At 63.7% G+C, this 57671-nt stretch carries 38 protein-coding genes and 2 pseudogenes (2 of these 40 cut by a window edge); 22 read left to right on the forward strand and 18 right to left on the reverse strand.

Annotation, left to right across the window (positions count from 1 at the left end; translation table 11 throughout):
• The 5 genes from NYR97_RS01695 to NYR97_RS01715 all read left to right on the forward strand — a co-directional run.
• On the forward strand, nt 1-829 hold the 3' portion of the coding sequence (locus NYR97_RS01695; RefSeq protein ID WP_425613025.1) for a carbohydrate kinase family protein. Its footprint begins 107 nt before the window's first position; only the last 829 of its 936 coding nucleotides appear in the window; its start codon lies off the left edge, out of view; the stop codon is at nt 827-829.
• Entirely contained in the window at nt 826-2253 is a 1428-nt protein-coding gene (locus tag NYR97_RS01700; protein WP_316696321.1) for a 6-phospho-beta-glucosidase, read from the forward strand. The genes NYR97_RS01695 and NYR97_RS01700 overlap by 4 nt, the downstream gene beginning before the upstream one ends.
• Nucleotides 2254-2525: 272 nt before the next feature.
• Nucleotides 2526-3989, forward strand: coding sequence for a glycoside hydrolase family 125 protein (locus NYR97_RS01705; protein ID WP_316696322.1), 1464 nt, complete (start codon nt 2526-2528; stop codon nt 3987-3989).
• 139 nt (nt 3990-4128) lie between these two features.
• A complete protein-coding gene (locus NYR97_RS01710; protein WP_316696324.1) occupies nt 4129-6477 on the forward strand; it encodes a GH92 family glycosyl hydrolase in 2349 nt (782 codons plus the stop codon).
• Between the two features lie 49 nt (nt 6478-6526).
• Nucleotides 6527-8368, forward strand: coding sequence for a glycoside hydrolase family 35 protein (locus NYR97_RS01715; RefSeq protein WP_316696326.1), 1842 nt, complete (start codon nt 6527-6529; stop codon nt 8366-8368).
• Nucleotides 8369-8599: 231 nt separating this feature from the next.
• Here NYR97_RS01715 and NYR97_RS01720 read toward each other — a convergent pair whose 3' ends face one another.
• From NYR97_RS01720 to xopK, 3 genes and pseudogenes are all read right to left on the reverse strand, one after another.
• Nucleotides 8600-10876: a Ulp1 family isopeptidase gene (locus NYR97_RS01720; protein ID WP_425613058.1), complete on the reverse strand. Its 2277-nt coding sequence runs from the start codon at nt 10874-10876 to the stop codon at nt 8600-8602.
• A gap of 322 nt (nt 10877-11198) precedes the next feature.
• Nucleotides 11199-12339, reverse strand: a pseudogene (locus NYR97_RS01725) (IS3 family transposase).
• Between the two features lie 113 nt (nt 12340-12452).
• Nucleotides 12453-15026 carry a type III secretion system effector XopK gene (gene xopK / locus NYR97_RS01730; protein WP_316696328.1) on the reverse strand — a complete coding sequence of 858 codons (2574 nt, stop codon included), beginning with the start codon at nt 15024-15026 and terminating at the stop codon, nt 12453-12455.
• 433 nt (nt 15027-15459) lie between these two features.
• On the opposite strand from xopK, the gene xopAU reads away from it, so the two are divergent.
• Nucleotides 15460-16956 (forward strand): XopAU family type III secretion system effector serine/threonine kinase, encoded by a 1497-nt coding sequence (gene xopAU, locus NYR97_RS01735; protein ID WP_316697958.1) that lies wholly within the window; start codon nt 15460-15462, stop codon nt 16954-16956.
• A 262-nt stretch (nt 16957-17218) separates the two neighbouring features.
• Nucleotides 17219-17974 (forward strand): annotated as a pseudogene (locus NYR97_RS01740) (IS5 family transposase); the annotation flags it as partial.
• 43 nt (nt 17975-18017) lie between these two features.
• On the opposite strand, the gene NYR97_RS01745 reads toward NYR97_RS01740, so the two are convergent.
• Complete coding sequence (locus NYR97_RS01745; protein ID WP_006452951.1) at nt 18018-18278, reverse strand: XAC0095 family protein; 261 nt, start codon at nt 18276-18278, stop codon at nt 18018-18020.
• A gap of 169 nt (nt 18279-18447) precedes the next feature.
• Between NYR97_RS01745 and NYR97_RS01750 the strand changes: the two genes are divergently transcribed.
• The 8 genes from NYR97_RS01750 (at nt 18448) to NYR97_RS01785 (ending at nt 27987) form a co-directional block, all read left to right on the forward strand.
• Nucleotides 18448-19035 (forward strand): restriction endonuclease subunit S, encoded by a 588-nt coding sequence (locus NYR97_RS01750; protein ID WP_316696331.1) that lies wholly within the window; start codon nt 18448-18450, stop codon nt 19033-19035.
• 16 nt (nt 19036-19051) lie between these two features.
• Entirely contained in the window at nt 19052-20560 is a 1509-nt protein-coding gene (locus NYR97_RS01755; protein ID WP_316696332.1) for a type I restriction-modification system subunit M, read from the forward strand.
• On the forward strand, nt 20553-21407 hold the full coding sequence (locus NYR97_RS01760; protein ID WP_316696333.1) for a BRO family protein: 855 nt from the start codon (nt 20553-20555) through the stop codon (nt 21405-21407). The genes NYR97_RS01755 and NYR97_RS01760 overlap by 8 nt, the downstream gene beginning before the upstream one ends.
• Nucleotides 21404-22036, forward strand: a complete 633-nt coding sequence (gene rhuM, locus NYR97_RS01765) for a RhuM family protein (RefSeq protein WP_316696334.1) — start codon at nt 21404-21406, stop codon at nt 22034-22036. Before NYR97_RS01760 ends, rhuM begins: the two co-directional genes overlap by 4 nt.
• Nucleotides 22037-22149: 113 nt before the next feature.
• The gene (locus NYR97_RS01770; RefSeq protein ID WP_316696335.1) at nt 22150-23346 is read left to right on the forward strand and encodes a restriction endonuclease subunit S; all 1197 of its coding nucleotides are present in this window, start codon (nt 22150-22152) and stop codon (nt 23344-23346) included.
• On the forward strand, nt 23343-26633 hold the full coding sequence (locus NYR97_RS01775; RefSeq protein ID WP_316696336.1) for a type I restriction endonuclease subunit R: 3291 nt from the start codon (nt 23343-23345) through the stop codon (nt 26631-26633). Before NYR97_RS01770 ends, NYR97_RS01775 begins: the two co-directional genes overlap by 4 nt.
• The gene (locus NYR97_RS01780; protein ID WP_316696338.1) at nt 26630-27376 is read left to right on the forward strand and encodes a YgjP family zinc-dependent metalloprotease; all 747 of its coding nucleotides are present in this window, start codon (nt 26630-26632) and stop codon (nt 27374-27376) included. Before NYR97_RS01775 ends, NYR97_RS01780 begins: the two co-directional genes overlap by 4 nt.
• Before the next feature lie 395 nt (nt 27377-27771).
• Nucleotides 27772-27987, forward strand: coding sequence for a hypothetical protein (locus NYR97_RS01785; protein WP_316696340.1), 216 nt, complete (start codon nt 27772-27774; stop codon nt 27985-27987).
• Between the two features lie 62 nt (nt 27988-28049).
• Here NYR97_RS01785 and NYR97_RS01790 read toward each other — a convergent pair whose 3' ends face one another.
• A complete protein-coding gene (locus NYR97_RS01790) occupies nt 28050-28379 on the reverse strand; it encodes a RebB family R body protein (protein ID WP_316696341.1) in 330 nt (109 codons plus the stop codon).
• A gap of 376 nt (nt 28380-28755) precedes the next feature.
• Between NYR97_RS01790 and NYR97_RS01795 the strand changes: the two genes are divergently transcribed.
• Nucleotides 28756-29919 carry a sialidase family protein gene (locus tag NYR97_RS01795; protein ID WP_425613026.1) on the forward strand — a complete coding sequence of 388 codons (1164 nt, stop codon included), beginning with the start codon at nt 28756-28758 and terminating at the stop codon, nt 29917-29919.
• A 562-nt stretch (nt 29920-30481) separates the two neighbouring features.
• On the forward strand, nt 30482-32440 hold the full coding sequence (gene xopL, locus NYR97_RS01800; RefSeq protein ID WP_316696342.1) for a type III secretion system leucine-rich repeat domain-containing effector XopL: 1959 nt from the start codon (nt 30482-30484) through the stop codon (nt 32438-32440).
• Between the two features lie 204 nt (nt 32441-32644).
• Here the strand turns inward: xopL and NYR97_RS01805 are convergent, their stop codons facing one another.
• The 3 genes from NYR97_RS01805 to NYR97_RS01815 all read right to left on the reverse strand — a co-directional run bounded on the left by NYR97_RS01805 (nt 32645) and on the right by NYR97_RS01815 (nt 35270).
• The gene (locus tag NYR97_RS01805) at nt 32645-33406 is read right to left on the reverse strand and encodes a copper homeostasis protein CutC (protein WP_316696344.1); all 762 of its coding nucleotides are present in this window, start codon (nt 33404-33406) and stop codon (nt 32645-32647) included.
• Entirely contained in the window at nt 33403-34467 is a 1065-nt protein-coding gene (locus NYR97_RS01810; RefSeq protein ID WP_316696346.1) for a glycosylasparaginase, read from the reverse strand. Before NYR97_RS01810 ends, NYR97_RS01805 begins: the two co-directional genes overlap by 4 nt.
• Nucleotides 34468-34985: 518 nt before the next feature.
• Nucleotides 34986-35270 carry a hypothetical protein gene (locus tag NYR97_RS01815; RefSeq protein WP_316696347.1) on the reverse strand — a complete coding sequence of 95 codons (285 nt, stop codon included), beginning with the start codon at nt 35268-35270 and terminating at the stop codon, nt 34986-34988.
• On the opposite strand from NYR97_RS01815, the gene NYR97_RS01820 reads away from it, so the two are divergent.
• Genes NYR97_RS01820 through NYR97_RS01830 form a run of 3 tightly spaced genes read left to right on the forward strand, consistent with a single transcriptional unit; the run spans nt 35254 to nt 39262 of the window.
• Nucleotides 35254-36816 (forward strand): vWA domain-containing protein, encoded by a 1563-nt coding sequence (locus NYR97_RS01820; RefSeq protein WP_425613027.1) that lies wholly within the window; start codon nt 35254-35256, stop codon nt 36814-36816. The two genes, NYR97_RS01815 and NYR97_RS01820, sit on opposite strands and share 17 nt — an antisense overlap.
• A 29-nt stretch (nt 36817-36845) precedes the next feature.
• Nucleotides 36846-37418, forward strand: coding sequence for a sigma-70 family RNA polymerase sigma factor (locus tag NYR97_RS01825; protein ID WP_316696350.1), 573 nt, complete (start codon nt 36846-36848; stop codon nt 37416-37418).
• Nucleotides 37415-39262 carry a hypothetical protein gene (locus NYR97_RS01830; protein WP_316696351.1) on the forward strand — a complete coding sequence of 616 codons (1848 nt, stop codon included), beginning with the start codon at nt 37415-37417 and terminating at the stop codon, nt 39260-39262. The genes NYR97_RS01825 and NYR97_RS01830 overlap by 4 nt, the downstream gene beginning before the upstream one ends.
• Nucleotides 39263-39468: 206 nt before the next feature.
• Here the strand turns inward: NYR97_RS01830 and NYR97_RS01835 are convergent, their stop codons facing one another.
• The 8 genes from NYR97_RS01835 to pilG form a co-directional block, all read right to left on the reverse strand.
• Complete coding sequence (locus NYR97_RS01835; RefSeq protein ID WP_316696352.1) at nt 39469-40041, reverse strand: GNAT family N-acetyltransferase; 573 nt, start codon at nt 40039-40041, stop codon at nt 39469-39471.
• 51 nt (nt 40042-40092) lie between these two features.
• Entirely contained in the window at nt 40093-40569 is a 477-nt protein-coding gene (locus tag NYR97_RS01840) for a chemotaxis protein CheW (protein WP_006450740.1), read from the reverse strand.
• Between the two features lie 34 nt (nt 40570-40603).
• The gene (locus tag NYR97_RS01845; RefSeq protein WP_316697960.1) at nt 40604-41791 is read right to left on the reverse strand and encodes a chemotaxis protein CheB; all 1188 of its coding nucleotides are present in this window, start codon (nt 41789-41791) and stop codon (nt 40604-40606) included.
• A 7-nt stretch (nt 41792-41798) separates the two neighbouring features.
• On the reverse strand, nt 41799-49241 hold the full coding sequence (locus NYR97_RS01850; RefSeq protein ID WP_316696355.1) for an Hpt domain-containing protein: 7443 nt from the start codon (nt 49239-49241) through the stop codon (nt 41799-41801).
• A gap of 115 nt (nt 49242-49356) precedes the next feature.
• Nucleotides 49357-51393 carry a methyl-accepting chemotaxis protein gene (locus NYR97_RS01855; RefSeq protein ID WP_316696357.1) on the reverse strand — a complete coding sequence of 679 codons (2037 nt, stop codon included), beginning with the start codon at nt 51391-51393 and terminating at the stop codon, nt 49357-49359.
• A 39-nt stretch (nt 51394-51432) separates the two neighbouring features.
• Entirely contained in the window at nt 51433-51963 is a 531-nt protein-coding gene (locus tag NYR97_RS01860; RefSeq protein ID WP_316696359.1) for a chemotaxis protein CheW, read from the reverse strand.
• Nucleotides 51963-52325: a response regulator gene (locus NYR97_RS01865; protein ID WP_006450735.1), complete on the reverse strand. Its 363-nt coding sequence runs from the start codon at nt 52323-52325 to the stop codon at nt 51963-51965. The genes NYR97_RS01860 and NYR97_RS01865 overlap by 1 nt, the downstream gene beginning before the upstream one ends.
• Nucleotides 52326-52342: 17 nt before the next feature.
• Entirely contained in the window at nt 52343-52744 is a 402-nt protein-coding gene (gene pilG / locus NYR97_RS01870) for a twitching motility response regulator PilG (RefSeq protein ID WP_023904776.1), read from the reverse strand.
• Between the two features lie 236 nt (nt 52745-52980).
• Here pilG and gshB point away from each other — a divergent pair, with 236 nt between their 5' ends.
• Both gshB and NYR97_RS01880 read left to right on the forward strand, forming a co-directional pair.
• A complete protein-coding gene (gene gshB / locus NYR97_RS01875; RefSeq protein ID WP_316696361.1) occupies nt 52981-53931 on the forward strand; it encodes a glutathione synthase in 951 nt (316 codons plus the stop codon).
• A complete protein-coding gene (locus NYR97_RS01880; protein ID WP_316696363.1) occupies nt 53928-54803 on the forward strand; it encodes a TonB family protein in 876 nt (291 codons plus the stop codon). Before gshB ends, NYR97_RS01880 begins: the two co-directional genes overlap by 4 nt.
• Nucleotides 54804-55364: 561 nt before the next feature.
• Here the strand turns inward: NYR97_RS01880 and tsaB are convergent.
• A complete protein-coding gene (tsaB, locus tag NYR97_RS01890) occupies nt 55365-56087 on the reverse strand; it encodes a tRNA (adenosine(37)-N6)-threonylcarbamoyltransferase complex dimerization subunit type 1 TsaB (RefSeq protein WP_316696365.1) in 723 nt (240 codons plus the stop codon).
• A gap of 28 nt (nt 56088-56115) precedes the next feature.
• Nucleotides 56116-57671, reverse strand: the 3' portion of a protein-coding gene (gene yoaA / locus NYR97_RS01895; RefSeq protein WP_316696366.1) for a DNA repair helicase YoaA. The gene runs 451 nt beyond the window's last position; 1556 of the gene's 2007 nt are visible here — the last part of the coding sequence; its start codon lies beyond the right edge, outside the window; its stop codon occupies nt 56116-56118.

Genomic DNA, 57671 nt, shown 5'->3' on the forward strand with positions numbered 1-57671 from the left:
AGCGCTTGCGCGCCATTACACGCGGGAACTCGGCGGCGGCACCCTCATCACCGCCTGCGCGCTGGCGCGGCTTGGCTGCAACGTGCGCGTACTCGGTGCGATCGGTGCGCAGGACCGCGCGGTGTTCGCGCAGCGTCTGGGCGAGTTCGGTGTCTCGGCCGATGGCTTGATCGACTCGGCTGCAGGCACCGGCGTCACCACCAGCGTGTCGCTGCAGGAAGACCGTTCGTTCTTCACCTACCTCGGCGCCAATGCCGAATTGGATGCGCTACTGCTGCGCGAAGACGCCATCACCGCGATGTCGGCGGCGACGCATGTGCACTTCGCGATGCCGTTGCCAGCCGCGTTGGCAACCACGTTATTGCCGCGACTCGCGCGTGCAGGCTGCACCACCTCGCTGGACGTGGGCTTCAGCCCTGCCTGGCTCACCGACCCGGCCAACCACGCCACCTGCCGCGCGGTGAGCTGGTTTCTGCCCAATCAAAAAGAAGCCGCACTGATGGGCTGCGGCGATGACGCCACTGCCTGCCTGGCGTGGGCGCATGCACTCGGCCTGCGCCAGGCGGTGATCAAGCGCGGCGCCGCCGGCGCGATGGTGATCGACGACAACGGCGCACGCCCGATCGCCGCGCCCATCGTGCCGGTGCGCGACACCACCGGCGCCGGCGATGCGTTCGATGCCGGCTTTCTGGCCGCCCAGCTGCGCGGCCTGCCGCTGGACGAGAGCGCACAGCACGGCTGCCATGCCGGCGCCGCCTGTTGCAGCGCGCTCGGCGCGCTCGACGGCCTTTTTCTTTTATCTCCCCCCACACACGAGGACGTTCCATGAGCAGTTCTGTCGACAATCGCAAACTGACCCTGATCGGCGGCGGCGGCGTACGCACGCCGCTGGTGGTGTACGGCGTCAACGAGGCCGCCGAAGCGCTGGGCGCGCGCGAGATCGTGCTGTACGACCCCGACCAGGAGCGTTTGGCGCTGATGGTGGCGATGGGCCGCGCCATCGTCGCCGAGTCCGGTGGCGCGCTGCAGGTGCATGCCGCGCCATCGCTGGAAGCGGCGATCGAAGGCGCGCATTTCGTACTCAACAGCATCCGCGTGGGCGGTATTGCGCAGCGCGCCTCCGACGAACAGACCATCATCCGCCACGGGTATTCCGGCCAGGAAACCACCGGCCCCGGCGGCGTGGCCAAGGCGCTGCGCACGGTGCCGGTGGCGATCGAACAGGCGCGCATGATCGAGCGCCTGAGCCCGGACGCCTGGCTGGTCAGCTTCACCAACCCGGCCGGGCTGATCACCCAGGCCATCAGCGCGCACACCCGCGCGCGCGTGGTCGGCATCTGCGACACGCCGGTGGAGCTGTTCCACAACATCGCGCGCGCGCTCGGCGAGCCGGCCGAAGACGTGGAATGCGACTACGTCGGCCTCAACCACCTGGGCTGGATCCGCGCAGTGCGGCTGCGCGGCGTGGACATCATCGACCGAGTGCTCGCCGACGACGCCATCCTGCGGCAGCTGTACCTGGCGCCGTTGTTCGACTTCGACATGCTGCGTGCGCTGCGGCTGATCCCCACCGAGTACCTGTACTTCTTCTACGAGCGCCGCCGCGCCCTGGACAACCAGCGCGCCAGCGGCGCCAGCCGCGGTGGCGAGATCGAACGGCTCAACCGCAGCCTGATCGGCGACCTGCGCAGCCGCCTGGAGGCCGGCGACACCACCGGCGCGGTGCAGACCTATGCCGCCTACCTGGCGCAACGCTCCGGCTCGTACATGAAGCTGGAGGCCGAGGCCGGCTCGGCCTTCGCCCCGGACCTGGCGCCGCAGCCGGACCCGTTCCGCGCCAGCACCGGCTATCACCGCATCGCGGTGGACGTGATGAGCGCGCTGACCGGCGCGCGCCCCAGCCGGCACGTGGTCAACGTGCGCAACCAGGGCGCGATGGCCGAGCTGGCCGACGACGACATCGTGGAAATCGCCGCCGACATCGACCGCGACCGCATCGTGCCGATCCCGGCCGCACCGCTACCCAGCGCGGTGCAGGGCCTGGTGCGCTCGTTCAAGGCCTACGAACACGCCGCGATCGAGGCCGCGCTCAGCGGTAGCCATCTGGACGCCTGCAAGGCGATGCTGATCCACCCGGCGATCGGCGAATGGAGCCCGTCGCGGCGCATGCTGGATGCGCTATTCGGGCACGACCACGACGACGGGCAGTGCGCGGGTCCAGCGCATTGGCGCAGGCACGCCGCTGGCGGATAAGCCTGCGCCTGGGTCCTGGCCTGGCGGGCGCGACACGCACGATGCAGCGGCTCAGCTGGACCGCGACACGTTTCCGTTGCCAGGCAACCGCCCTGCGGCCCACGCATACGGCGCCGAATTGTGCGAACGCACTATGCACATTCGGCGAACACGTTGTATGGTCATCGGGAATTGGTCCTGCATAGGTCTCATCGTCGGTCCGGCGCGCCACGCCGCTGATGGAAGGGTGTCTGCTGCGTCGACCGCTTGCCGAATCCAAGGAGTTCCAGGTCATGCACACCCGCCGCGACATCCTTCAGTTGCTGGGCGCCAGCGCAGGCGCCGGCTTGCTGGCCGGCGCGCTGCCTGCCTTCGCGGCCCCCCCCGCTGTCGGCACCTCCACGGCCACTGGCGCGTTGGTCAGCAAGCGCCCGCCCAAGGCGCAACGCCGGTTTGTCAGCAAGGCGGTCGAGCAGCAGATCGTGCAGATCAAGGCGCGTATCGCCGATCCCGAGCTGGCCTGGCTGTTCGAGAACTGCTACCCCAACACGCTCGACACCACGGTGGAAACCGGCACCCGCAACGGCAAGCCGGACACCTTCGTCATCACCGGCGACATCCACGCGATGTGGCTGCGCGACTCCTCCGCCCAGGTGCATCCCTACGTGCCGCTGGCCAGGCGCGACCCGGCGTTGCGACGCATGTTCCATGGCCTGATCCAGCGCCAGGCGGCGTGCATCCGGCTCGACCCGTATGCCAACGCCTTCCTGCCCGATGGCCAGACCCAGCGCCTGAAGTGGTCGCTCAACGACATCACCGAGATGAAGCCCGGCGTGGGCGAGCGTAAATGGGAAATCGATTCGCTGTGCTACCCGATCCGCATCGCGCACGAATACTGGCGCGCCACCGGCGATGCCACCCCGTTCGACGACGACTGGCGCGCGGCGATGCACGTGGTGGTGCGCACCTTCCGCGAACAACAACGCAAGGACAACCGCGGCCCCTACGTGTTCCAGCGCCCCTCCCCGCTGGCCACCGAGACCCTGGTGCTGGAAGGCTACGGCCAGCCGACCAAACCCAACGGCATGATCCACTCGATGTTCCGCCCCTCCGACGATGCCTGCGTGTATCCGCTGTTCGTGCCGGCCAACCTGTTCGCAGTGACCTCGTTGCGCCAGCTGGCGACGATGAGCACGGCATTGCACCGCGACGCCGAGTTCGCCGCCGACTGCACCGCGCTGGCCGACGAAGTGGAAGCGGCTACGCGTCAGTTCGGCCAGCAACGCGACGCCGATGGGCAGGCGTACTGGGCATTCGAAGTGGACGGTTACGGCAACCAGTTGTTCATCGACGACGCCAACGCCCCTGGCCTGCTCAGCCTGGCCTACCTGGGCTGCTGCGACCGCGCCGACCCGGTATTCCTGCGCACGCGCCAGCTGGCCTGGAGCGAACGCAACCCGTATTTCTCGCGCGGCACAGCGGCCGAAGGCGTGGGCAGCCCGCACAGCGGCATGGGCACGATCTGGCCGATGTCCATCATCCAGTACGCGCTGGTCAGCGACGACGACGCCCAACTGCGCCAATGCCTGCAGTGGCTCAAGACCACCCACGCCGGCACCGGCTTCATGCACGAGGCCTTCGACAAGGACAACCCGAGCACCTTCACCCGCGACTGGTTCGCCTGGGCCAACACCTTGTTCGGCGAACTGATCATCGACCTGCACCACCGCAAACCCCAGCTGCTGCGCAGCGCCTGATTTTGCGAACGGCCCGCCCACCCTTCCAACGCGGAACTGCAGAGCGCTTGATCTTCCCTTCTCCCGCCGGGAGAAGGTGCCCGAAGGGCGGATGAGGGTACGGCCCGCCCCACTTCGTGACATCCAAGAGCACATCACCATGGCAACACGACGCGGTTTTCTCCAAGGCGCCATCGCAGCGGCCCTGTTCGGCAGCACCGGCCTGGCGGGTCTCGCCCGCGCACGCGCCGGCAACTACGCACTGCCGGCCGATGCGCGCACCCGCGCCGAGCTCACCCGGCATGTGGATGTGTTCATCGGCACCGGCGGCCATGGCCACACCTTTCCCGGCGCGACGCTGCCGTTCGGCATGGTGCAACTGAGCCCGGACACCTACAACGCGGTCTGGGACTCGTGCTCCGGCTATCACGAGTCCGACGGCTCGATCATGGGCTTTTCGCACACGCATCTGTCCGGCACCGGCATCGGCGACATGCTCGATTTTCTGCTGGTGCCTGCCACCGGCGAGGTGAAACTGGTGCCCGGTGCACTCGACGCCCCCGACACCGGCTACCGCTCGCGCTACGACCATGCCGATGAAGCCGCCTCGCCCGGCTACTACCGCGTGCGGCTCAAGGACAGCGGCGTGCATGCCGAACTCACCGCCACCGCGCGCGCCGGCCTGCACCGCTACCACTTCCCCAAGGGCAAGCCGGCGCATGTGCTGCTGGACCTGTGCCACGGCATGCAGGACAAACCCGGCATCCCCACCCGCGTCAGCGATGCGCAGCTGCGCGTGGTCGACGAGCGCACCCTCACCGGCGGCCGGCGCGTCTACCAATGGGCGCAGGGGCGCTACATCTATTTCGCGATGCGCCTCTCGCGGCCGTTCAAGCAGGTGCAGTTGTACAACGAAGACCAACCGCTGGCCGCCGGCACGCGCAGCGTGGACGGCGTGCACCTCAAGGCCGCACTGCACTACCCCGATGCATCCGACGCACCGCTGCTGATCAAGGTCGGCATCTCCGCCGTCAGCGCCGACAATGCGCTGGCCAACCTGGATGCGGAACTGCCCGATTTCGACTTCGCCCGCGTGCACGCGCAAGCCGTGGCCGCGTGGGAAAAGGAACTCGCACGCGTGCGCATCGACAGCGACGACGACGACGACGCGCAGCGGCGCATCTTCTACACCGGCCTGTATCACAGCCTGCTCGCACCCACCCTGTTCAGCGACGTGGACGGCCGCTATCGCGGCATGGATCTGCAGATCCACACTGCGCCCAAGGGGTATCACAACTACAGCACCTACTCGCTGTGGGACACCTACCGCGCTGCGCATCCGCTGCTCACCCTGGTGCAACCCGAGCGCGTGCCGGACCTGGTGCAATGCCTGGTGCGTGGCGCCAACGAATGCCCGGACGGCGTGGGCATCTGGCCGCTGCAAGGCGTGGAAACCGGCTGCATGATCGGCTACCACTCGGCGGTGGTGCTGGCCGAAGCGCACGCCAAGGGCTTCACCGGCATCGACTACACGTCTGCATGGCCGGCGTACCGCAAGCGCGCGATGGACGACACCACCCACGGCCTTGCGTACTACCGCAAGCTTGGCTACATCCCCGCCGACAAGGTGGACGAAGCGGTCAGCCGCACGCTGGAATACGCCTACGACGACTGGGCCTGCGCGCATCTGGCGCAAGCCGCCGGTGCCACCGACGATGCCCGCGCACTGCGCGAGCGCTCGCGCAATTACCGCAACGTGTTCAACCGCGACAGCGGCTTCGTGCAGGCGCGCCTGGAGGACGGCAGCTGGGCCAAACCATTCGACCCGCGCGGCATGGGCCACATCGCCAAATGGCGCGACTTCACCGAATCCAATGCCTGGCAGGCCACCTTCCTCAACCAGCACGACCTGTACGGCTACATGGACCTGTACGGCGGCCGCGACGGTTTCGTCGCCAAGCTCGACGAACTGTTTTCCACCAGTTCCGAACTGCCCGCCGATGCACCGCCGGATATCGACGGCCTGGTCGGCCAGTACGCGCATGGCAACGAGCCCAGCCACCATGTGGCCTATCTGTTCGCCTACGCCGGCCAGCCGTACAAGACCCAGGCGATGGTGCGCCGGCTGCTGCGCGAGCAATACCACGATGCGCGCAATGGCCTGTCCGGCAACGAGGATTGCGGGCAGATGAGTGCGTGGTTCGTGCTCAGTGCGCTGGGGCTGTATGCAGTGGATCCGGTCAGCGGCAACTATGTGCTTGGCAGCCCGCTGTTCAAGCGCGCAGAACTGGATGTCGGCAACGGCCGCACGCTGCGCATCGTCGCCAACAACAGCAGCGCGCAGAACGTCTATGTGCAGTCGCTGCAGTGGAACGGCACACCGATCAATCGCAGCTGGATGCGGCATGCCGATCTGGCCGCTGGCGGCACGCTGGAATTCACCATGGGTGCCAAGCCGAATCCGGCCTTCGGCGCCAACAAGGAGGATCTGCCGCCTTCGTTTGGTTGATGCTCGTTCTTACTCGTTACAAGTCACTTGTCACCGCCGAGAATTTCCCATGCTGCGCACCACCCTTGCACCGCTCGTTCTGGCCCTCGCGTTCGCGCTTCCCGTCACCGCCAGCGCCGCCGACACCACCATCTGGCCCAGCTTCGGCACCCAAGGCACGCAGTTCGTGCGCGACGGCAAGCCGTATCAACTTCTCTCCGGCGCCATCCATTTCCAGCGCATTCCGCGCGACTACTGGAAAGACCGCCTGCAGAAGGCGCGCGCACTGGGCTTGAACACGGTGGAGACCTACGTGTTCTGGAACCTGGTCGAGCCGCAGCAGGGCCGGTTCGACTTCACCGGCAACAACGATGTGGCCGCATTCGTACGCGAAGCCGCCGCGCAAGGCCTCAACGTGATCCTGCGCCCGGGCCCCTACACCTGCGCAGAGTGGGAAGCCGGCGGCTACCCGGCCTGGTTGTTCGGCAAGGACAACATCCGCGTGCGCAGCCGCGACCCGCGCTTCCTCGCCGCCAGCCAGGCCTATCTGGATGCCGTGTCCCAACAGGTGCGTCCGCTGCTCAATCACAACGGCGGGCCGATCATCGCCGTGCAGGTCGAGAACGAATACGGCTCCTACGACGACGACCACGCCTACATGGCCGACAACCGCGCCATGTACGTCAAGGCCGGCTTCGACGACGCCTTGCTGTTCACCTCCGACGGCGCCGATATGCTCGCCAACGGCACCCTGCCGGACACCTTGGCGGTGGTGAATTTCGCGCCGGGCGAAGCCAAGAGCGCGTTCGAAAAACTGATCAAGTTCCGCCCCGACCAACCGCGCATGGTCGGCGAATACTGGGCAGGCTGGTTCGATCACTGGGGCAAGCCGCACGCCAGCACCGATGCCAAGCAACAGACCGAAGAACTGGAATGGATCCTGCGCCAGGGCCACTCGGCCAATCTCTACATGTTCATCGGCGGCACCAGTTTCGGCTTCATGAATGGTGCCAATTTCCAGGGCAATCCCAGCGACCATTACGCCCCGCAGACCACCAGCTACGACTACGACGCCATCCTGGACGAAGCCGGCCGTCCCACACCCAAGTTCGCGTTGATGCGCGATGCCATCGCCCGCGTCACCGGCGTGCAGCCGCCGGCGCTGCCGACACCGATCGCGATCGCGGCACTGCCGGAAACCCAGTTACGCGAATCCGCCTCGCTGTGGGACAACCTGCCCGCCCCGATCGCCATCGACACCCCGCAGCCGATGGAGCACTTTGGCCAGGACTACGGCTACATCCTCTACCGCACCACCGTCACCGGCCCGCGCAAGGGGCCGCTGTACCTGGGCGAAGTGCGGGATGTAGCGCGGGTGTACGTCGATCAGAAGCCGGTCGGCAGCGTCGAACGCCGGCTGCAGCAGGTCTCCACCGATGTGGATATTCCTGCAGGCCAGCACACACTGGATGTCCTGGTCGAAAACAGCGGCCGCATCAACTACGGCCCGCGCATGGCCGATGGCCGCGCCGGGCTGGTCGACCCGGTGTTGCTGGACACCCAACCGCTCACCGGCTGGCAGGCCTTCCCGCTGCCGATGCGCTCGCCCGACAGCCTGCGCGGCTGGACCCGCAACCCCGTCGAAGGCCCGGCCTTCCATCGCGGCACGCTGCGCATCGGCACACCCACCGACACCTATCTGGACATGCGCGCCTTCGGCAAGGGCGTGACCTGGGCCAACGGCGTCAACCTCGGCCGCCACTGGGCCATCGGCCCGCAACGTGCGCTGTATTTCCCGGCGCCGTTCCAGCGCAAGGGCGACAACACCGTGGTGGTGTTCGATCTGGACAGCACCGCCAAGCCCAGCGTGCGTGGTTTGCAGCAGCAGGTGTGGATCACGCCGAAGGAGTAAGCGCGGCCAAGAAACCACCGCGCTCATCATCAGACGGGCGCAGCGTTCGCTTCGATCGGTTAAGAGCCGCCAACAAAACTACTGCGTGGCCACCAGACGGTCGCAGTCGGTGCTCGGAATGAGGATTGGCAGGGATTCGTGTAAAAAATAGCCAAAAATAAGGCAACCCGCTGCCAGCAAAGAGCTTTTTAACGAATTGCTGCCGACCCTCTATCGCCGATGGTCGAATTGCTAGAACTTCCACCACTTGCTTTTCTTTTTCTTGTGTTCGATAGATCGTTCGGGAACTTGCCTGACGCTGCTTTCTGCTGGAGCTTGCTCCGCTTGGACAAGACGATCCCTCTCCGCTTGGGCAAGACGATCCCTGATCATCCCGCGGTCTGGTTCGATTTCGCTCAGGTCCCTGCCGTCCGCAGAGTCGAACGTGCCGTCGATCACCCTGTGAGCCAGCGTCTCTATCCCGGTGAGCACATGATCGCCGCAGGAATAACCGTTCGGCTGTATCGCGGTGGGCATTTCGTGAGTTTGTTTATAATCAAGGCCGAGGTGATAGGCCGCCATGTCGGCAAGGTAGCGTTGCTGTGGCTGCGTCTGTGCCATGGAATCGTAGTAGTAGGCTGCGGCAGCGTCCTTGTTGCGACGGTCGACGACGAGCAATGACCAATGAAAGTTGGGCTGATTGATCGGCAGGAACACGATAGGTGGGACGTCGTCTCCGACAAGAAGGCGCCGTGCGCGGACCTGTTGGCCTGGATCTGTGGAGCTCAGCATGGTCACTACCTGCGAGTCGGCAAAGTGAAGTAAATGGGCATTGGGCTGCCCTCGCAATCGGCGAGCGAGGTCGTCGGTGTAGGCGCGCAAATGTCCATCTAGCAGCCACGAAGTGGACGTCGCTTGAGGAAGCTCGGGGTCTGGGACGTCCTGGGGCGACGGCAGATTGTCCACATCGATCCTCTCGGGACTCATGGCCGAGTGCCCCACGGGAGTCTGCGTGCCGTAGTCCCAAGGCTCTTCTTCTTCCTGGGGGGTGTTGAGGTCGAATTCGCGGCCATAATGGCTCATGGAGGAGAGGCCACCGAAGGTCGAGTCCGTGCTTTGGGCGGGCATGGCGTACTGCCACCCTGGCTGCTCGATTTCCTGGGGGGTGTTGAGGTCGAATTCGCGGCCATAATGGCTCATGGAGGAGAGGCCACCGAAGGTCGAGTCCGTGCTTTGGGCGGGCGTGGCGTACTGCCAACCTGGCTGCTCGATTTCCTGGGGGGTGTTGAGGTCGAATTCGCGATAACCATAGTTCTGCCTGGAGTCCAAGGACTCGAGATCATCGAAGGTGGAACTCGATGCTTCGGGCTGGGCTGGCCATGCACGATAGGAAGAATCAGCCGGAGTATCGGGATTCCACTCACCTGATGCATTCTGCGGCCAACCGCCAGAGGGGGTGGGCGGGAACAGGGACGAATAGGAAGAATAGGAAGAATAGGAAGAACCCGCCGGAGTCTCGGGATTCCACGTTTCTTCTGGCCGATGGAAGGCCTGAGGAGGGCTGTTTGGAGGCAGGTCCGGTTCTTGATAACGCATTCTGAAGTTGGCGCGAATTGCCGTCTGGATGCCTTGGGATGCTCCTGAAATCACTGCTTCACCCAGACAAGTCAGTTCGCCGGTTTCCTCGTCGACCATTTGTTCGAGGTATGCTTGTGGTAAATATCCGCTGCTTGCATCGTCGATACTGCACGTTCTACTGCTGAATTTGCCTGAAATTTCAAGAAGCAAATTTGGTTGTTGATGGAGGGTTCGGAATACGCCTTTTAGAGGCTTGCTTTTTGGAGCGGCCAAGGCCAGCTTGCGTCTCTCGATTGCCAGATCAAATCTTTTCTTCTGATCCGGAGTGATGTATGGAAGGATGTTAAGTAGCGCCCGGCCAAATGAGCCATCACCACACAAGTAATTATGTAAGTTCACAGCGCCTGGCACTTCCTCTAATGCTTCATATCTTGGTAGATATCCCATAATTTCGCTGATCACCCTTTTGGCTTCTTTGGCTTCGGCTTTGGCTTCGGCTTTGGCTTCGGCTTCGGCTTTGGCTTTGGCTTTGGCTTTGGCTCCGGCAATGCGATCCAAAGCGGCTTGGCTCAGCACCATATTTTGACTGCAAGCCAACTCCAGGTTGCTCAGCGCGAATTCTCGATCTTTAGGATCCAAGACATTCTCAATTCGTCTTATTATTTGATATATGACCTGGTCGCGTTGACCTTCGTTCAATTCCCGAAGCATCTGCATGCCACTCTTACGTGACAGGCTGCTTTTTGCCAAAAAGCGAGAAAAACCTGGAAATCTTCTTCGTAGCTCGGCAATATCTTTGCCATCGCCATATGCGTCGATTAGTTCTAATACTTTTGAGTAATCTCTATGAATTTTGGAGGTCGGCGCGGCTGCGCGCATCTGATGGACCGAGCTATCGGCATGCACTTGCGTGGGATTTCTTCGCGGGAGGGATTTAAGCAGCGGATGCATGTCATAACCCGCGCTGTGGTTTTCCCTGTATTCTTCAGGGGGCGGAGAATTGCGGTGATCATTTGCCGTTTCCGTCATCTCCCGATATTTTTTATAGTCAAAATTAAATAATCCGTCCATCATTTGAAATACCTGTGAGAGGGGTTTATTTTTTTGTATTATCAGATTTTCATGATGCAAGTAACTCTCGGATGCGAATCCATTTTCTTGAAAGCGACCTTTTCGTGTCGCAGTTTGGCGAGAAGCGCTCCGTTTCGCGGTGGCTCACCGAAGTTCTGGTTGAGGCGACGAAGCAGTGATACGCCCAGGGCTCCGTAGACACTCAAGACCCTCGTTGCGCGTAGCGCCGTTCAAACTCTACAGGGGACAGATCGCCAGTTGAACCGTGGCGGCGGTTGGGGTTGTAGAACATCTCGATGTCGTCGAATACCTCGGCGCGAGCGGCGTCCTTGGTGGGATAGATCCGCCGCCTGATCCGCTCGCGTTTGAGCAGGCCGAAGAAACTCTCCACGGGTGCGTTGTCGTGGCAGTTGCCACGCCGACTCTTGCTGCACACCAAGCCATGGGACGCCAGGAAACTGCGCCAGTCATCGCTGGTGTAGACAGACCCTTGGTCCGAGTGAACCAAGCAACCAGCGTTGGGTTTGCGCCGCCACACCGCAGACAACAGGGCCTGCACGACCAACTCGGTATCGGCCCGATCGCCCATCGCCCAGCCGACGACCTGCCGGGAAAACAGATCGATCACGACAGCCAGGTACATCCAGCCTGCATGCGTGCGGATGAAGGTGAAATCGCTCGCCCAGGCCGTGTCCGGCTCAGTCACGTCGAACTGTCGGTCAAGCAGGTTGGCCGCCGCCTTGCACTGCATTCCTCAATGGAAGCGCGGTTTGCGACCATAGCCCACCTGGGCACGCAGTCCCTCGGTGCGCATCAGCCGATGCACCCGATGGCGACTGCAACGCTCACCCAGATCGCGCAGATCCGTGGTGATCTTGCGATGCCCATAGACACTGCCGCTGGCCAGCCAGTGGTGCTTGATCAATCCCAGCAAGCGCTCATCTTCCTTGGCGCGCTCACTGTCGGGCGAGCGTCACCAGCCGTAGTAACCCGCCCGGTTGACGCGCAACACCCGACACATCGCGCACAGCCTGAATTCGCTGCGACGGGCCTGCATGAACGCGTACTTTGCCTTTACCCCTTGGCAAAGTACGCGCCTTTTTTAGGATGTCGCGCTCCTCGGTCACTCGACGCAACTCTGCCTTCAGCCGCCGAACCTCGGCGCTCTGGTCCACCTCGGCGCGCTGCACCACGCCAGGCTTGCCGAACTTGCGCAGCCAGGCGTAGAGGCTGCGCGTGGTGACACCCAGGCGCTCGGCGACTTCTGCCACCTTGAACCCACGGTTAGTCACTTGCCGGACCGCCTCGATCTTGAACTCATCCGTATACCGCTTGCTGCTCATGGACACCTCCGAATCGACCATTTTCCATGGCCTTGAGATGTCTAGGAAACCCTGGGCGTATCAGACGCCAGGTGAGTCCCGCTGGTAAAAAAGATGCCGCGGTTGCTGATCGCTCAAGGGCTGAATGACGGTATTGCTGCGGCCGCAGCGCCTTCGCGGATGCGCGCGGCCTGCATTTCAGTGGCCAGCAACGTGCCGCGCACATCGGTAGTGTGCCGCCGGGCCTGTTTCATGCAGAAATGCGCAAAGCCCGCACTTCCCGGCTGCGGCGTGATCGCGTTTGCGGTCAACGCACCGATCAGGCGTTGTTGCAGCCCTTGCATCCTATTTTCTGCTCGCTGGATCTTTCGCGTGTCCGAACTTTCCAGTTCCTCGTTTGCCATGCCCAGTTCTTCCAACATCAGGCTGACGGATCGCAGCTGGAATTCCTCGCGCTCACGCGCTTCATGCAGTTGCGTGGTCAGGCGCGCCTGCGCCTGCGCAGCCGCCGTGGCGGTGGTCTCTGTCTCGGAGAATGCATCACTGGCGGCATCCACCGCCGGCAGCTCCACCTGCAAGCGCAGTTTCGCGTCTAGATACTTCTTTTGTAGCTCAAGACAACTTTGCATGTACGCGATCTGAGACTTGACCGAGCCTGGCGTTTGCAGCCACTGGTTCAACGCTGTTTCGGTCAATGTATCGGTATGTTTTGCATAGCTTCGCGCGGCTTTTTCGCCAGCGACGCGGGGTTTTCCTGTGAGCACTGCTCGCCCGTAGTTCGCCCCCGCAAAAAGCGCTGCCCTGGCTCGCTTCGCGAGCGAGGACGGTTGAGCCGCCTGACCAGTTGCTGGGCTCTGATCGGTAGAGCGAGGCACTGCCCGATAGCGTTTCTTCATGTCGTTGGCGCAGCTCTGCAAGAGCGCGTCCCGTGCTTTTTCCTGACCGTCGATGCAGGCGTACAGGGCGCTGCGCAGTTCGAATCCATGCTGCGGAACGGCAGCAGTTGCCTCCGTCGCGGCTGACGCGTCGTCGGCTGCAGGCGATGCCTGTTTTGCCGCTACCGACTGGGCAGCCGCCGTGTGTTCGGTTGAGCCGGGCATGACATGGCCAGACTCCAACTGGTCACCAGTGCCGGTCGTCACGACGGTGCCCGACGCTTTTCCCGAGGCACCGTCACTGACGCGTGGTGTGCCATGCGGATCCACTTCCCCCGGTGAGGCAGCGACGCCCGCCTCGGTGGTGGGCAGCAGGTCGGCCATGGCAAGCAATGCCCGGTCCACGCTGGGCATCTCCGCAGTCTCGTAGTTGCGATACCGTTTTTGCTTGCCATGCGCCAGCAGGAACTGGTGGCCCCCAACACCCATCGTCACCGCACCCAGCAGACCGGCACCGACCACCAAACCGGTGCCCACTGGCCCGGCTACGGTGGTTGCACCAAGCAAGACTGCAGTGCTGACTCCGGTTTTGGTCAAGGTGCTGGCCGTGTAGGTGACGCCGCCAACGACAAAGCCCTTGTTCCAGTTGTTGAAGCTGCCGGCGAATCCGCTGCGCTGGGCCAGCTTGGTGCTCAAGAAGTGCTGGTAGCGCTGCGCGCCAGGGCTGAGCTCGCCCGGTTCCAGGCATTGCAGGAAGTCTTCGACACGCGCCACATCGGCAACCACGCGTTTTTTCTCCTTGCGTGACTGGTGCAGAAACGCACCGCCCAGCGTGGTGGCAGCGACGCTTGCCAGCGGAGCCAGCACAAATGTGCCTGCGATACCGGCCGCCGAGGCTGCGCCTGCGGCGGCGGTGCTGTGGCCTATCAAGCCAGCAGCATTTGCGTTGTTGGCGCCGAGTGCCAACCCGCCCTGGATGCCGAGCTCTGTCGTGGCCTTGGTAAAGATCACGCCTGCGGACGCCATCGAGGTCACCGCGATGGCGCCATCACGTGCGTTGCGCTGTTGTTGGTAAGCGACGGTATCGATCGCTTCGCTCAAGGCATGGATCTGGGCGCCTGCAACTGCAGTCAATGGGCCGCTCCCAAGCGCAGGTTGCAGCAACGCCCTCTCCGACTGCAGTTGACGTTTGCGTTGGCGCAGGGCACCGCGTTGTTCGGTCACTTCGCGGGTTTCCTTGTAGGCGGCGTAGATCGCAAGGCCAGAGAGCGGCAGCATGGCGCCACTGATGCTCAAACTCATTGCCAGATCGGCAACGCCTCCCGGCCCCGCCTCCTCAGCCAGGGTGTGCAGGAGACTCTCGTGCGCTGCAGGCTCGATCGGATGCGGATCCAGGGAGTGCGCCGCGTCGATACCGGGCTGCGTCTGATGGTCTGCCGACACCTGCGTGTGATCGATCGGCGTGTGTTCGTGGGAATGCGCAGGTTGCTCGGCTTCCGGGGAATGTTCCGGTTCGCCCGAGTTGGGCACTTCCGCGATGAGTTCGGCCGTATTGTCCAAAGTGCCATGCAGTGGATCGGCAAGATACTTGGCGACTACGAATGCATCGTAGACTGCCTCTGCCTCCTGAATTTCGGCCATGGCGTCTTCGCCGGTGCGCCTCCCGGACGCTTGCCTGGAAGAGGAATTTCTCCGACGCGAACCTTTTTTTAATGATTCCAGGACAATAGGCCAGCCATTGGAAGCGGGAAGATCTTCAACTGAAACAGGCACATCTGGAGCGGGCGAATCAGACGACCCAACATGACTGCTTATGTGTTGCTGGATGCGCATAGCTCAGACTCCGCATACGTGACGCAGCGAGGCTACGCCTCCTGCCCACGGGGATCAGTCGACCTGCGAATACACTTGCCCGGGAGCGAATCGCGGAGCAAGGCGCATTCAGGGCTGACTTACATGAGGACTTCGCCTGAGAAAGCATCGTGTGTTTTCGCTCTATCCATCACGCGTGTTTAGTGAGCGTATTACCGCAATTGCAAGTCACCTCGCCTTGCCTTACATGACCTCGTACAAAGGTGCCGCGTGCGCTGCATGCCTGGGTAGAAAGTCGCGCGAGCGTCCGCGCGACGTTCGAGATTGCAGCTATCCCCGTCATGCCTACCCTGACAACTCCCTGCGATTTACCAGCCACTCACATCAACGATTACGGCACGTGTCTCTCACCATGAAAAAGATCTCATCCACTTCTCCGGTTGGCCAACATGGCATGCAAGCGGATGGCGATCCATCCGAGACCTCGACGCATCCAGCATCCGAACAACATGAGCCCGCCGCACCCGTCCAGGATCACCTGCTCAACCTGCTGAAAAAAAGGAGAAGCGGAAGCGTAGAGTTCGCTGTCCCAGAGTTGAGTGTGAACATAGATCGCCCACCTGCTCGACTCATAGTGTCACGCACCCTTTCACGCTCGCAGTCCAGCGGCAGCAGCACACCGACAACGCCAGGCTCCGATTCCAGCCCCATATTGACGCCATACCCCAATTTGCCGCTACTGGCATCGCTACTCGACCCGCATACACCTGGCTCTCTCGCCCTGACACCGTCTCCCTCGAGTGCCTCCGGCATCCTGCGAAACGAAAGAATACGGACACGGGACATGCGTTATCGTCAACAGGACGTCTCGCTCAGTCCGCGCATAATAAGGGAACTCACCACCAATTCTCGGCGTTCAGAACTGATCGAACGACTGTCATTGTTGAAACCTGGTGCGCTGGAAATCGAGAACGGCTTCCTCCCTGTGCGGCTTGAGCCAACGCACGCCGGCAGTTACCAAAGCCTCAAGAACATGCAGCTGATTGGCAAAGGCGTTTCTGGGAGAGCCTATGCTGTCCGTCTGGCTGAGGATTTCTGGCGAGCCGGAGAAAATTGCGGGCGGGACTTTGTCTTCAAGGCGATGTTGAACCCCGATCCCCAAGATCCGATCCCGACCAAACTGTATGACAAGCGCTTCCAGGAAGATGCGCCCGATCCAAAAAACCCTGTCTCGTTGCACAAAGCCAACATATACAGGGAATATCAAATGACCGTGTCGCTGGATGGGGGGTCTCGCATCATGCGTGCCTACGGTCTGGTGCAGATCGAGAACGTATTCGGCATGCTGCTGGAAAAAATCCACGGCACCACTGTCGGCAACCTCGTCGAGCTCGCGCGCCCGGCATTGCAGCAGGGGACGATCACTGCGCCGGAGTATCTTGACATGACAAAGCAGCTGATGGCCGATGTCTTGATCGCCTTGTCCTGTTGTGAAGAAATAGGAATCGTGCACCAGGATGTTTCGCACAACAACGTCATGTACGACCGGTCCAATAAAATGTTCCGGCTGATCGATATGGGCCTGGGTGGAGAAGAGGGCGAGTCCGCCAACATGGGCACACCCGGCTATATCGAGATGAATTTGAAAGCAAGTCATCGACGGGACGTCTACAGCGCTGCCCAACTCCTGGTGCATTTCACCAAACGCCCGAATTACCACATGGGCTATGTGGGCATTTCCGTGGCAAAGTCAAAGGAAGACTTTCCGCTCATGGATGCGCTGCAACAGCTGCCCTCGGAACGCAAGCAAGAGATCGCCTGTTTTTTCAACCGCATGATTGGCCAAGATCGTGCCACGGCAGAGGATTTGCTGGCGGACCCATTCATCAAAGATGCCGCGCAGCGGTTCCAGGAAGGTGTCCATGCAACCTTCGAAAAATTGACTCGATAAATTGCCCCTGAAAATCCGTTGAAACCCAATCACCAGCAGCGAACGATGCGCTGCACGCAAGAACACCACTTTATCGCGCCGACCCAGGTACGCATCGCGCGAGTTGCCGCATACGTCAGCGCGAATGTTTCAAACAGGCCCACGCGAGGTCGCTGTTCAACCGATTTCATCCAGGACAAGACGCACCTGGTCTGCTAAGGAAGATCTGAAAAACTCCCTCTGATCCTCCGACAATCGTGCAAAGCCCAGCGGAACAACGACGATGGAACTGTATTTCGGCGACGCGGAGTACAACGACAAGCGCAAGCGGACACGGCGCGATGTGTTCTTGTCGGAAATGGATCAGGTGGTGCAGTGGAAGGACCTATTGACGCTGATCAGGCCGCACTATCCGACGTCGGCGCAGCCGGAGCGACAGCCGTATCGGCTGGAGCCGATGCTGCGCATCCACTTTTTGCAGCAGTGGTACGCTTTGAACGATCCGTCGGCCGAAGAATCCCTTTACGATACGGTGTCGGTGCGTCGTTTCGCCAAGATCGGCGGCCTGGATGAGGTGCCGGACGAGACCACGATTCTCAATTTCCGCCACTTGCTGGAGCAACACGATTTGGCGCGCAAGCTGTTCAACCGGGTCAACGCGCACCTGTCGCGCAAGCAGCAGAGCCTGCACGGCGGGACGATCGTAGACGCCCGATCATTGCTGCGCCGAGTTCGACCAAGAACAAGGGCGGCGAGCGTGGTCCGGAAATGCACCAAACCAGGAAGGGCAACCAGTACTATTTTGGGATGAAAGCGCACATTGGCGTAGACGATGTGTCCGGCTTGGTGCACCACGTGGAATGCACGGCAGCCAACGTCGCCGATATCACGCAGGCGCACTAGCTGCTGCATGGCAAGGAAGACACGCTCAGCGGGGGTAGCGGGTTACACGGGGTTGGACAAGCGCGCGGAGATGGCGCGCAAGCGCAAGTTGCGCTACCTGATTGCAGAGAAGCTGTCCAAGCTCAAGCAGATCAAGATCGACACACATCCGCGTTGACAAAATCACCCGCCCGCATATTTCAAACAGGTGCGTGCAGCGTCGCCGGCCAGCGCGCTTCATCAAGAATCAGACGTACCTGCTCTGCCAGCAGCTCTAGACAGAGCGCCAGCTCGTCCATGCGAATCGCCAGTTGCGGGGCCTGCTCTTCTGCGCGCGTGCGCGGCTCCGCAATCCGCGCCAGAAAACGCATGTGCTCGCCAAGCTTCTGCAGGCGGTCCTGCGCCTGCTCGGGCAAGTAATAACCCAGCACGGAGCCATCACCGTCAAAAGATTGCTGCATTCTTTTCTCCCGTCACATACCGAATGGCGTGCTCTCTCGTCAGGAGGCACTGCTCCTTGACCATGAGATTACCAAGCAACCGGCTTTCGCGCACCCATTTTTATTGCATCAAATCAAATGAAGCACAAATTTGTTGACAGAAATAGGGTTTTTCTTCATTGTGCGCTTCATGATCAATCATGCACTCATCACCACCCTTGCCAAGCACGCGGATGTCCGCATGGGCTACCCGTTTCGCGGGTCGATTCCTGAGGTTGCCGGGGGCAGCGTGCGCGTCGTCCAAATCAGGGACATCCCACGCACCCGGCTCTGCACCTACGACGCGCTTGTCGCAACAGAGGTGGAAGGCCGCAAGCATCCCGACTGGCTCCTGGATCAGGACGTCGTGTTCATCGCCAGAGGGTCCAACACCTTCGCGGCGCTGGCACAGGCACCGCCGCCACGCACGCTCTGCTCACCACACATCTATGTCATCCGGGTGAAGGCACCGCAGCAGTTGTTGCCCGCCTTTCTCGCGTGGCAACTCAATCAGGCGCCGGCACAACGCTATCTGCGCCAATCGGCCGAGGGCAGCAACCAGCTGAGTATCCGCCGCACGGTGTTGGACATGACCCCCATCCGCCTACCCCCACTGCAACTGCAACACGCGGTCATTGCGCTGGAGCAGGCCGCACACGCAGAGCGCGCCGCCTTACACGCGCTGATCAACAACCGCACAACAGAGCTGGCGATCCTCGCCGAGCGCCTTCTCGCCTAAGCCTTTGGAAACCCCCATGAGCAAGACCGATATCGCCCAGGACACCATCAACGCCGCCGTCTGGACTGCCTGCGACACCTTCCGCGGCACCGTGGACCCCAGCGTCTACAAGGACTACGTGCTGACCATGCTGTTCCTGAAATACGTCTCCGACGTCTGGCAGGACCATTACGACGACTACACCGCCAAACACGGCAACAAGCCCGGCCTGATCGAAGAACTGCTCAAGAACGAGCGTTTCGTACTGCCGCATCGCGCCAACTTCTACACCCTGTACGACCAGCGCCACCGCCCCGGCAACGGCGAGCGCATTGACACTGCGCTGCACGCCATCGAAGACGCCAACCTGGGCAAGCTGCGCGATGTGTTCCAGGACATCAGCTTCAACGCCAACAAGCTCGGCGAAGAGCAGCAGAAGAACGACCTGCTGCGCCATCTGCTGGAAGACTTCGCCAAGCCCGCGCTCAACCTGCGCCCCTCACGCATTGGCCAGCTCGACATCATCGGCAATGCCTACGAGTACCTGATCAAGCATTTTGCCTCCAGCAGCGGCAAAAAGGCCGGCGAGTTCTACACCCCGCCAGAAGTCTCCACGCTGATGGCGCGCCTGATGGACCCGCAACCAGGCGACGAGATCTGCGACCCCACCTGCGGCTCTGGCTCGCTGTTGCTCAAATGCGGCCGCCTGATCCGCGAGCGCACCGGCAGCGGCAAGTACGCGCTCTACGGCCAGGAGGCCATCGGCAGTACCTGGGCGCTAGCCAAGATGAACATGTTCCTGCATGGCGAGGACAACCACCGTATCGAATGGGGCGACACCATTCGCAATCCCAAGCTGCTGGCCGGCAACCACCTCAAGGACTTCGACATCGTGGTGGCCAACCCGCCGTTCTCGCTGGAAAAGTGGGGCCACGACAGCGCCGATACCGACCCCCACGACCGCTTCCGTCGCGGCCTGCCGCCGCGTACCAAGGGCGACTACGCCTTCATCCTGCACATGATCGCCACCATGAAGCCGCGCACCGGCCGCATGGCCGTGGTGGTGCCGCACGGTGTGTTGTTCCGTGGCGCCGCGGAAGGCCGCATCCGCCAGAAATTGATCGAAGAAAACCTGCTCGACGTGGTGATCGGCCTGCCGGAGAAGCTGTTTTACGGCACCGGCATCCCGGCAGCCGTGTTGGTCTTCCGCTCCAAGAAGAAAGACAAAAAAGTACTGTTCATCGACGCCAGCCGCCAGTACCAGGACGGCAAGAACCAGAACCTGCTGCGCGAGAGCGATCTGCAACGCATTCTGGACACCGTGCAGGCGCGCCAGAATGTAGACAAATACGCCTACCTGGCCAGCCCGGACGAGATTGCCGGCCACGACTACAACCTCAACATCCCGCGTTACGTGGATACTTTCGAGGAAGAAGCAGAGATCGACCTGATGGCAGTGCGCCGCGAGCGCGAGCAGTTGAAGGACGAACTGGCAACACTCGAAACGCAGATGGCCCGCTATCTCAAGGAGCTTGGCTATGAGTGATGAAAAAAACGACATCGCCACGCAGGCTGACGCGGGCTTCCCGGCACAGGACAGTGCCGCCGTCCGGCGCACATGGCACCAAGGCCAATGGTGGTTTGCGGTCATCGACCTGGTTGTCGCACTCACAAACTCGGAGAGTCCGGAAAACTATCTACGCAACTTGCGTCGCCGCGACGAGGTGCTTTCCGGCAGTTGGGACTCGCTGGTGACGCCCTTGCGCGTCACCACGGCGGGCGGGCCGCAGTTGTTGAACTGCACCACGCTGGAAGGCGCCTTGCGCATCATTCAATCGATCCCCTCGCCCAAGGCCGAACCCTTCAAGCGCTGGCTGGCACGCATCGGCAACGAACGCCTCCAGGGCGAAGAAGCCGTCGATTTCGATGCCCTGAGCGAAAACCAGCGGCGCCTGTTCCTGCGCGACCAGATGAGCCGGCACAACAAGGATCTGGCCGCTGCAGCCAAACAGGCCGGTGTGGAGACACCGCTGGAGTACGCCGTCTTCCAGGACCACGGCTACAAGGGCTTGTACGGCGGCCTGGGCGCAAAGGACATCCATGCACGCAAGGCCCTGAAGAAAAGCCAGACGATCCTCGACCACATGGGCAGCACCGAACTGGCGGCCAACCTGTTCCGTGCCACGCAGGCCGAAGAGAAACTGCGCCGCGACAACGTGCAGGGCAAGACGGCGGCCAACCGGACGCATTTGGAGGTGGGTCAAACGGTGCGCAAGACCATCCAGGAACTGGGCGGCACCTTGCCGGAGAACCTGCCTGCACCGGAAACCAGCATCAAGCGGCTACAGAAGGATGCCAAGCCGGCGCCGGGTCAGGACAAGGACAAAAAATGAACAGCCGCCTTGCCACTTTGGAAATCAACCACTTGCCGAAAGGGGGGGGTCAATTTGACCCCCCCCTTCCCAGGGCGATCCGGACAAGCGCCTTGCCTGGCTTGCAGCGATGGGCATCGCCATCACAGGCCCGGACTGATGCGTCAGCCGTCGAGGAACCCGTGACAACTGCCGCCCACGGTCAGAAGACCGCTGCGCACCTGGTGGTCGAACCTGCCAAGCCCAGCAAGCCCCACATCGCACTGACCGGCGGGAAAGCCAGCCGCGTGCGCAAGAACGATCTCATCTTTGCCAGGAACGCTCTCGACCCAGAGAAGGTCGCGCAGTTGAACCGCGTCCCCTCAATGTTTTTGAATTACGCCGAGGACCGCGCCAGCCAGCGCCGGGACTTGCGCATGGACGACTGGCGCCAACACGTGGACCGCTTTGTCGAATTCAACGAACGGCCGTTGTTGAAAGATGCCGGTACGGTCAGCCACGAGCGCATGCAGCAGATCGTGCATGAGCGCTATGCCGCGTTCGATGCCAAGCGGCGCCTAGCAGAACCCTTGGCGGCGCATGTGGAAGACATCAAGGCGCTGGAGTCGTTGGATAAAGCAGCGCGTAAAGGAGGCAAACGTGCCTCTTGATGATTTGAATTTGATGCCGGCTAGAGAAGCGCCTGGGCCGCAAAGTGTTGGGGTTTTCAACCTGGCACGGCTAACCGAAATAACAAAGCGATTAAATAAGAAAGGATCCAGCAATGCTTCCTGATGGATGGGTAAAAACAACTGTCGGCAAGAGTTGCACAATCAGAAACACGTTGCGATTTCCACTAAATGCAACGGACCGGGCGAACATGCCTGGTGAGTATCCGTATTTCGGCCCGACCGGAAAGATCGACGCGATCGATCACTACCGAATCGATGAACCCTTTGCGCTCATAGGCGAAGACGGCGACCATTTTCTAAAGTTCCGGGATCGCCCGATGACCTTATATTTCGAGGGAAAAGCAAACGTCAACAATCATGCGCACATCATCGGCAATTCGAAGGAGTGCCTGGCAAAGTGGTTTTACTACTGCTTCATGCACAGGGATCTGACCGCGACTCTTTCCCGGCAGGGCGTAGGTCGTTACAAGCTGACAAAATCCGGGCTTGAACAGCTTGAGTTGGCGCTGCCACCAAAGCAAGAGCAAGCTGCGATTGTCGAAGTGCTTTCGACCTGGGATCAAGCCATCGCCACCACAGAGGGGCTACTTGCAAACGCCTGCACGCAGAGGAAAACCCTCACGAACGCGCTTTTCGTACATGGAAGACACAGCAGCATGACCACCCACGGATGGAAGTTCGCCGACCTTGATGAAGTCTTTGAACGGGTGACACGCCGAAACACAACTGCAAACTCGAACGTACTGACCATCTCCGGCACCCGCGGACTGGTCAGCCAGCGTGACTACTTCAACAAATCCATCGCAAGCGAAAACCTCTCCGGCTATACGCTACTTCAACGCGGCGAATTCGCCTACAACAAGAGCTATTCGGCAGGCTATCCGATGGGCGCGATCAAGCCGTTGACACGCTACGACCAAGGCGTTGTGTCGAGCCTTTACATCTGCTTCCGGCTGCGCAATGAAGTCGAAGCAGATGCGGACTTCTTCCGGCATTACTTCGAAGTGGGGATGCTCAACGAAGGGCTTTCGGGGATCGCGCAGGAAGGTGCGCGCAATCACGGATTGCTCAATGTGGGTGTCGGCGACTTCTTCAAGCTGCGGCTGCACATTCCAGGCGTGACCGAGCAACGGCGTGTTGCGGCCATCCTCAACATGGCTGAGCAAAAAGAACAGCTGATCGCAGCGCAACTGGACAAGCTCCGTGATGAGAAGAAAGCCCTGATGTCCCAACTCCTCACCGGCAAACGCCGCGTGCGCCTGCCCGCCGACGAGGCAGAACCGGCATGACCCACAGCGCCCCGGACACCCGCGAACAGGCCAGCGCGCAGCTGCCCGCGTTGCACCTGCTGTGCAACCTGGGCTGGCGCTACCTCAGTGCCGCGCAGTGCCTGGCGCTGCGCGGCAGCACCCGCGAGGTGCTGTTGCTGCCACGCCTGATCGAGGTGCTGCAGAGCCGTCGCTTCGACTATAAGGGGCAGACCTATCCGCTCTCGCCGAGCGGCATCGACCAGATCGTGCGCGAGCTGTCGGCGCTGCCGCTGGGCGATGGGCTGCTGGCCGCCAATGAGCGGCTGTATCACCTGCTGACGCTGGGCATTACCGTCACCGAGTTCATGCCCGACGGCAAGAAGCACCAGCCCACCATTGCGGTGATCGACTGGGGCGATGCAGCCCACAACCTGTGGGATATCACCGAAGAGTGCGAGGTGCTCTCCACCCACGGTACGCATACGCGCACGCCCGACATCGTGGGCTACATCAACGGCATCCCGCTGGTGGTGATCGAAACCAAGCGCGCCGATGCCGGGCATGCCGGCAAATCGCTGGTGGCCGAAGCGGTGAGCCAGCAATTGCGCAACCAGCGGGCAGAAGAGATTCCGCAGTTGTTCGCCTATGCGCAAGTGTTAGTTGCCATCAGCCTGACCGAGGCGCGCTACGGCACCACGCACACCCCGGCCACCTTCTGGGCGCGCTGGCGCGACGAGCAGTTCGACCAGGCGCAGCTGAGCCGCCTCAAGAACCTGCCGCTGCCTGCGGCTACCCGCGATGCCCTGCTGGCAGACAAGCCGGCGCCGCTGCGTGCCTACTGCCAGGCGTTGTGGGCCAAGCCCATGCTGCCCACCGAGCAGGACCTGCTGTTGGCCGGGTTGCTCACCCCGGCCCGGCTGCTGGAGGTGCTGCGCGGTTTCGTGCTGTTCGACCGCAAGGTCGGCAAGATCGTGGCGCGCTACCAGCAGTTCTTCGGCATCCGCGCGTTGCTGGCGCAGATCCGCACGCGTCGCCCCGACGGCGGACGCCAGGGCGGCGTGCTGTGGCACACCACCGGCTCGGGCAAGAGCTTCACCATGGTGTTTCTGACCAAGGCGCTGGTGCTGGATACGGCCTTGACCCAGTGCCGGGTCCTGGTGGTGACCGACCGTACCGACCTGGAGGCGCAGCTAGCGCGCAACTTCATCAGCGGCGGCGCGTTCGGCTCTGCCGTCGGCACCAAAAAAGAGGGCGAGCGCAGCAAGGCCACCACCGGCCGCGATCTGGCGCGCCGCATCGGCCAGGGCAGCGAGCGCATCACCTTCTCGCTGGTGCAGAAGTTCACTACCGCCGCCAAGCTGCCCGAGTGCCACAACGCCTCGGCCGATTTGATCGTGCTGGTGGATGAAGGCCACCGCAGCCACGGCGGCGAAACCCACGAGCGCATGCGCAAGGCGCTGCCCAATGCGGCCTATCTGGCGTTCACCGGCACCCCGCTGCTCAAGAACGAGAAAGCCGCCAACAAGTTCGGCCCCATCCTGCATGCCTACACCATGCAGCGCGCAGTCGAAGACCAGACCGTGGCCCCGCTGCTGTACGAAGAACGCGTGCCGGAGCTGGAGGTCAACGCGGCGGCGGTCACGCGCTGGTTCGACAAGATCACCGCCGGGCTTTCGGACGCGCAGAGCGCAGATCTGAAAAAGAAGTTCGCCAGCAAGCGCGCCATTTATGGGGCGGCCAACCGCATCGAACTGATCGCCTGGGACATTGCCGCGCATTTCAACGAGAACATCAAACCCTTGGGCCTGAAGGGGCAGCTGGCAACCGACAGCAAGCGCGACGCCATCCGCTACAAGCGTGCACTGGACGAGACCGGCCTGCTGACAGGCGCGGTGGTGATCTCCCCGCCCGATACCCGCGAGGGCAACAGCGATGTCGATGAAGACACCTTGCCCGAGGTGCAGAAATGGTGGAAGCAGGCCATCACAGACCAACGGCTGGATCCGCAGGAGTACGAGCGGCAGACCGTGCGCGACTTCGGTGGCGATGGCGATCCGGATCTGCTCATCGTGGTGGACAAGCTGCTCACCGGCTTCGATGAGCCGCGCAATGCGGTGCTCTACATCGACAAACCGCTCAAGGGCCACAACCTGATCCAGGCGGTGGCACGGGTGAACCGCCTGCACGATGCCAAGCGCTACGGCATCCTGGTGGACTACCGCGGCATCCTGACCGAACTGGACACGGCGGTACGTGCGTATCAGGACCTGGAAACCCGTACCCAAGGCGGCTTCGATGTGGCCGATATCGAGGGCCTGTACCAGGCGATCAGTACCGAGTACAGACGCTTGCCTGCGCTCAATGCCAGGTTATGGGCGTTCTTCGACGGGCTGGCCAGCCATGACGACCCGGAGCAGTTCAGGCAGCGCCTGAGCCCGCGTTTCGTCGCTGACGAAGAGGGCGCCGATTACGACGCGCGGCAGAAACTGCGCGACGACTTCTCCGCCGTGCTGACCGAGTTCGGCCTGTGCCTGCAGACCGCACTCTCCTCGCGCAGCTTCTTTGAAGACGCTGCCTTTCCGGATACCTTGATCGACCGCTACAAGCGCGACCTGCGCTTTTTCTCCGGGCTACGCAGGACCGCACGCCAGGACGCCATGGAGACCGTGGACTACAGCATCTACGAAGAGCAGATCCGCAAGCTGGTGGACAAACAGGTGATTGGCCGCGAGGTGCGCGAATCCACGGGTGCGTACGTCGTTCATGAATTGGGCAAGCGCGAAGATCCGCAGACCTGGTCGGAGGAGAAGACCCGCAACGAGGCCGATCTGATCCAGACGCGTCTGCGCAAGACCATCGAACAGGAGTTGGCCAGCGACCCGTACGCGCAAAAAGTCTTCGGCGAGCTGTTGCGAGAGGCCATTGCCGAGGCAGAAGCCATGTTCGATCATCCCTTGAAGCAGTACGCCGTGTTCAAGGCCTTCGAGCAGCGCCTGGAGGCCAGGAAGATCCCCAGTATTCCAGTGGCATTGGCCGACAACCCGCATGCCAGTGCCTACTACGGCGCGATCCTGCTGGAATTGGGCGAGGATGCCATGCACGCCAAGCGCGCTGCCGAGGCAACGCATCTGGCCGATCTGGCACTGACGATCGATGGCGTGGTGCGCACCGCCATTGCCGAGAACTCATTGAACCTGCACAGCATCGAGTCGCAGATTCGCCAGACCTTGCTTCCCCCCATCTTCGATCTGGTCGGGCTGGACCATGCCAAGGCCATCGTGGAGCAGATCGTGCACATCACGCGCATTGGGCTTAGCCGCACGTGACACCGATTCAGACCAACGCCGAGATGGTGGTGACCTACGGCGAGCGCCGCATCCACTGCCAGATCCAAAGATCCGCGCTACGACGCAGCCAGCGCGTGGCCATCCATGTGGAACCCGATGGCCGCGTACGGCTGGACGCGCCGCTGCAGGCGACCGACACCCAGATCAAACGGGCGCTGATCCAGCGCGCACGCTGGATCCACTTGCACTTGATGGAGATCGAGCAACGCCTGCGGCACGTCACCCCGCGCGAATACGTCAGTGGCGAAACTGTGCTGTATCTGGGGCGGCGCTACCGGCTGAAGGTGATCCTTGACGACCAGATGCATGACGTCCGCCTGCGTGGCGGCTACGTCGAAGCACGGGTGCCCAGCCGTGCGCCCGAGGTAGTGCGCGCAGCGCTGGAAGACTGGCAACGCGAGCGCGCCAGGTTGCTGCTACCGCAGCGCGTGGCCGACATGGCCGCCCAACTCCGCTGGATCAAGCAGGTGCCACCCCTCTCACTGCGGATGATGCAGCGCCAGTGGGGCAGTTGCTCACCCTTGGGAAGGATCAGCTTGAATCTAGGCCTGATCCGTGTCCCGGGCGCCTGTATCGATTACGTCATCCTGCATGAGCTGTGTCACCTGAAAATCCACAATCATGGCAAGGCCTTCTATCGCCTGCTCGATGCCCATCTGCCTGGTTGGCGGGAGATCAAGCAACGCCTGGATAGTCTGGCCGAGCTGGCGTTGCGTCACTGAGCAATTGGATCAGTCGGGCTTCTCCGACCGCCTGGGGCAAGCGTTCGGGTGGTCGGCGTAGTGGAGGCTTACTGCTTCCGCTTACCGCCTACTAGCTGCTACGTGCTACGTGCCGCCTGCTGGGGCAAAAGTTCTTGGCTGCTCCGCTGTATGCGTTGCTAGAACGTGAACCAGATCAGCTAGAGATGTTTGTACTCTCAGCAACGCCCCTTCAGACCGCCGCGCGCCCGCCGCTATCTGGACGTCCACTGCCCACGCAGCGTCTGCGACCAATTGTTGTATCGAACGGATCGCATTCCAGGCAAGATCACCGGCTCACGCCGTTGTGGAAGGCAGTGGCGCATTCCCGTCGTTCCATCGAGCGACGGTCGGTTGGTGAGTTCCAGGAGCGTTTCATGTCGTCGTCCACCGTTACGCAAGACCCTGTCTCCCCGGTTCCGGAGCAGACCCAGCATGCCTTTGCCGAACACGTGCACAGCAAGCCCGCGCCCGGCCAGCCGATCGGCAGCACCGAAGCGGCGCACCTGATGACGTTCCTGTGCCAGACCCACTCGGCCAAACAACCGCAGATCCTGCTGCCGCCGCAAGCGCGCGACGACGACGCGGCCTGAGTGCACCGACGCACTCGTGTCAGCAACATTGGCGACAGCACTGCCGCTGTCGCCAACCGACATTACTTGCCGGTGCTGAACGCATTGAGCACGGTGAGCAGACTGGTCAGATTGTCGGCGACGCCCGCTTGCGCGACCTTCTCGACGTCCGCCGCCGAAGCGGTGATATCGAGACTGTAGATCTGCATCACGCCCTGATTCGTGGCGGACTGCGCTAGCGTGTTTTGTTGCTGCTGCGCGGCCACCGCGTTAGCAAAGAGAATCCCGTTCGAATGGGCCATGCTCTGGTAGATCGTGCCCATCGCCATGGCGGGCGCTTCGCCGATCACCTTGACGTTGGTCTGCGTGACGGCATCGGTGATCTGATCGCTGACTGCGGTTGGAAAAGCCATACGTGTGCTCCTGAGTGGACGGATACACGGCGCTGCGCGTTGTTGCAAGCCAACCGCACCTGCCTACTGCGCGCGGTGCGCCGACCATGCAGCAGCCCACCGCACATCGTGTCATCTCGATAACGGCCTGCGCGCGTGCGACTGAATCCCTGCAATACCACTACTACGCAATGCACATCGCAGGCGCAGCTAAGTTCTGCGCGATGGCGGCCGTCAGGCCAAGTGCGGCCAGTCAGCGCAATGGGGAGAGCGGGTATGAAGACATCGCGGGACCTCGCAGTGGTCGGCGACCACGGCCGCCAGGGTTGAATAGAGCACATGGTATTTAATAGATGATAAATAGGTATCTTTAAAATCCTCACAGGACTGGACCACGATGCCGCTGTCACGCCTGCTGACCTGCCTTGTTGCGAGCCTTGCTGCCTACGCAGTTCAAGCTAAATCGCCCATGCCGCGGCCCTCACCAATCGTGCTCAGCGAGTTCATCGCCGACCCGGCACCGACGCCGCAGGCGCACGCCTCCACGCTATTGGAAACCCGCGACGGCACCCTGCTGGCGGCCTGGTTCGGCGGCGCACACGAGGGTGCGGCCGATGTTGGTATCTGGCTCGCCCAACGCGGCCCGCAGCACTGGAAGACACCGCGCCGCATCGCAGACGGCGCGCACGCAGGCGCAGATGGCGCCGCACTACCGGCCTGGAATCCGGTGCTGTTTCAGTCCACCACCGGGCCAGTGCAGCTTTACTACAAGCTCGGCCCGAATCCACGCGATTGGTGGGGCCTGCGCATTACATCGACCGATGACGGTGCGCACTGGTCGCCACCGCAGCGCCTGCCCGACGGCATTCTCGGCCCGATCAAGAACAAGCCGGTGCAATTGCCGAACAGGCGCATCCTCGCACCCAGCAGCAGCGAAGACCGTGGCTGGCGCGCGCATCTGGAATGGAGCGACAACGACGGCGCACATTGGCAACGCGGCATGCCGCTCAATGATCCGACAGTGATCGGCGCGATCCAGCCCAGCGTGTTGCTGCATGCAGACGGCCGCGTGCAGATATTGGGCCGAAGCCAGCAGAACAGGCTTTTCAGTACGTTCTCCACTGATGGCGGCCTGCACTGGCAACCGATGCAATTGCTGGACGTAGAAAACCCCAACTCCGGAACCGACGCAGTAATGCTGCACGACGGCCGCGCTCTACTGGTCTACAACCCGGGCATCGCCGGCAAGGACTGGTGGGACGGCCGCGGCACACTTGCGGTGGCGCTATCGACCGATGGCGTGCACTGGCAGCGTGCACTCACGCTGGAAGACAGTCCGAAAGACGAATTCTCGTACCCGGCAGTGATCCAGGCCCACGATGGCCTGGTGCACATCAGCTACACGTGGAAACGCCGGCGCATCAAACATGTCGTGATCGATCCTGCGCGCTTGATGCATGCGCGGCCTGCCCGATGCCTGCAGTTAGTGCCACCTGAGCACGGCACAACAACTGACGGCCACACCGTCGACGCTTCGCCCTGCCAACTAGGGAAGCCCTGAACGACCCACCAGCATGCTGCAGTGTCCATCTGCGCGATAGAGATGCCGTGCAAACGTGGCTTTTGCGCGGTATTCCATGCTGCATTTGGCGGCTCATCCAGCCACCAGGCAGTATTACCCCCTGACCGGCAGTCACTGCCGGCGCACCATCCACGGATTGGAGGGCGCAAAAAAGTCAGCACCGAACGTCAGTTGCATGGATCACTCCTCTCAGCCGAGCGTTTGCCCCGGAGGGCTTTTTCGAACAGACAGAACTCCGCGCGAGCACGCCAACGGCACAACCGACGCGAAGGTCCGGCAGCAGCTCCACGCGGCATCTCGGGTCAACCTGTTCTCACTATTTCAAAGGGCACAATCGGTCACGTATCGCGACATGCCGGGACGGCTGCGCACGTTGGTTGATAGATACTGTGGCTTTGCCGTCTGACCGCGCACCAACTGCGGCCCCTCGCGCGTAGCGAGACTTCGTCATGACGATCAGGTCTTCGCGCATAACCTGGTATTCAGTGCTCCCCTGGATTGATCATGTCGCGCCGACGCCATGCATCGAATGAGGAACGCCATGCCACGCATCAACGGCTCACGACCGCCAGAAGCCCCAGGGGATACTCGGCAAGACCCCGACTTGAATCCGCGCGGCGCGCACAATCAGCAGGCAGGGCTGCCTCGCAATCCACAGCGCTCAGCGGGCCTGCTCAGCGGCCTGGAGAGACTCGTGCCCCGGCAGAACCGGCGCCGTAACGCAACGTCGTCGGGGAGCGAGGCGACATCGAGCCAACAAGGCGTCTCGGATGCGCGCCACGATCCGGGCGGATCTGGCGGGCATTGGGCACTCGATCAAGCTTCTGTAGATGCGTTCCAGCCGCATGCACTGCCGCAGCTTGCGCCTGACGAACGGGTGCGCTTCCACGCTGCTGCAACGGCTTCTCCGCAGATCCTGGCGCCGCCTTTGCGTACAGGCGGCCCAACCCTGCGACGCAGCACGCAGGTTCAACCTTATGAGAGCGTGCTCTCGCAATGGCGCCAGCAATGCGAGGCGGACTTCTCGCAATGGAGCCACGCCTGGAATTCTAGTAATGCGGCGGTCGAAGGCATACAGCGCGACCCTCGCCTCGGGCTGCAATTCACCGCAACGCAGCTGGCGCGTGCCGAGTCTCCCGACAACGACGCGTTGATGGTTGAATACAACCCCTTACCACGGCTGCCTGAGCCGATGTTCCACCTTGCGCATCTGCAACGCATAAGCATCTCTAACGCGGGTCTGATGGAGCTTCCCGAGTCCATCAGCCAGTTGGCCAACCTGCGGATTTTTGAGTTGCATGGCAATCCGATCGATAAGCTGCCTGCCTCCATTTCCGGACTGGGACAATTGGAGCAGCTCTCCATCCGCTCCTGTCCCAACCTGTCCGAACTCCCAAAGGATCTTGCGATTCGCAACGTCGATAACCGACGCGAAGGATTGGTCAAGCTGCGGCAGCTTGACCTGTCGCGAACAGGGATCCGCTCGCTCCCGAAATCGCTCAGATACTTGAAAGATCTGAAGAAAATAAGGGTCAGCTCCTCACCACTGACCGCCCTCGATAAAGACATTCATCTCCTGCCCAATCTGCAAGAGCTGGACCTGCACAGCTGCACGCACCTACGCGAATACCCCTCGATTTCGCGAGGACGACCGCCAATGGAGAAACTCATCCTGCGGGACTGCAGCAACCTGCGCACGTTGCCACACGATATACACAAACTGACCAATCTCCGAAAGCTCGACCTGCGCGGGTGCAGCAATTTGCGCTCACTCCCCCGCACGATTTCCCGCTTACCTGCCGATTGTATGATCCTTGTACCTGCACATTTGCAGGAGCAACTCAGTCAACTCCGCTCCGAAGCGTCTTCCGCCCAGACCGGGCACCCTACTCCCTTTGCCCAGGACGCTGCGGGCCCTTCCCATCGCCACACGGCCGGTGCAGCGTCCCCCGCCACGACATCCACCAATCAGGACACGCGGCAACAAGACAGCGAAAAAATCCTCAATACCGCTTACGCCCTCCTGGAGGTCATCGGGGAGGAAAGGAACCCGTTTGTCGAGGGCGCCCCGCCTTTCAATCCGGAACAGCGCCCGGCTGAGGCTCCCACCACGCTCGGCCAGGTGCCTGCGCTCAGGACAATGCTCGCTGAAAGCAGAAATCAGGTTTTCATGACGAAACTCAAGGATTTCGCAAAGCGTCAGCGTACAGCAGCTTACGCCCGTGCCCAGACCAGAGACGAACTGGCGACCGCCCCCGACATGGAGTGGAGGGAGGTGATGAGTTCCCATCTTGGCCCCCATACCGAGAAAGACAGCGACGGGGTTAAAAAGCAAATCGAAAATTTCACCGAGAATAGCCAGATCAATATTTTCAATCTCTCCAAAGCAGTACAGATGTGGAAGATCCGCGAAATGCTTGTTCTCGACGACCCCGCTAATGCGAATATCTTCCCCGAGATTCCACTGTATCTCCCACCTGAAGATGCCGGAAGTGACTGAAGAGCGGTAAACAGAACCTGGCGAGCGCACGTCCTTCGCGCGCAGACGGCGCGAAGGAAACGCAGTGCCAGCGAGTTCCATGCCGACCGGGCACCGACCGCGTGCGTCTGGCACCCCACCGTCGTCGTGTTGTCCGTTCCGAAACACGTAGAACCCTCGCGAGCAGCCGCCTGCAGCGCACGGATAGCCGGCGCCAGCAATCATTCACGCTGGGGCCCGGCAGCCGGCTTGCTCGGACATCGCTTGCAATGTCTCCACCATCCGCCGCACCCGAACGGCATCGGTGCGTTGATAGTGTGCCCCCAGATCGTGGATGTAAGGATGCGGCCCCGGCACCTGCGCGGCGACGGCGCTTCGGGCGGAAGCATGAAACTCATGGGCGCCAGTGCGCTCGCGCAGCAGACGAATGTTGTGCTCGGAGACCCCGGCACCGGGCATGACGCTCGTCCGATCGCCGGCCTGACGCACCAGTGCCGCAATGGTGTCCACACCTTCAAGCGCGCTCGCACGCGCACCCGACGTCAGCACTCGCTCGCAACCCAGCGTGATCGCATCTTCCAGCGCGCGCGACGGATCGGCACTGACGTCGATCGCACGATGGAAGGTCACACCCAGCGATCCCGCCGCCTCGATCAACACCCGCATTTTGGGCATGTCGACCTGCCCATGCGGATCCAGCGCGCCCAACACCACGCCATCGCAGCCCAGCCGCACACATTGCTCCACATCACGCCGCATCACTTCGACCTCGTCCGCATCGAAGACGAAATCGCCCACGCGCGGACGGATCAACACATACAGCGGAATCTGCAATCGCTCACGCACCACCGCCAGCGTGCCGAACGACGGCGTCAACCCGCCGCCGTCCAGACCACCGCAGAGCTCGACCCGCATCGCACCGCCCTCTTGCGCCGCCAATGCCGACCCCACCGAATCGGCCGCCACTTCCAGCCCCGACACGCTCATGCCGCAGGCTCGGTGGTGTAGTGGCTTTCGCCGGGCACCAGCAGGTCCTGCCGCTGCGCATCGCAGACCGCATAACTGAAACCCTTCTGGATCGCGAACGCACCCACCTCGCCGCGCTTGTTCATCGCCAGAAATCCGACCTGCAAGGTGCGGGTGAGTTCGGGCTTGCGCCGGATCAACCGCATCACCACCTCGCGGCAGGCATCGGCCGGCGACTTGCCCTGGCGCATCATTTCCACCACCGCAAAACTGCCGACATTGCGGATCACCTCTTCGCCAACGCCGGTCGAGGTCGCGCCGCCCACTTCGTTGTCCACATACAGGCCCGCGCCGATGATCGGGCTGTCGCCCACCCGGCCGTGCATCTTCCACGCCATGCCGCTGGTGGTGCACGCGCCGGACAGGTTGCCGTGCGCATCCAGCGCCAGCATGCCGATGGTGTCGTGATTATCCTTGCCGCCCGGCAATTTGGCATCGCGCCAGGCGCGGTTTTCGATATTGGCTTCCGGCGAATACTTGGATGTCTTCAACCACTCCTTCCACGCCGCCTCCGAGCTCGGCGTGAGCAGCTTGGTCTGCGAAAAGCCCTGCTCCAGCGCGAACTGACGCGCACCGTCGCCGACCAGCATCACATGCGGGGTTTTCTCCATCACCGCGCGCGCCACCGAGATCGCATGCACCACGTCTTCCAGCGATGCCACCGCGCCGCAATTGCCCAGGTGATCCATGATGCACGCGTCCAGCGTCACCCGCCCATCGCGGTCCGGATAGCCGCCCAGGCCCACGGTGGGATTGTTCGGATCCGCTTCGGGCACGCGCACGCCGGCTTCCACCGCATCCAGTGCGATACCGCCGCTGCCGAGGATGTTCCAGGCCGCCTGGTTGGCGGCAATGCCGAAATCCCAGGTGGAAATCACCCGCGCCGCGCCGCGCGGCAACGCGGCAATGCGTCCAGCCGTGCTGGCACCGACCGCCGCCTGCGCACGTGCGCCCCACCCGGCCAGGCCGGAAGCGATTGCACCAAGCGTGGCGCTCTTGAGGAAGTGACGACGTTGGATCATCCGGGAACTCCATGAAGGAAACAGGCAGCCGCACCGCGCGGCGGCAGCCTTCCATGATGCGGCAGCGCCGCGTACGGATAAACCGTATTGCGGCGCCCAGCAATGCGGATCCGCGCATAACGCACGGTAATGGCTGTAAAGCCCCTCTCCTGCGGGGCGAGAAGGCACGGCTTGCGCGCCACTGGCGCGCGTGCCTTGGAGCGCCCGCGCTGCTGGCGCAGGCCGGGGCGCGGAGCGGAGTTGGGGTGAGGGTACGGGGCGACCGACAGCGCCCTGCCCAGCCGTACCCTCATCCGGCGCTACGCGCCACCTTCTCCCGATGGGAGAAGGGAAGAATCTCCCTCTCCGCTGGCACTGCACACGGCAGCACGCACCAGCGACCGAAAAAATCTTCAATCCACTTAACCCCATTTGCCGCACTGGCCCGTTTACTCAACAGAGGCGCAGTGCACGGCGACCTCGGGCTGTCCGGTTGTTCACCCATCCCTCTTCGCCACGCAAAGGATTCCCATGCCACGTCATAGCCTTCTTGCGCTCGCCCTGCTGCTGAGCGCCTGCTCGCACGAGCCGACCGAGCCGAACAACGACAGCTCGCGCACCGCCACGCTGCCTGCAACCGCGCGGCCGTCGCACCCCACTGCTTCGACAACGCCGCAGATCGAGGGCAATCTCGCAGCGCCTGTCCACGCATACCCCATGCAGCAGCCGGCTGTGCCGAGCCCACCACCGATATTGTCATTACCATCGGTATCGCCATCAGCGCTGGCATCGCCGATGCCGATGCCGATGCCAGCGGCACCCATCGCACTTGAAGCCTCCGCTACACAACGCGCACCGGCCGCCAAGTTGGTCGCGCGTCGCCCAATGCTCGACAACCTCATGCCGATGCCGCCGATCCTGCCGGCACCCGCCGAAAACCGCGAAACCTACCAAACGCTAAGCGACAACCCGATCGTGCAGACCGCGGCGAATCCGGTGTCCACCTTCAGCATCGATGTGGACACCGGCAGCTACAGCAATGTGCGGCGCTTCCTGAGTGCAGGCACGCTGCCGCCGGTCGACGCAGTGCGCGTGGAAGAACTGATCAACTACTTCCGCTACGACGATCCCGCACCGGCCGACGGCAAACCCTTCGCGGTGCGCACCGAACTGGCGCCCACACCCTGGAACAACGACAGCCTGCTGCTGCGCGTCGGCATCGCCGGTCGCGCTATCGCAACCGCCGATTTGCCGCCGGCCAACCTGGTGTTTCTGGTCGATGTCTCCGGCTCGATGGAATCGCCCGACAAACTGCCGCTGCTGCAGTCCTCGCTCAAGCTGCTGGTGCGCCAGTTGCGTGCGAAAGATCGCATCACCCTGGTGACCTACGCCGGCAACACCGCGGTCGTGTTGCCACCCACGCCGGGCGACCAGCAAGGCCGCATCATCGAAGCGATCGACGCCCTGCAGTCGGGCGGTTCCACTGCCGGTGCCAGCGGCATCGAACTGGCCTACAAGGCGGCGCAGCAAGGCTATCTGCGCGGCGGCATCAACCGCATCCTGCTCGCCACCGACGGCGACTTCAATGTCGGCGTCACCGACTTCGATCAGCTCAAGGGCATGGTCGCCGAGAAGCGGCGCTCCGGTGTGGCGTTGTCCACGCTGGGCTTCGGCACGGGCAACTACAACGACACCTTGATGGAACAGCTGGCCGATGCGGGCGACGGTGCCTACGCCTACATCGACTCGCCGCTGGAAGCACGCAAGGTACTGACCCACGAGCTGGGCGCCACGCTGGCCACGATCGCCCGCGACGTCAAGATCCAGGTCGAATTCAATCCCGACACGGTCAAGGAATATCGTCTGATCGGCTACGAAAACCGTGCCTTGCAACGCGAGGATTTCAACAACGACCAGGTCGATGCAGGCGAGATCGGTGCCGGCCACAGCGTCACCGCGTTGTATGAAATCACGCCGACCGACGGCCACGCATCGGTGGACCCGCTGCGCTATGCCACCACCACCGCGCCTCGGCAGCAACGTGCGGTCGACAGCGAACTGGCGCACGTCAAATTGCGCTACAAACTGCCCGACGCACAGCGTAGCCAGCTGCTCGACACGGTGGTCCGCAGCGAGCAACGCCGCGCCTTGAACGCCACCAGCGATGCCTTCCGCTTTTCCGCCGCAGTGGCCGGGTTCGGCCAGCGCCTGCGTGGCGGCAGTCAGTTGCGTGGCTGGGATTATCCGCAGGTACGCGCCTTGGCTGCCGGCAGCCTGGGCAGCGACCGCTTCGGCTACCGCGCCGATTTCCTGAGGATGGTGCAGCAGGCCGACACGCTGAGCACCCGGTCACTCGCCAACACCGACTGATGCACGCGGCGCTTGCCTATACTGCGCGCATGCAACCTGCCGATCTTGCGCATCTTCCTGACGAGGAGCTCATGCTCCTCGTCGCCAATGGGTTTGTCGAACAACCGGCCACCGAGTTGTTCACGCGCCACAACCGCGCCCTGTTCAATTTTTTGGCCTGGTTGTGCGAAGGCAACCTGAGCGAAGCAGAAGATCTCGCGCAGAAGACCTGGGTCAAGCTGATGACCCGCTGCAGCGACTATCGCCCCGGGCAAGCGACGTTCGCCAGTTTCCTGTTTCAGATCGCGCGCAACGGCTGGATCGACATCCGCCGCAGCGCCTATCACACCACCTCGGTTGCGCTGGACGATGCGCATCTGCAACTGCCCGACGACGATCTGGGCACCGAGCAGTTGGCCGTGCTCGGCCAGCAGCAACACCGCGTGCGCGCCGCAGTGATGGCCTTGCCGCACGCACAGCGCGAAGTGGTGGTGCTGCGCTTCTTTGCCGAACTCAGCATGGAAGAAATCGCGCAGGTGATCGGCGAAGGCTTCGAGACCGTCAAGAGCCGGCTGCGCTATGCGTTCGCAAAACTGCGCCTGAGCCTGGATGCGACACAATGAGTAGCGCATTCGACCGCTTTCTCGCGGGCAGCGATGGCCTTGCCGCACTGCTGCGTGCCCTGCCGGCGTATACACCGCCTGCGTCCATGGATGCATGGTTTGCGCAGGCCGCGCGCACTGCCGATGCCGAACGCAATGCAGCGACTCCCGCACGGGACGGATTGCAATTCGAAGCACCCTCCACAATGGCAGCCGTGTTTGCCGCCGCCGCAGCGCAAGCCGAACAAGCGCAGGCAGCACAGCGCGCTGCCCTACAGGCGCGTCTTGCGCAGGGCGAGCGTGCCGATCAGGCATTGGGGACGGAGTTGAGCGCATCTGCGCGTGCGTGGATCGAGCAGCAAGCCCGCACCGATACGGCAGATGTGCAGCCCACTGTGGAGGTTTCTCCAGCGGCAGCTGCGTTGATGGATGCGGATGCATCTCCAGCCATGGATGCGTCGATGGCGTTGGATGTCTCTCTAGCTTCAGATGCGTCTACAACTGCGGATCTGTCGGCATCCTCGAATAAAGCAGCAGATGCCTCTGGAATTACATCACGCGCTATATCTACGTCTGGAATCGCATCTGCATCTGCATCTTCATCTGGGTCTGGGTCTGCTGCTCAGGCTCAGGCTCAGGCTCAGGCTCAGGCTCAGGCTCAGGCATCAACACTGCCAGAACTCCAATCAAGCGCAACCTCTACTCAGACCAGCCACGCAGCCGCCTCCCGGCGCAGCCGCCGGCGCCCGCGCTGGATGCCGACGCTCGCCTTCGCTGCATCGATCACCCTGGCCGTTGGCATTGGCCTGCATTGGCAGGCCAGTCAACCCACGCTGGAGCTGCCGACCGCTACGACGCCTGATACGGCATCGGCAGAGCCGCAAAAGGCTCAACAGGCAATGCGCGACGCCCACCAGGTTGATCGCACAGCAGACAGCACATCCGAGATACCTGCACTGCCTGCACTACCTGCACTGCCGGCGCCAGCCTATGCCGAGGCACCCAATGCGGCCTCGCCTTCGATAGCGGCGTTGCCATCGCGGTCGCCATTGCCCCCAGCGCAGCCATCGCCAGCTCCGGCCCTCGCTCCGGAACCAGTTAGTGCGCCACCGCTCACTCCTGCACCTGCACCTGCTGCTGTGCCTGCGCCTGCGCCTGCTGCGGCGCCTCCACTTGCAGCCATGATCGTCGCCGAACCCGCGCCAGATGTTGATGCGCAATCCATCGACGCGCAGGCACCAGCAGCGCCCCCCCCGCCTGCTCCCACCGTCGCAAGCCCGGCCGATGCGTTCGTCGGTGGCTCGCTTGCCGCAACCGCAGATCGCAGCGCACCCGCACCCGCACCCATTGCACCAGACGCGGCATCGGCACCTGCATCGCCGCCAGCGCAAACCTCACTGGTCGAGCGAGCACAGACAAACGCGTATGCAGCAGAAACACCGCTCATCTCCCGCGCTGCGCCTGTCGCAGGCCAGGCTGCTCCGCTGCGCGTGCGCAATGCACCCACACCGCGCCTCGATGTCTATCGCGATGCATCTCCATCATCCAGACCAACCGGAAGCACAGGCGCGCCGGACGCAAAGGCCTACCAAGCAAAAGGCAGCATGGCCCGCAAGCCCGGTCTGCTAAAACTTTCCACTTCGCCACGCGACTGGCTTGCGCGTTACGCACTGTCTGCCGATCGAGCGCCTGCCCAGATCCGCCTCCAGGCCGCCACAGCGGATGCGCCCGAGGTGCAGAGCTGGGCCTCTCAACTGCGCGATCAACTCAAGCAACGCGGCTGGTCGACGCAGGTGGATATCGTGCAAGACACGCATCTGGCAGCTGACCAGCTACGCCTCGAACCAATCGACACTGCGCAATAAGGGCGTCCCCCTTTCAGCACAACGCTGCGATCAACGCAGGTATCAACGCAAGGTAGCGTCACTGGGCAACGCGCGCAGTTGTGTAAGCCCTGCCCTTTTGGTGGATCAGTCGTCTCTCAAACGTCAGACGCTGCACAGCGCATCGCGAATAAACGCTCAGCAAATCGACCGAGCACATCAGCAACTCAACGCTTACTCCGCAGGCACTAAGCGCCAACAGCCCGGTCGTCGTCGCGCAATTTGCTGGTCAACACATGGTCGCGCCAGACGCCATTCAATTGCAGATAACGCCGCGCATAACCTTCGATCTGGAAACCCAGCCGCTGCAGCACGCGCGCACTGCGCAGATTGTCGGGGACGTATTGCGCCATCACCCGATGCAGCCCGAGCGGGCCGAACGCGAAGGCGATGCCCTGCGTGGCCGCCCACTGGATCAACCCGCGTCCCTGCCGCTGCGCATCCAGGCCGTAGCCCAGATGGCAGCCCTGGAAGGCGCCACGCTGGATCTGGGTGAAGCCGACCGTGCCGATCACCTGTGCCTGGCGCAATAACACCAGTTGCAACTCGCGCTCGCCGGGCACCGCAGCGCGATAGGCGATACTCAGCCGCCGCCAGCCGTCGGTGGTGTAGAACGCAGGCGGCCGCAGTGGCATGGCACCGGCCAGATGTTCGCGGTTACGGGTGTGGTACTCGGCCATCGCCGCCGGATCGACCACCGCCAGATCGCACAGCACCACACCGTCTGCATGATGCACTGGCGCGAAGACGGGAAGGCTCATGACAGTGCGCGTGGTACAGATGCCGCCGTGTAGTCGTCTTGCCAGTCGCGCTTAGGCAGCAACCGCCGCGAGCGCCTGCGCAACCTGCGCTTCGATCGCATCCAGGTTTGGCAGCAGTGCGCTCTGCTCGCCCAACAGCACACGCATGTGCACGCCGTCGGGCAGTGCGTCTTCGGAGGCGTCGGCCAGCAGGCCGTCGCGCGGCACCGAGATCAGCTGCGGGAACGAGGCGGTGAGCAGCGCGAAATACGGCAGTGCCGGATCGCCACCGAGCGCCTTCAGCACGATCACCTTGTTGTTGACTGCGGCGGGCTCTTCGCCCATGCCGCTGAGGCGCGCGAACGAAAGCAACGGCACTTTCCAGCCGTACCAATCGATGCGCCCGACCACCCAGCGCGGCATGTCGGCCATCGGCTCGACCGCTACCCGCGACATGACCTCTGCCACGGTGGCATTGGGCAGCAGCACGCGCTCCTGTCCGGCCTGGATCAGGACGCCGCGGATTTCGTCATTGTTGGCGTAGCTCATCGCACTTGTTCCGATCTGAGAGGAAGCGCCCGGCTTACGCCGGCCAGCGCTGTGCCAACGCCTGCGCCAATTGCGCGGGGTCGCCGGTCAAAATGCCTTGGCGTGCCAGACGCGCTGCTGCGGCCGGGTCGTAGCAACCGTCGGCGGACTGACCCGCCAACCAACCGCCCTGTTCCGCCAGCGCCAGCGATGCATCCACCAGCGCCTCGTTGGCACCGCTGAGCATCAGCACCGCACTGTCGGCCGGCGGCAACGCGGCCACCAGCGCGGCAGGATCGGTCTGCGCAATAAAGGCCAGGGCGCCTGCATGCTGCTGCACACCGACTTCTTCGGGCAGTACATATACCTTGCCGGCCACGATCACCTGGCCGGCTTCAGCCAGCTCGACCGGCAGCGCAGACACACGCCCCATCTGCCGCACCAGGTTGCCGTACTGGCCACCGTCCAGCGTCATGCGCACCAGCACGGCGCGCGGAAACTGCGGCGGCAACGCGCCCAGCAGCCGACGGATCGCATCCGGGCCACCGATACCGGCCATCACCAGCACCGCACCGGCGGTCTCGCCAGTGTGGTCCAGTTCCACCAGCGACAGACCGCCGGTCGACAGCGCCGCCACGTCCAGCTCGGCACGCGGGCGCACCACCACGGCGACCTCATCGACCAGGCCCCAGGTGCTGGAATCGCCCAGCGACAGGCCCGGTTTGTCGTCAACAACCGCAGCGGCATCAGTGCCGCCGGAACGCGTGAAAAATCCATCGCCGGGAATGCGTTCGAAGATCTGCGCCGCCGCTTCCAGATGTTGATCGAGCTGCAGATCCGAATGCTGCCGCGGCGCCAGTTCCAGGCCCGGCTCGGGCTGCAGCGAGGGCTCGCTCTCGGTACCCGGCGGCAACACGTCGGCATGGCCGTGCAACTTGGCGGCCAGATGGCGCACCCAGCGCTGCGCTTCCCAGCCCTCGCGCCGCACGGTCAGCTCGGCCTCGTCGAAGATCACCGTGACGCCGGGCATGTTGAAGGCAGGTTCCAGCGCTTCGAGTGCGTCTTCGATCGACGGCTCCAGCGCGACCAGCACCGCCACCGGCTCGGCATCGCGCAGCATCTGCACATCCACCGCAGAGGGATCGTCTTCCAGCACCACCTGCGCGCCGGCCAGACCGAGCGCTTCACGCAGGCGCTCGCGCGCCGGACCGGGCCGGCCCAGCAGGGCGACCGGCGTTCCCATTGCGCCATTATTCTCGGACACGGGCGATCCCCAGCAGGTCATACACGTTTCGCATCAGATCCAACTCTTGGTAGGGCTTGCCCAGATAACGTTGCACGCCGATCTCGAAGGCGCGCTGGCGATGCTTCTCGCCACTGCGCGAGGTGATCATCACGATCGGCACGGCCTTGAAGCGCGGATCGGCGCGCATGGCGGTCGCCAGCTCGTAGCCGTCCATGCGCGGCATTTCGATATCCAGCAGCATCAGGTCGGGCACGCGCTCTTCGAGCAGCTCCAGCGCCTCGACACCGTCGCGGGCGGTGGTGACATCCAGGTTGTGGCGTTCCAGCACGCGGCTGGTGACCTTGCGCATGGTCAGCGAATCGTCCACCACCATCACCAACGGCACCTGGCGCTGCGCTTCGGCCGGCGTTTCCAGCGCCGGACGCGCCGGCTGGCTGAGGTAACGACGTACCAGCGGAGCCACGTCCAGGATCACCACCACGCGGCCATCGCCGGTGATGGTGGCGCCGTAGATACCCGGCACCGAGGCGATCTGCAGACCCACTGGCTTGACCACGATTTCGCGGTTGCCCAGCACCTGATCGATCGCCACTGCCGCGCGCAGGTCGCCTGCACGCACCAGCAGCAACGGCACCTGCGCCTGGCCATCGGCGCGCGCAACCGGCTGGCCGACCAGCGAGCCGAGATCGTGCAGCACGTACTCCTCGCCCGCGTAGTGGTAGCCGCCCTCGCCCGACTCGTAACGGCTGCGCGAGATGCGGCCGATACCGCTGACCGAACCCACCGGCACCGCGAAGGTGGTATCGCCGATACGCACGAACACCGCCTGGGTGACCGCCAGCGTCTGCGGCAGGCGCAAGGTGAAGGTCACGCCCTGGCCGCGCACCGAGTGGATGTCCACCGAGCCGCCGAGCTGACGCACTTCGTTGCGCACCACGTCCATGCCCACGCCACGGCCGGCCAGCTGGCTGACCTGCTCGGAGGTACTGAAACCGGAGGCGAAGATCAGGCCATCGAGTTCGGCCTCGCTGAGCTCCTGGCCCGGTTCGATCAGGCCGCGCTGCTCGCCGCGGCGACGGATCGCCTCGCGGTCCAGCCCGGCGCCGTCGTCGGCCACTTCCAGCACGATTTCCGAGCCTTCGCGACGCAGACGGATCGCGATGCTGCCCTCTTCCGGCTTGCCCGCCTCGCGCCGTTGCTCCGGCGCTTCCAGGCCATGCGCCACCGAGTTGCGCAGCATGTGTTCCAACGGCGCGACCATGCGATCGAGCACGTTGCGATCCAGTTCGCCCTGGGTGCCTTCCAGCACCAGATGCACCTGCTTGCCGGTATCGGTGGCCGCCTGGCGCACCACGCGGCGCAGACGCGGCACCAGCCCGTCGAACGGCACCATGCGCGCGCGCATCAGGCCGTCCTGCAGCTCGGAGCTGACGCGCGACTGCTGTTGCAGCAGGCCGTCGTACTGACGCGAGAGATCTTCCAGCACGCCCTGCAGACCGCCCAGGTCGGCCGCCGATTCGTTCAGCGCGCGGCTGAGCTGCTGCAAGGTGGAGAAGCGGTCCAGCTCCAGCGGATCGAAGGTGCGATCGCCCTGGTCCTGCTCGCGCTGATAACGCGCCACGATCTGCGCTTCGGTTTCCAGATCCAGACGACGCAGCTGGTCGCGCAGACGCGCGTTGGTGCGATCCAGTTCGCCCATGGCGCCACGGAAGGCGCCCATCTGCTGTTCCAGCCGCGAGCGGTAGATCGCCACTTCACCGGCGTGATTGACCAGACGGTCGAGCAGGTCGGCACGCACGCGCACCTGTTCCTGCTGCGCGCGCGGCATCAGTTCTTCTTCGACCTGGCCCTCGACCGGGATCGGCGCCGACAGCGGTGCCGGTTCCACCGACGCCTTGGCGATCGCGCGGACATCGGCGTCGCTGGGCTCTGCGGCATTGCGGCCGCGGGTACGGGTTTCGAAAGCTTCCACCAGGTCGGTCGGCATCGCCACGGCGCGGTGCATGCCGGTGCGGGTCAACAGCTGATGCAGGCGGTCGAAGCCGCGCTCGAACAGGCGTACGTCGTCGCGATCGATATCGGTGCGGTTGGCCGCCACCGCTTCGAGCAGCGATTCGATCGCATGACCGAGGTCGCCGATGGCGTTGATGCCGGCCATGCGCGCGCCGCCCTTGAGCGTGTGCAGATCGCGCTGCAGTCCGTTGAGGACATCGCGGTCTTCCGGCACTTCGCGCATGCGGGCGATCAGACCATCGCAATGGTCCAGCAGGTCGCGGCCTTCCTCGACGAAGATGTCGACCAATTCGCCATCGAGCTGATCGAAGTTGAGCTGGCCGATATCGAAGGCAGCGCCGGCATCGTTGGCAGTGGGGTCGGCCGGTGCGGCTTCTTCCACCGGCGCGCTGAAGGCTGCGGCTGTGGGGTCTTCCTGCTCGCTGGCGTCTGGTTCGCTGGCCGATTCTTCACCGGCCGGTTCGATGTGCTCGATGTGTTCGGCTTGTTGAGTGTGATCCACGTACTCAGTGAGTTCGACATGATCCGTTGCCACGGTCGTGTCGTGCGTTGCGTGTTCGTCGCTGCGTCGAGCGTCGGCATCGGTGTTGCCGTCCTTGTCGGCATCCGCATCGACATCTGCAGGCGCGTCGGCATGCAGCTCCGGTGCGATCTCGGACTGCGGATCGCCGATCTCTTCGACCTGATCGGCCACCTGCGCCATCTCGAAAGCCTGCACCGACTCGATGGTGTGCTCGGGTAAGGCTTCGGCAGCGTGCTCGGCCTCTGCGGTTTGCTCAGCCGCTGCAGTCTGCTCGTCTTCTGCAAACTGTTCGGCCTCTACAGGTCGTTCGACGTCAGCAGCTTGCTCGCCTGCCGCAGCTTGCTCGACTTCTCCAGCATGTTCTTCGGCAGCATGCTCGTGCGCTTGTGCGTCCGACAGCACTTGTTCGTTCGAGTGGGCGTGTTCTTCCGAACGCGCCTGATCGTCCGTCTGCGCGTCCGAATGAACATGCGTTTGAGCTTCCGCATGCTCATACGAAGGCGCGGGCTCTTCCGAGTGCACCTGTTCGCCAGGCTGGGCGTGTTGTTCCGAATAGATCTGCTCGCCCAACTGTGCTCTGTCTTCCGAACCCAGCTGTTCGCCATCTTGCGCGGCAGCATCGTGCGGCAACGCTGCATCGCTCTGCTGCACTCGCTCGTCAGCAGGCTGCTCCGCGCTGTCTTCCGTGGCCACGGCAGCATCGTCGTGCGCTGCGGTAACCTGTTCGTCCTGATCGGTCGATACGCTGCCCAGCGCTGCGGTTTCCGGCGTCCAGTCTTCGGCCGTCGATGCAGGCATCTCATCGGCCACCGGGGCCTCATCGTGTACCGCTTGCAACGCTTCGATGGTCTCGACAGGCGCTTGGTCAGCAGACGGCGTGCCGTCGACCAACTGCGCGCCGGCGTCCTGCGCCGGTGCGTCGCCATCGATCTGCGCGTGCTGATCGTGCTGGTCATGCACGGCCGTATGCTCAGTCAGCGCCTGCTTCTCGCCGCCTGCATGCTCGGCCTCTGCGCGCTCTGCATCTGCGCGCTCTGCATCTGCCAACTCAGCGTCCGGCGCAACGAGCGTTTGCGTATCACCCAACGCAGCTTCTGCGTCGGCCAACTCGTCCACCGCAACGTGCTCGGTCGCTTCAGGCACGTCGCGTGTTTCGTCGTCATGCGACGCCGTGTCGGCAATCGGGGCGTGCTGCAGTTCGGTCGCATCCCAGGCGTCGGCTTCGACCACCGGCTCATCGGCCGGGGCGTCGTGCGCTTCGGCAGTGTGCGATGCGCTTTCGTCCATGCGCTCGTGCTGCGCAACATCGCCCTGCAGCGCGTCAACGACCTGCTCCGACTCGGCGGCAGATGCGAACGCATCACCGCTCGATGCATGCGCGGCCTCGGCCACATCGGCACTCTGCTCTGCCGATGCAACACCCTGCTCTGCCGACACAACGTCGGCGGTCTCGTGTGCTTCGCTCGGTGCAGGCGCTTCCAACGCGAGCGCCGAGGTGTCTTCGGCTTCCGCTTCGGCCAGCTCGTCGACCGCGATCGGTGCATCGGCATCGACGGCGGCCTGCGCATCGGCATCCTGCGTCGCCTCATCGGCGCCATACGCCGGCGCGGCGGTATCGGCCGGATGCGACGGCAATGCGCCCGCATCCAGATACTGCGATAGATCCTGCATGCCGGTCAGCTCGACCGCCGTGTCGTTGCGGATTGTCTCGTCGCTGGTCGCGTCGAGATCGTCCAACTCCTCCAAAAACACCTGCGGTGGCCACTGCGCTTCCGGCAGCGTATCCGCCAGCGCGCGCAGGCGCTCGGTCAACGGCGCAAACGAGGGGATCAGCGGCGCATCGGCGCGCAACGCCGTGACGGTGGTGGCGATTGCGGCGGCGGTCGCCTTGATGGCATCGATGCCGTCGGCCGATGGCACGACCGAGGCGGCAAGCAGACGCTTGACGTAACTTTCGGCCGGCGTCGTCACCAGGGTGATTTCCGGTACATCGGTCATCGCGAACGCACCACTCATCGTGTGCACGGCGCGCAGCACTTCTTCGCTGACCAACTGCGGCTCGACCTGGGTGGCCTGCAGCCAGGCGTTGACGGTTTCCAGGTGGGTGGCGACCTCTGCTTCCAGAATTTCGCGCAGCACGCTGTCTACCGACGCGGGGGTGCCGCCGCTTGCGGGCAGCACGCCTGCAATTGCCGGGATGTCTGGAATGACCGCGACATCGGCAACGCCAGCCGTCGATGGCGCCATCGGCGCAGGCACGTAGTAGAGTTCTTCGCCTGCAGCAACGCGCTCGGCAACTGCCTGGATTTCAGGCAGATCTGCACTGATGCGGCCCTGGTCGCGCAGCGCCGCGTTGAATTGCGGCAACACGTCATACGCAAGCTGCACCATCGCCACGACCGCCGGGCTGGCCGGCCGCGAGTTGTCGAGCACGCGGTTGAGCATGCTCTCGATCTTCCAGCTGAACTCGCCCAGCACATGCGCGCCGACCAGCCGACCGCTGCCCTTCAAGGTGTGAAAGACGCGGCGGATCGGACGCATGGTTTCGGGGCTGTTCGGGGCGGCACGCCACACCGGCAGCAGCTGCCCGAGATTGACCAGCTCTTCGTCGAACTCTTCCAGGAACACGTCGCGGATATCGTCATCGATATCGCTGTCGCCGAAGCCGCCAAAGATGCCGGCGTCCGCAGTGCCCTGCACGGGTTCGCTCAGCGTCTGCACCGGTGCTGTTTGCGCAGTGTCTGGCTCTGCGTGGGTGTCAGCGGCAGCGTAGGAAGTGGTCTTGGTCGTCAACGGCGCCTGCGGACGATTCACGTCGAACTGCGCAGCGGCAGCGTCGAGCTGGGCCAGGAACGCGGCCGATGCGTCGTCCAGTTCGAACTCGCCGACCACTGCCTGCTGCACGCGCGGCGGGCTCGACTCTGCGGTGTCTTCCACCGGCGGAGCCTGCGGCTCTGGCTCGGCATCGACGAACGGGTTGTCCGGTTCATGCGGCGGCAGTGGCGGCAACGGCGGCGGCGAGAACGCGTCGTCGATGCTGGTCTGCGCGCGGCGGGTGCTGGCCTCGGCCTCGGCGATGAAGTCCAGGGGTACTTCGGTCTGATCCGCATCGCCCGGCAGATCGATCTGCTCGATCTGCAGCGGCGCCTGCTCGGCGACCACCGGCGTTGCGATGTCGTCCTGCTCCAGCGCGCTCAGATCCACCGTGTAACTGACCTGCGCAAGCTCGGCCGGCACCGTGCCGTCCTGCTCGGCCGATACCGGGTCGAACGCGGAGGTGGCGATCGGGGCGGTTTGCTCGGTGGTTTCCAGCTGCCAGTCGCCGGGCGCCTGCGCGCCATCGTCGGACAGGTCCAGCGGCGCGACCGTAAACGGCACATGCGCCTGACCGGACACGGTCTCTTCGGCAGCGACCGGGTCGAACGAGAACGCCGTATCGGTGGCGGCAGCGCCGGTGTCGTGCACCACGCTGGCCGCGAACGGCGCCTCGGTCACGGTTTCGTTGGCCCATTCCAGCGAAGGCGTAGGCGTAATGTCGTTGGCGGCCACAACGCCCGGCGCAGCGGCAAGCGGTGCGAACGCGGCGGCAACCGGCTGCGGCTCGACCACGTCGCCCGGCTGGTCCGCGCCCACCGGCAATTCGGACGGCTGGCCCGACGGCAGCGGCCAATAGCGCAGCGTTTCCAGGCTGTTGCGGGTGATGTCCAGAATCTCTTCGCGGCCGGGGCGGCGCTCGCGCAGGGCTTCCAGGTAATACTCCAGGCTGGCCATCGCATCGGCCAGCGTGTCCAGCTGACGCCCGCTGGGCACGCGCTGCTTGCCGATCAATTCCAGATCGACGTAACGGCGCACACCTTCCAGATAATCGGCCGCCTGCGGCAATTCGAGGATGCGCAAGGCGCCGCCGACTTCGCCCAGCAGATGCGGCACATTGCTCAGACGCGCGTGGTCCCAATTGGTTTCGATGAAGGCGACGAAATGCTCGCGCGCCGCACCGAAATTGGCGATCGCTTCCTGTGCCAGCACGTCCACCGTGCGCCGCACTTCCGCCGAGGTGGCGCTGCTGCTGCCGTCGTCGTTTTCGCTGAAGTCGGCGCCCAGACTGGCGACCTGGTCGTCCAGCGAGGCATCCACATAGAGCAGCGCGCCGGCGATATCCAGCAGCACGCCTTCGTCCATCTGCACATGGCCGTCGACCACCCGTGCCAGCGCATCGCGCTGCTGCACGACCACGTTGCGCGCCACGCCCAGGCCCATCATGCCCAGGGTGTCGGCAACGCTGCCGAGATCCTTGACCTGGGTCTGCAGCTCGGCAATGTCGCCGCCGGTCCGCAGGTGCAGATCCAGCGCGTCCTTGACGCGCAGCAATTCTTCCTTGACAGCGTTGCCGACAGTGTCGAGCAACTCGCGATTGCGCCCGCTCAGGCTGCCGCGTGCGTGATCCAGTTCGGCTTCGGTGGCGACACCGGCCTGCGGATCGAACGCGAACAGCACGCTCTCGTTGAGGCCCGGTTGACCACGCGTGGCACGGATTTCATTGAGTAGCGGCAGCAGCACGATCGGAATATCGCGATGGCCGTTCTGCAGGCGCTCCAGATAATCGGGCAGCAACACGGTGCCGCGCATCAGCATGGCGCAGGCTTCGTCGCGGTCGGCCACCTCGCCCACCTGCACGGCCTGGGCCAGCAGCTCGAGCTCCTCGGCCACCATGGCCGGGGCGTACAACTCCACCATGCGCAGCGTGCCCTGCACCTGGTGCAGATAGCCGGCGCAGAAGCGCATCCGACTGGTGTCGGACGGTTCTTCGGCAAAATACTCGATCTCGTTGCGCGCCTGGCGCAACGTCTCGTCCAACTCCGGCTTGACCCAGCCCAGCGCGGCGTGACTCATCGCATCGCGAAGCGCACTCATTGCAGCCCCCTGCCTACGACCGAGGCACCGCTCACGCGGCTAACGGTCTGTTCCTGCATCGACGTAACGCGACTACGCGCCATCTGCTGTGATCCTTTCCCGTTGCGCGTCGTGGTCACGCCGGCAGCTTGAAGTCGGCGACCGAACGGCGCAGGTCGGCAGCGAGCTCGGCCAGATTTCCGATCGATTTGGCTGTTTTCTCCGCACCCTGCGATGTCTGGCTGGTGATCTGACGGATCACGCCCATGGTCTGTGTGATATCCGTCGCTGCGGCCGACTGCTGGTGCGCGGCGATGGAGATGTTCTTGATCAGGTTGTTCAGGGCGTTGGACACGCGCTCGATTTCGGTCAGCGCGGTGCCGGCGTCTTCGGCCAGGCGTGCACCGGACACCACTTCGGAGGTGGTCTGCTCCATCGAGCTGACCGCCTCGTTGGTATCGGCCTGAATGGTCTGCACCAGGCCTTCGATGCGCCGGGTCGCGCCGGAGGTACGTTCGGCCAGGCGCTGCACTTCGTCGGCCACCACGGCGAAACCGCGACCGGCCTCGCCCGCCGAGGCGGCCTGCACCGCGGCGTTGAGCGCCAGGATGTTGGTCTGCTCGGAAATGTCGTTGATCAGTTCCACGATCGAGCCGATCTCCTGCGAGGACTCGCCCAACCGCTTGATGCGCTTGGAGGTTTCCTGGATCTGGTCGCGGATCTGGTCCATGCCCTGAATCGTCTCGCGCACCACGCCGGCACCTTCGGCGGCGATCACCACCGAGCGCTGCGCCACTTCGGCCGACTCGGTGGAGTTGCGCGAGACCTGTTCGATGCTGGCGGCGATTTCGCTGATGCGCTCGGAGGCGGTGGTGATCTGGTTGGCCTGCTGGCCGGCCGCGTCGGCCAGCTGCATCGCCGTGGCCTGGGTTTCCTGGGTCGACACGGCCACTTTCGCCGAGGTGTCGTTGATCGTGGTCACCAGGTGGCGCAGCTCGTCCACGGCGTAATTGATGGCGTCTGCGATCGCGCCGGTCATGTCCTCGGTCACCGAGGCCTTGACGGTCAGATCGCCCTCACCGAGCGAGCTGATTTCGTCCAGCAACCGCATGATCGCCTGCTGGTTGCGGCTGTTGAATTCCACCTGCGCCTGGTAGCGCACGTCCTGCTCGCGCGAGCGCACCCGCACCGAGCTCCAGACGAAACCGATGATGGCCAGCAACGCCAGCAGGCCGGACACCACGCCCAGCCAGAAATTCGGGAACAGGCGCGTGTCGCGTACCGAACCGAACGCCGAGAACGCGTCGAACAGCTTCTTGCTGTCGTCGAGCATCTTGTTCGAACCGACGGTCAGCGCGGCAGCGGAGGACTGCGCGGCGAACAGGTTGCGCGAGCTGGCCAGGATGGCGTCGACGTCCTTCTTCATCGTCGTCCACTGCGCCTGCGACTGCTCCAGCGCCGACAGCGCGGCCGGGTTGCGCACAGCCGCGATACCCAGTTCGTCGTTGCCGGTGCGCAGGCCTTCGAGCATCTGCGTGAACACCACCGAGTCGCGGGCCAGCGCATCGCCGGAGGCGGCCGCATTGGCGCCACCGGCGCGCATTTCGGTGACCCGGCGCGCCATGGTGCCGGCGACCACCACCTGCTGCAGCGTGTTGTAGATCTGCGAGGCCGGCGCGCCGCTGACCGTCATCGCGCGCACCACTTCGTTCAACTGCGCCTGCAACTGCGGCACGCTGCCGGAGAAGCGCTCGGCGTTGCCGGCCAGGCCGAGCACCGCCGGTTCGCTGGCGATGATCTGATCGGCGTTCTTGCTCAGCGGCACCCAGGTCGCCTTGAGCTGCCCCATCGCACTGGCCACCGAGCCTTCCTGGCCGTAACGGCCATCCAGTTCGCTGACCGTGCTGTCGATGCGGCTCTTGGTCTCCTTGAACGTGGCAAATGCCTTCGCATCGCCGGAGACCGCTTCGCGGCCCTGGTTGGCCAGCTGCTGCGACAGCACCTGCAGATCGGCCGCGCCGGTGCCGGCGCCGGCCAGGCGACTGCCCTGCCAGGTGGCCACGCCGGTGTTGGCGCCAAACACGATCATCGACAACACCAGCAAGCCAAGCCAGAAGCTGGTGCTGACGCTGCCGAGCTTGTTGGTCTTGCGGGCGTCCGGGGCGGTACTCATGGTTCGACCTCGATCTGTATGACGTGGCGGGGTCGCGGCTTAGGCCGCGGCCTGCCGGAATTCGGGAGTGCGCGACAGCAACGCCAGGGAGAACACCCCCCAGTCCTGCGTCTCGTTGCGGAAGGCACGGTCGATGAAATGGGCGTAGCGGCCTTGCGCCAGCTCGCCGGGTTCGACCGCCTGGGCCTGCTCGAAGCTGCGCTGGCCGTACAACTCATCGATGGTCAGTGCGACGTCGCCGCCGCTCTGGCGCATGATCAGCACACGCTGGCCTTCCTGCAGCACCGTGCGCCGGCCCTCCAGGAACTGCTTCAGATCGATCACCGGAAACAGGTTGCCGCGCAGGTTGCCCACGCCCAGCAGCCAGGGCTGTGCGCCCGGCACCGGGGTCACCGGCGGCATCGGCACGATTTCCGCCACTTCGCGGAAATCCGAGACCAGCCGCCGGGTACCGACGCGATAACCGACGCCGCGCCAGACATCGGCCGAGAACTGGCGTTCCGGCAGCGCCGTGGCGTGCGCGAGACTACGACGCTCGTAGTCTTCAAGAATGTCGAATGGAGAACGCATCAACGCACCAGTTGTTTGATGCGGGCGATCAGATCGTCTTCGCGCGGCGGCTTGACGATGTAGTCGCTGGCACCTTGTCGCAAACCCCAGGCCTTGTCGGTTTCCATGCCCTTGGTGCTGACCAGCAGCACGGGGATGTCCTTGGTGGCCTGGTCGCGTGCGAGTGCACGCGTTGCCTGGAAGCCGCTCATGCCGGGCAGCACCACATCCATCAACACCAGATCGGGCGCCTGGCTGCGAATCAGCTCAAGTCCCGCTTCGGCGTTGTCGGTGGCGACGACGGTGTGGCCTGCTTTTTCCAGCCATTGACTGAAGACTGCCCGGTCGGTGGGCGAGTCCTCGATCAATATAATTCGAGCCATGTTGCCTTTCCCCCTGGTCAGGCGTGGACGTACGTGCGAATCGCGCTCAGTAGTTCTTCACGAGTAAATGGCTTGGTCAGATATTGCTCGGAGCCGACGATGCGGCCGCGTGCCTTGTCGAACAGGCCATCCTTGGACGACAACATGATCACCGGCGTCGACTTGAAGAGCTGGTTGCCCTTGATCAACGCGCACGTCTGGTACCCATCCAGGCGCGGCATCATGATGTCGACAAAAATGATCTGAGGTTGCTGGTCCGCAATTTTGGCCAGTGCCTCGAAACCGTCCGTTGCTGTCACTACTTCACACCCTTCTCGCTTCAGCAGCGTTTCGGCGGTGCGGCGAATAGTCTTCGAATCGTCGATGACCATCACCTTCAGTCCTGCGAGTTCCCCACCCGCAGCAATGTGTTCACTCATGCAAATATCCCCGGACGTGCAACGCTTCTTCCTTTCCGTCGTCGCTACGAAACTGCATGTATATCCCAAGACCCGCATTGACTGTCAAGGGCGCATTGCCGGGGCCCCGCCAGGCGGACGTTCCGACCGCGTCTGGGTGCGTCAAGACCGGCTAGTCGCGCACTACGACCCGCCAGGCGCGCCATCGCCCACCGCTTGAAGTTACCATCGGCAGTCTGTTCGAAAGGTTTAGTCCCATGTCGCTCGACGTCGTTGTGGTGATGGATCCCATCGCCTCCATCAAAATCGCCAAAGACACTACCTTCGCCATGTTGCTGGAAGCGCAACGCCGTGGCCACCGTTTGCAGTATGTGCGCCCCGGCGGACTCAGCCTGCGCGACGGACGCGCGGTGGCGCAGGTCGCGCCCCTGAGCGTGCGCGAAGACACCGCCAACTGGTTCACGCTGGGCGAATTCGCCGAGCTGGCGTTCGGTCCCGGCCAGGTGGTGCTGATGCGCAAGGACCCGCCGGTGGATGCGGAGTTCATCTACGACACCCAGGTGCTGAGCGTCGCCCAGCGCGCCGGCGCGCAGGTGGTTAACGACCCGCAGGGTCTGCGCGATTACAACGAGAAGCTGGCCGCGCTGCTGTTTCCGCAATGCTGCCCGCCGACGCTGGTCAGCCGCGATGCGGCCGCGTTGAAGGCGTTTGTGCTGGAACATGGGCAAGCCGTGCTCAAGCCGCTGGACGGCATGGGCGGGCGCTCGATCTTCCGCAGCGGCACCGGCGACCCCAACCTCAACGTGATCCTGGAAACGCTGACCGATGGCAACCGCAACCTGACCCTGGCGCAGCGCTTCATCCCCGACATCACCGCCGGCGACAAGCGCATTCTGCTGGTGGATGGCGTGCCGGTGGACTACTGCCTGGCGCGGATTCCGCAAGGCGACGAATTCCGCGGCAACCTGGCCGCCGGCGGACGTGGCGAAGGCCGGCCGCTGTCCGAGCGCGACCGCTGGATCGCCGCGCAGGTCGGCCCGGAGATGCGCCGCCGCGGCATGCGCTTCGTCGGCCTGGATGTGATCGGCGATTACCTGACCGAGGTCAACGTCACCAGCCCGACCTGCGTGCGCGAGCTGGATGCGCAGTTCGGTTTGAACATCGCCGGGCTGCTGTTCGACGCGATCGAGGCCGGCGCTGCGCAATGAGCGCGGCTGCGGCACTGCCGGCCCCCATGGACGAGCGCCGGCGGCTGACCACGACGCTGGTGATCTCGTTGCTGCTGCACGGCGTGCTGATCCTGGGCGTGGGCTTTGCGGTCAGCGAAGACGCGCCGCTGGTGCCGACGCTGGATGTGATCTTCAGCCAGACCAGCACCCCGCTGACGCCCAAGCAGGCCGATTTCCTGGCCCAGGCCAATCAGCAGGGCGGCGGCAATCACGCCACCGCGCAGCGCCCACGCGACAACCAGCCCGGCGTGGTGCCGCAGGACCGCAGCGGGCTGGCAGCGCAGGCGCAGCGTGCGACTACGGTGCAGGCGCCCGAACCGACCCAGACCCGCGTGGTCGCCAGTCGCCGCGGCGAGCAGACCGTGCCGACCCCGCAACCGAATCCGCAGACCGACCCGCTCACCCCGGCCGATGCGCAACGCGTGCAGCGCGACGCGGAAATGGCCCGGCTCGCGGCAGAGGTGCATCTGCGCTCGGAGCAATACGCCAAGCGCCCCAATCGCAAGTTCGTCTCGGCCAGCACGCGCGAATACGTCTACGCCAACTATCTGCGTGCGTGGGTGGACCGCGCCGAGCGCGTCGGCAATCTCAATTACCCGGATGAAGCGCGCCGGCGCCGGCTCGGCGGCAAGGTGGTCATCAGCGTGGGCGTACGCCGCGACGGCAGCGTGGAAAGCAGCCGCGTGCTGATCTCGAGCGGCACCCCGGCGCTGGATGCGGCAGCGCTGCGCGTGGTGCAGCTGGCGCAGCCGTTCCCGCCGTTGCCCAGCACCAAGGACGATGTGGATATCCTGCAGGTCACGCGCACATGGTTGTTTTTGCCCGGCGGCGAGCTGCACGACGATCGCTGAGGTGTGGTGGGTTTGATCGATGATGCGACCAAATATGTCGCCATCTTTTGCCAACTGCTCGCGACGGTTTTTCAGCCACCTTAAGACCGTGAGATCTTGGCTGTGTTGGGAGGAGCAGAAGCAGAGCTGCCGATCTGCCACTTGGCTGAAAGGCCCTTGCCCGCCTACCATCGCGGGACACGCCGCAAGTACATCCATGTAGGCTCTTACGCGGCATCCATGCCGCGTAAGGTCCCGCGACGGTAGGCGGGCAAGGACCAGTCGAGATGGTCGGTATGCATGGCTTTCGACAGAGCAACCAGCAACCTGTCTGGTGCGGTGTCCTCACCGATTGCGGGACCGTGTGGCGGCATGGATGCCGCCACCGAGCCTACATGGGCGTACTTGCGGCGTGTCCCGCGGGCGGTGAGGGCGCCGCACGCTCGACCGACTCAGCTTTTGACTCCATCCAAATGCCGCTAAGACTCGAAATCTCGATTGCCTTGGAATCGTTGGACAGTTGTTTTGCAACTTCCAGATCCGCAACCTTGCCGCCATCAATACAGGGTTCGAAAGGTGTTGTTAGCCGCTCTTGGCGCCGGCTGCCTTTGCAGCGCGTGCGGCCTGCTGCTCGACCAGGGTCAGCGCAACGTTATCGCGCAGATAAGCCGGTTCGACCCGCTCCGGCGCCACGCCTTCGCCGCGCAGCAGCGCCGGCACGGCGAGTGTGAGCAGATCGGCAGCGTGCGGGAGCGCGGCTGCATCGATGCTGGTCAGCTGCGCTGCGAATCGCTGTTGCAGCAGTGCATCGGCAGCGGCGAATCCGGTGCCTACACCGGCAAAACGTTGAAGCGTATTCGGTAGAACCAAGGCGTCCGGTGCACAGACCACTTCCGGCGCCAGTTCCAGCAGCGTGTCGCCGTGGCGCTCGAACACGCCGGCATACACCTCGCCCATGCGCGCATCGATGCAGGCCAGTACCTGCGTCGCATCGGCGGGTGCGCGCAAGGCCAATACTTGCAGCGTGGAGACGGCCAGCACCGGTACATCAAGGCCCAGGGCGATGCCTTGCGCGATGCCGATCGCCAGCCGTACGCCGGTGAAGGCGCCCGGGCCACGACCGACCGCAATCGCGTCGAGCTGGCGGCGCGCGATACCGGCCTCGGCCAGCAGTTGCTCGGCCCACGGCAGCACCAGCTCGGCATGGCGACGCGGCGCCAGTTCGAAGCGCTCCAGCACGCGGCCATCCACGTGCAGCGCGACGGAACAGGCTTCGGTGGAGGTCTCGAACGCGAGGACTTTCATGGCAGGACCGCAGGCAGGAAGGGGAAGCTCACGCGTCGCCGAACGGCAACGCGCGCACGCCATTGTCGCCCACCGGCGCGGCGACGCCAAAGAATGCGCGCACGTCGCCGATCTCGCGGGTGCGCGCAAACGGCGGCAGCGAATTCATGAAGGTGCGGCCGTAGCCCTTGTTCAACAGCCGCGGGTCGCACAGCACCAGCACGCCGCGATCGGTCTCGCTGCGGATCAGCCGGCCCACGCCCTGCTTGAGCGCGATCACCGCCTGCGGCAATTGCTCGTCGCGGAACGGGTTGCCGCCCTCGCGGCGGATCGCATCCAGGCGCGCTTCGAAGACCGGGTCGTCGGGCGCGGCAAACGGCAGCTTGTCGATCACCACCACGCTCAATGCATCGCCGACCACGTCCACGCCCTCGCGGAAGCTGGCCGACCCCAGCAGCACGCCATTGCCGGAAGTGCGGAAACGCTGCAGTAACGTGGCGCGTGGCGCTTCGCCTTGCACGAACAACGGCCACGGCGCGCCACGCAATGCCTCGGCGGCTTCGCGCAGCGCGCGGTGCGAGGCGAACAACAGGAATGCGCGGCCGTTGGAGGCTTCCAGCACCGGCGTCAGCGCGGCGATCAGCGCCGTACCGAAGCCGCGCGCCGCCGGATCGGGCAGATTCGGCGGTAGATAGCACAGCGCCTGGCGCGCCCAATCGAAGGGACTGGGCTGCAGCAAGGTCACCGGATCGCTCAAGCCCAGGCGCTGCGCGATGTGGTCGAACTCGCCGCCCACCGCCAACGTGGCCGAGGTGAACACCCAGGCCGCGTGCGATTTTTCGCGGTGTTCGCGCAGCGGGCCGGAGACATCCAGCGGCGTGCGTTGGCAGCGGAAACCGCGCGGGCTCAGCTCGTACCAGAGCACATCGTTGTCGACGGTGTCCGGTAATTCCTGCGCAAAATCCAGCACCGGCGCATCTTCGCCCAGCCACCGCGACAGCCGCGCGAGCGCCTCCTGCGCGCGTGCAGAGCAGCCATCGAACCCGGGCGACGCCTCGCGCAACGGCAACAGGGACTCGCCCAACCGCGCCAGCGACGACAGCACCGCATCGAAGCCCTCGCGCACCTGCGGCTTGGCCAGCGCGCGCCATTGCGTGCCGCGTGGCGGCAGGCCTTCCATGCCTGAGCGTAGGCCGCGCAACGCTTCGTCCAAAGCGAGAATCGGTTCCTGCAGGCTGGCCTGCGCGCCGGCCACCAGCCGCGCTTCGACCATGCAATCGCGGGCCAGCTCCTGCCAGGGCCGCATGCCGAAACTTTCGCCAAAGAAGTTCGCTGCCAGTTCCGGCAGCTGATGCGCTTCGTCGATGACGAAGGCCTGCGCGCCAGGCAGGATCTCGCCGAAGCCTTCCTGCTTGAGCGCCAGATCGGCCAGCAGCAGATGATGATTGACCACCACCAGGTCGGCGGCCTGCGCGCGTTGACGCGCCTGCACCACAAAACACTCGCTGTAGAACGGGCATTCGGTGCCCAGGCAGTTGTCGACCGTGGAAGTCACCAGCGGCAGCAGTGGCGAGTCGTCCGGCAGGGCTTCCATCTCGGCCATGT

The organism is Xanthomonas hydrangeae (assembly GCF_032697525.1).
GTDB lineage: Bacteria > Pseudomonadota > Gammaproteobacteria > Xanthomonadales > Xanthomonadaceae > Xanthomonas > Xanthomonas hydrangeae.

Bases quoted from the DNA above. Each gene is read 5' to 3' on its own strand.
- NYR97_RS01700 (WP_316696321.1), top strand. From the start codon at position 826: ATGAGCAGTTCTGTCGACAATCGCAAACTGACCCTGATCGGCGGCGGC.
- NYR97_RS01705 (WP_316696322.1), top strand. From the start codon at position 2,526: ATGCACACCCGCCGCGACATCCTTCAGTTGCTGGGCGCCAGCGCAGGC.
- NYR97_RS01710 (WP_316696324.1), top strand. From the start codon at position 4,129: ATGGCAACACGACGCGGTTTTCTCCAAGGCGCCATCGCAGCGGCCCTG.
- NYR97_RS01715 (WP_316696326.1), top strand. From the start codon at position 6,527: ATGCTGCGCACCACCCTTGCACCGCTCGTTCTGGCCCTCGCGTTCGCG.
- NYR97_RS01720 (WP_425613058.1), bottom strand. From the start codon at position 10,876: ATGCATCCGCTGCTTAAATCCCTCCCGCGAAGAAATCCCACGCAAGTG.
- xopK (WP_316696328.1), bottom strand. From the start codon at position 15,026: ATGCGCATCCAGCAACACATAAGCAGTCATGTTGGGTCGTCTGATTCG.
- xopAU (WP_316697958.1), top strand. From the start codon at position 15,460: ATGCAAGCGGATGGCGATCCATCCGAGACCTCGACGCATCCAGCATCC.
- NYR97_RS01745 (WP_006452951.1), bottom strand. From the start codon at position 18,278: ATGCAGCAATCTTTTGACGGTGATGGCTCCGTGCTGGGTTATTACTTG.
- NYR97_RS01750 (WP_316696331.1), top strand. From the start codon at position 18,448: ATGATCAATCATGCACTCATCACCACCCTTGCCAAGCACGCGGATGTC.
- NYR97_RS01755 (WP_316696332.1), top strand. From the start codon at position 19,052: ATGAGCAAGACCGATATCGCCCAGGACACCATCAACGCCGCCGTCTGG.
- NYR97_RS01760 (WP_316696333.1), top strand. From the start codon at position 20,553: ATGAGTGATGAAAAAAACGACATCGCCACGCAGGCTGACGCGGGCTTC.
- rhuM (WP_316696334.1), top strand. From the start codon at position 21,404: ATGAACAGCCGCCTTGCCACTTTGGAAATCAACCACTTGCCGAAAGGG.
- NYR97_RS01770 (WP_316696335.1), top strand. From the start codon at position 22,150: ATGCTTCCTGATGGATGGGTAAAAACAACTGTCGGCAAGAGTTGCACA.
- NYR97_RS01775 (WP_316696336.1), top strand. From the start codon at position 23,343: ATGACCCACAGCGCCCCGGACACCCGCGAACAGGCCAGCGCGCAGCTG.
- NYR97_RS01785 (WP_316696340.1), top strand. From the start codon at position 27,772: ATGTCGTCGTCCACCGTTACGCAAGACCCTGTCTCCCCGGTTCCGGAG.
- NYR97_RS01790 (WP_316696341.1), bottom strand. From the start codon at position 28,379: ATGGCTTTTCCAACCGCAGTCAGCGATCAGATCACCGATGCCGTCACG.
- NYR97_RS01795 (WP_425613026.1), top strand. From the start codon at position 28,756: ATGCCGCTGTCACGCCTGCTGACCTGCCTTGTTGCGAGCCTTGCTGCC.
- xopL (WP_316696342.1), top strand. From the start codon at position 30,482: ATGCCACGCATCAACGGCTCACGACCGCCAGAAGCCCCAGGGGATACT.
- NYR97_RS01805 (WP_316696344.1), bottom strand. From the start codon at position 33,406: ATGAGCGTGTCGGGGCTGGAAGTGGCGGCCGATTCGGTGGGGTCGGCA.
- NYR97_RS01810 (WP_316696346.1), bottom strand. From the start codon at position 34,467: ATGATCCAACGTCGTCACTTCCTCAAGAGCGCCACGCTTGGTGCAATC.
- NYR97_RS01820 (WP_425613027.1), top strand. From the start codon at position 35,254: ATGCCAGCGGCACCCATCGCACTTGAAGCCTCCGCTACACAACGCGCA.
- NYR97_RS01815 (WP_316696347.1), bottom strand. From the start codon at position 35,270: ATGGGTGCCGCTGGCATCGGCATCGGCATCGGCGATGCCAGCGCTGAT.
- NYR97_RS01825 (WP_316696350.1), top strand. From the start codon at position 36,846: ATGCAACCTGCCGATCTTGCGCATCTTCCTGACGAGGAGCTCATGCTC.
- NYR97_RS01830 (WP_316696351.1), top strand. From the start codon at position 37,415: ATGAGTAGCGCATTCGACCGCTTTCTCGCGGGCAGCGATGGCCTTGCC.
- NYR97_RS01835 (WP_316696352.1), bottom strand. From the start codon at position 40,041: ATGAGCCTTCCCGTCTTCGCGCCAGTGCATCATGCAGACGGTGTGGTG.
- NYR97_RS01840 (WP_006450740.1), bottom strand. From the start codon at position 40,569: ATGAGCTACGCCAACAATGACGAAATCCGCGGCGTCCTGATCCAGGCC.
- NYR97_RS01845 (WP_316697960.1), bottom strand. From the start codon at position 41,791: ATGGGAACGCCGGTCGCCCTGCTGGGCCGGCCCGGTCCGGCGCGCGAG.
- NYR97_RS01850 (WP_316696355.1), bottom strand. From the start codon at position 49,241: ATGAGTGCGCTTCGCGATGCGATGAGTCACGCCGCGCTGGGCTGGGTC.
- NYR97_RS01855 (WP_316696357.1), bottom strand. From the start codon at position 51,393: ATGAGTACCGCCCCGGACGCCCGCAAGACCAACAAGCTCGGCAGCGTC.
- NYR97_RS01860 (WP_316696359.1), bottom strand. From the start codon at position 51,963: ATGCGTTCTCCATTCGACATTCTTGAAGACTACGAGCGTCGTAGTCTC.
- NYR97_RS01865 (WP_006450735.1), bottom strand. From the start codon at position 52,325: ATGGCTCGAATTATATTGATCGAGGACTCGCCCACCGACCGGGCAGTC.
- pilG (WP_023904776.1), bottom strand. From the start codon at position 52,744: ATGAGTGAACACATTGCTGCGGGTGGGGAACTCGCAGGACTGAAGGTG.
- gshB (WP_316696361.1), top strand. From the start codon at position 52,981: ATGTCGCTCGACGTCGTTGTGGTGATGGATCCCATCGCCTCCATCAAA.
- NYR97_RS01880 (WP_316696363.1), top strand. From the start codon at position 53,928: ATGAGCGCGGCTGCGGCACTGCCGGCCCCCATGGACGAGCGCCGGCGG.
- tsaB (WP_316696365.1), bottom strand. From the start codon at position 56,087: ATGAAAGTCCTCGCGTTCGAGACCTCCACCGAAGCCTGTTCCGTCGCG.